The organism is Petroclostridium sp. X23, assembly GCF_030013905.1.
In the GTDB taxonomy this organism is placed as follows: domain Bacteria; phylum Bacillota; class Clostridia; order SK-Y3; family SK-Y3; genus X23.
In genome coordinates this window covers 4,671,031-4,726,613 of the sequence record NZ_CP124862.1, presented here as the reverse complement: position 1 = coordinate 4,726,613, position 55,583 = coordinate 4,671,031, and the positions used below count along the sequence as shown (strand labels likewise).

The window sequence follows — 55,583 nt, the reverse complement described above, 5'->3', positions numbered from 1 at the left end:
TTCTTTACAAGTAGCCTGCCCAGTTTCCAAAACAGGAAATAGCCAGCCCAAGGATCTATCATCCAATATTGAATCAATATGTATTTTCTTTTCCGTTGACAAATTCATATGTTTTTCTCCTTTCCGTTACCTCTATACTTTTATAATAAACTTTTTCAATTGTATTGTCAACTCCATTTTTTAAAAAACATACTGGTTCTATATATGCAAAACTATTTTTAGGTAAAAAATAACCCCAGACTGCTGCCAGAGTATGCACTAAACTATCCATTTACGCAAAAAAAATAAAGCCCCAGGTCTCCCCGGGGCAGTCTATTATTTTGCGTTATTATGAATCTTTACTATCAATGTCGGCAAGAACTCAAGCACTTTCATAGCGCCTATATTGTTAGCAGCCTTTGCCATATTGGATACATCAATAATTGCTTGGATCCAGCTTTCATCGTTATCTGCAGCATTTATTACAATTTCTTGCCAGGTTTCTTCTGCTTTTTCATACTTTATGTACGGGCATTTCAGCCAGTGGGTCCATGGAGTCGATCCGGATCCGGTTAACGGGGTTTGGATCACACCGTATTTTGTACCGTGAGCCTCAATAACCTGGCCACCTCTAATGTACACGCCTATATGCCCTTTCTTCCACACACATAACCCTTCTATTTCTGGTATTGTGGAAATCTCACCTTTTTCTTGGGCTAAGCTGTACATGCTGTCTGCAGATATATCAGTCTTCGGGTTGTATACCAAAGTACCACTTTCACTCCAATAAGCTCCTTTTATCAGACCGACACAGTCGGTAACCTTCCGGCCAAACCAATTTGATCTAATAAAATTTGCATACCCACCAACTTCACTCGGGTACTGCTTAACTTTTTGATCGTACAGAGCTTGTGTGAGAACTTGGCCAAAGGTCCCCCAAACGTAACCCCATTTTTCTGCTGCTGCTTTTTTCGCATATTCAACCAATATTTTATTGTTAATCATTGTTCCACACTCTCCTTTTCTGGCATCTTAACAATCTTACCTGATTGATCTTTCATGTACCCAAATGCTGTTCGTAAAAAAGGTGGGACCGGCAATCCCAGCACTACCCAATTTTCTGTTATACTTAGGCCTTCATTGCCGATAAGATATAATGTTACAGCAATTCCTAACAGCCCACCGGTACTAAAATCGAGCCCTGCCCGTGCAGCTGTATCCATAATAGTATAATCAGCCAAGAACCCCACCAGCACAATCAATATGTAGAATAACTTTGTGATTGCCCCCCATATCCCTTTTCCTGTATCAAACTCACTATTCTTCAGAGCTACGGTAACACCTGTGACATAATCCACCATCATTAGAATAGCTAAAACTACTAACAAAGCGTTGAAGCTCCCCACTAAATAACCAAACACCCCCGCTATAACTCCCATAGCTCCTTTTGTTGCTGCATTTTCTGTCATTGTTCATCATTCCTTTCTTTATTTTAAAATTAAAAGAAGCCCATTGTCTGAGCTTCTTAAATAACAGCTTGCTTCCATTGTCCGTTAACCTTTATAAATGGTATTGCTTCTTTCCAAGCTCCATTTACTTTGACATATGGTGTCGCTTGCTTCCATTCTCCATTGATTTTTATTAGTATTTTACTACTCGATGGTGGTAGCTCTATTTCTTGTGTTCCTGTCCAAACTTGATAAGCACTTGAATCTCTTTCAGTCCAGACATAATAGATCTTATCGTTTAATACTTGTAATTTAGGCTCATCTTTATAATACTCACTTGTTGTAATGTATGTTTCAGCAAACCCCGTACTATCAGTATTCATTTCACCTGTAGCTATTTGATAACGATAGTCATCATATTGACACCAAACATAATATATTTTATTTTCAGCCACTTGTAATTGAGGAAATATCTTGCTATAATTGCCTGTAGTTCTCTGTGTTGCAGTAAAACCTGTGCCATTGATATTCATTTCTGCTGTCCATATTTGATATTCGTCATTTATATCCAAGCCATGAAACACATAATATATCTTATCTCCTACTATTTGTAATTGTGGCCATGCTTTGTGCTTATCCCCTGCAGTTTTTGTTTCTATTACAAAACCTGTGCCGTCTATATACATTTCCCCTACCCATATTTGAGAAACATAAGAATCATCAGATTCAGAACCAACATAATATATCTTATTCCCCATAATTTGTAACTGAGTATATCCTCTATGTCTGCCTGTAGTTCTCTGTGTTGCAGTAAAACCTGTGCCATTGATATTCATTTCTGCTGTCCATATTTGTTGCCTAAAATTTTCATCTCCATTCCCAAAAACATAATATATTTTACCGTTATATACTTGAAAATCGATATAAGCAATGTCTGTTAAATTTGTAGTTCTTTGAGTAGCTGTAAATCCAGTGCCGTCTATATTCGCTTCTGCTGTCCACAATTGCGTGTAATAACTGGAATCATTTTGAGCCCAAACATAATATATTTTATCCCCATATACTTGAAATTTGAGGTAGAGAGTACCGGTATTGGGCCCTATCTCAGTAGCCACAAAACCTGTACCATTAATATTCATCTCTGCTTTCCAAATATATTGAGAGTTGACCCAAACATAATAAATTTTATCGTTATATACTTGCAAATCCACACGTCCGTTGCCTGCTGTAGTATTTGTTCTTTTTGTTGCAACAATAGCACTCATAATTACACCTCATATTTTAACCAGATATCACCGTTGTTACCATCTAGGGATGTTGGATCTGAAGTTGAATAGTGGATATTTCTTAAAGACCCATTTGAGGTTGCATTACTTGGCGCTGATATACTAGTAGAAATAGATAATGTCTCAGTAGTAACATTTGCTGCGGTAACATTAGTGCAATCAACATTTTCAGAGTTAACGTTACTTGTATTAACATTCTCGCCGCCAATATTATCCGCAGTGATGTTCCCTGCGCTAACACTTTGAAATTCAACAGAATTACCTAAGTTAAGCCCTGCTTCCCCAAGCGATATAGATACCCCCATACCATCTTCTTTAATATACTGCAGAGTTAATCCATTCGCATCTTTCCATATAAATCCTTTTCCGTTATTTCCACTTCCTGTTCCTGCTCCTAATATGATTTTTGGTGTGTTATTCGGATCGTTTGGGTCAAAAGATATTTCAAGCTTGATAGTTTCTGTATAAACATATGACATAACCGGATAGTCCGTTTCATCCGTGGTTGTTCCCATATGTGTATCATCAAGCCAATACAGAGGATTTCCATTTCTATCAGTAACCTGTTCTTCCTGCAAACCGTCAGTACTTGCAGTAATATATTGAGAATACTGAGCATAATCACGTTTGTAATGTATATCTGATGTGTCACTGTTAAGATAATTTTTAATTTTTGCTATTCCTGTATCAAGTCTATCAACTGTAAGTTCAGCTATCGTAGCATTACCGGCAGTCAAAATTTGAGTTACATTTGTATTTGAAACAACAACACTTAGGTTTGCTCTTAACGCATTAAACAGATCTGTAGAAAGCTCACCGTTAAATACAAAATTCCCTTTTTGAGCATCAAAATATAATTTTTGTTCCCCATTTGCATACATTGATAATTCATCGCTGTTAAAAACTGCTCTACTAGCGCCGTCAGATCTTTGTATGTTTAGTCCGTTTGTTCTTCCAATAGTTACCCCATAATATGGTGTATCTTTTTGTACTGCGTTCGCTATCGTTTTTGAAAGATTCCCTTCATAGTTAAATTCACTTTTTAATACGGATGGTGATGGTGCTGTGATAGTTGATAGAAGCCCACCCTTAAATGATGTTTTATTTGTCATTACAAATGATGGAATCCAACTACTTGCTGGTTTTAAAATTCTAATAGTAATTCTATCGCCGCAATCAATGTATGGCGCGCCTTTCCAAACCATCGAAAAAGGAATATATGAAAAATTGTTTATAATTGAATATAGATCTGACAACATCTCTTCAGTCATAAACGGATTGTATATTTTTAGTGTATTAGCACCTGAACCGGATCCGATCTCGAGAGTCTCGCCATCTTCGTTATATGTTAAAACAATTCTAGTTATAACCTTCATATCAGTTATATCTACTTTAACATATTGAGAAGGGTCTATAGCTGCAGTATTAGGGACACCGACCATACAAACAAACTTCACTTCTTCAGCCCTTGACAATTTAACGCTAGCCCCATGAGCAGAAGCTATATAGCCCATCATTTCACGATATGTGATATCTTCTAGCTTGTATGGTATTTCATAGTTCGGATTAATCACCACGCTACTATGACTTGTCATACCAAGCATTGACATCATTTCATTCCATACTGATTGCATTGATACCGGGTATGTTAAATTTGAATTGAATTTGTTTTGAGTCCTGGCTAATAGATCACAACAAACAAATGTCCAAACGCCATTTTTATACGATCTAGTATCAATATAAAATGTGCCCAACGGTACCCACTCTGTATACCCAGTATTGGTTTTCAACCTTATATTCGGAACAATTTTAGCACTTGATGGCGCATACTCTTCTGTCTTGACGGACAACGTTAACTTTGAATAAAGCACTGTGCCTATTTCAAAATCATCCCCTGAAATTATACTATCATCTATATAAAATTCTACAACTTTTGTTTGGTCATACTCTGTTGAATCAACCATAGCTTTGACTTCAAATTCTCTATCAGGCTTAACTATATACTCCTTAAATATATCTGATACATTATACATAGCTTACCCCCCTTTACTTTTCTGTTAAGGTTACTTTCAAGCCTGACCATAAAATTTGTCCATTCTTCGATAGCGCCGCAGGTGTCGGCCTATTCCCCACATAAAATGTTTTTGTTTCATACTGTCCTGTCATAGGATCAGGATAATAAAAGTCAAAGAACACATCTTGCATTGCTTGAAGTATTGAGGAAACATCCTCCCAGCTAAGTACACCCCATGACATTTCGATCTGCCTTTTTACTGCTACCCTATCTCTGTTCAATGTCCCATCCGCAGTTCTTACAGTAGACTCACCATTGTCTATGTCGAGAGGCGTTACCGTAAACTCCTTTGGATATACTGAAATTTCTGTATTATTTATCTTTAATAACATAGTACATCACCTTCTATACGTTTAATAACGTTACTCCAGCCTGTTGTTGCAATGCATTTATTGACTTAATTGCTATTCTTCCGAATTCAAATTCTCCTACTTTTAGTACTAAAGTTTCCGGCATATCTTTATTGTTATTAGTATTCAATGCTGATAGTGCTGCTGCAACCGCCTGAGCTATTGTTGTAGCAAAATCAGTGATGAAGCTTGAATTCTCTAATGGGATTACTGCTTCTTTTTTGCTATTTTCACCCATCATTGCAAGTGTAGGTTGAGTGATTATCCCGCCTGTTGCTAATTTGGGTATCTCTTTTATATCAAAGCCCCATCCTCCTACTTTCCCAATGCCCGGTATATCTACTTTTGGAACTTTAATTTTATTTAATCCCCTAACTAAATAGTTAACTGCGTCAATAATTAGATTGATATTCCCTTTAAATATCCCTGTTAAGGCATCACTAATACCTTTAAAAATATTTTGCACACCAACCCAAGCCCTTTCCCAGTCACCAGTAAATGCTCCTGCTAAGAAATCTATTATACCGCCTAATGATGTTATTATTCCTTTCGCTACATCTGCGGCAGCCCCCAGCACCGTGCCAAGTATATCAACTATTAAGTTTATATTACTCGCAAATGATGTATAAAAGTTTTTATAGAGCCATTTTACAATAGGATGTATGAAACTGTTATATATCTCTAATGCCCCTACTGAAAGCTTTCCGATAAAAACAGATAGCTCTTCAACCAATCCTTTCAAGTGTTTATCCCATAACCATGACATCTCCTCAAGAAAGTTAGTTAAAACAGGGATAGTGAATTGATTAAGATGAATATTAAATAGCTCTGTAAGATTTTTAAATGCTTTCCCGATCTCTTTTATAAGATCTTGATCAAAACCCTCCCATGCGCTTTTCATAATGTCTATTGATTCTTTTGTAATATCAATAGAAGTGCTAAAAATATCAGATATTTTATCTTTTATTTTTGCGAACGCAGGAAAAGAAGATTTAACTGCATCTAAAAGAGGCCCCCCAAAAGCATTTTTAAAAAAGTTGCCTACATCTAAAGCCAGTTGTTTTATTTTAGAAAGAGTATTCATAAGCGGCTCAAATATCTTTGTATCAATGCCTACATCACTTTCAGTATTTACAGTTCCGAGATCAATATCACCAATAGAAGATGTATTACCGCTTATACCTTCCATCGCATCAGCAGTATTTTGAGTAAGCACATTAAGCTGGTCAAATGACCCAACTGATCTTTTTAATTCTTTATTGGTTTTCTTAACAGCATCACCCACGCCCGCAGAAGCATCTGACATGCCGTCCATAGAAACTGCAGCCGTTGCAGCAGCAGCCGCACCCTGGGCAGTGGCTTTTTGGGCGCCAAACACCATTTCTGTAAAAGCCTTAAAGTATTGCGCTGCTATCTGCAACTTCTGTATAAGTGTATTTAAGCCCTTTATAACTGGCGTTAATACGTTTATGAATCCTTGGCCCATGGTTGATTGGAAGATCTTCCATTGTTCACCCATAAGCCTAACTTGATTTGCCCAGCTGTCGGAAGTCCTTGCAAAGTCTCCTTGTGCATCTTTTGTAGCATTAAGCAGATAGTTGTATCGCAGCAATGTCTGTTCGGCTTGCGTCATTTCTTGATAACTTTTCCTAATTCCTTTGGATAAGGCGTACGCTTCCAAATTGGCTACAGACATGTTAATGCCTAATTGCCTTAACGGTTCGGTTTCTCCTGCTAATCCTGAACGGATTTTCTGGAAAGCTTCATCCTGGGATAAATTATAGAATGAAGCCATGTCCCCGGTTAGACCGGTTATCTTTTTTGACATATCCACTATTGCTTGACCTGTAAGGCCGGAGCTTTTTAGCATAGCCCCCATTGTAGAAGAGAACCTCTTTGCTGAAAGCTCGGCCATACCAAAATTATTCAAAGCTTCTTTTGAAAATTGGTTTATATCTTCGGCCATAGCTCCAAATGTAACATCAACAACGTTCTGAACTTCTGTTAAATCAGAAGCAAGCTGAACGGACGCTTTTCCAAAATCAATCATCGACTTAACAGCAAATGTGGCGGCAATAGTCGCACCAAGCTTTTTAAATGCACTGCCTACCATAGATTGTGCATTACCGGATATTCCCCGCAGTTCCCTATTAAAGGCTCCGTAATTTATGCCAAGGTCAAGGTCAATTCTTCCAACATTATCTCCGCTCACCATTTCACCCCCTCATATTTTTTCATAAAAAAGAAAGCCCAAATAATTTTAGGCTTTCTTTTTACCGAACATGGCCGCAAACATTTTCCCCAATGCTTCCATATCCTTATTTAATTTATCCGGGTTTTCCAAACGTTTCATCGCCAGTCTCTTCTGCCAGTCCCTATGTATTCGCTTTTGGTCAGGCGTAAAGTTTTTGATTATTTTTGGGTCTTTCTCTGCCCTTATTGTAACGATTTGTCCGAGGGGTGTATCCGGCATCAACCCACCAACCAATGTACAAAATTCATCCCATGGCATGTCTGTGTGATGCCTTATCCGTAATCCGTATTGCTTTGCTATGCTTGCTTCTACTAATCCCCAATCTTCTCGCAAATCGTACCATACTTCTCCTGTTGACTTATCCTTGAAATCGTTTGGCAGCTTCATCATATTCGATGCCCTGCACAGCCGCCATAATTGCAATTGTAAGCACTTTAAAATTACTAATGGACATCTTCCTTACTTGTAACTCTTTCACTGCATCTGCGCCTAATGAAAGTTCTATCGCCTGCACCATGTTGTCAGCAGAACTATCAGAAGCAAGTTCTTCAAATTTCAATACGGTTTCCATACCATCATTTACAGTGTACTCTTTATCACCAATAACAATTTTTGGTTTTTCGGAGCTTAATTTATCAGTGATATTAATAATCTTTGCCACAAAGCCCACCTCCTCTCGTTATACGATAAAACCAGCTGATTAAACAGCTGGTGTATAGGCCGGAAGCCCATCTGAAAGAACTTCAAATTCTAAAGTATCAATATTCGTGCTATCGCCGCCAGCAGGAGTGGTTAGATTAATAATGCAATTCATCGTTAACTTATCTCCATTCGGTAGCTCCCACTCAAATATGCTCTCTACATCTTGCCCTGTGCCAAGCAGTAACCCTGCAACATAGTCATTTCCAGGATCACCATAGTTTCTCTTACCTGTAAAGCTGAAACTTAACCCTTTACCGGTGACAGCCCTTCTGATCCATCCTTCGGTATCCATCGGTGTCCACTCTTCCGTATTAGCATCAATACTAGGGCTGAACGTCTCTAAGTCCTTAACAACAACCATTGTTAGAGGATCCGTTGTTACTCTCCCAGCGGTGTTGATCTTAAATTTATTGTTGTGTACAGGAAATACACCAGTTTCTCCAGCCATTCTCATTCCCTACCTTTCATAATAAATGTTTACTTCAATTACATATTCATAAATATTTTGCTCATCAGTACCTACACCAATAGGACATGATTGATTCATTTCAAAATTTACAACTCTCTTTCCAGCTATAGTTGCGTTTTGCCCAAATAGGCAATTATAAACCTCTTGCGCCTTTTGTTCCGCGGTATCGGCGTTTTTACCCCAATGAACCAATATAGAAACAGACTTTACAGCATAAGATGTGTTATCTATCCCCCCTATTGATATGTTGGGGGGTGGTCCTTTAATGCTGTAGATTCCAATACATTGTTCTTTGCTGCCATCTATTTTTCCTATATACCATTGTGGACTGCTTATCTGCGTTTTGAGCCAATCTTTAATATCTTTAAGCGTCATTGTACCACGCCCCTTGTTAAGCGCCTGTATAGTCTTTTAAATGAATTCTTGGCAAAGTTCTTCTTATCACCGGAGATCCATGGTTCTAGCCATTTGCCTCCAGCCTTCCTGTTTTTATCTGTTCTGAAATTATATTCTGGATGCCAATAGAGCCGTCTAGCATATGGGGTATCATATACTAATTTGACACGCCCGCGCTTCAACTTGGTATCATCTACAAAAGCGCTTCTTTCAAGTTCCCCTGTCTGTTTTGGTACAACAGCGGAAGTCATTACATCGGTTTTTACGGCATCGGCTGTCATTTCAAGCGCCTGTCTCTGTGCTGCCGATAGTTCTTTCATCTTTGCCCGGTTCATTTTTACTTTTACTCTAATAGCCATTTATACCAGCTCCAATTCAGTTGAAAAAACAGTACCATCTGGGTTGCGCGGCCTTGCTGTCTTAAAGATATCTTTTTTAATTTCTCCAAACTGTACATACCCTTGAATAATCTTATCCGGATAAATATCACCTTCAAGGATTACTTTCCCTGACAAAGTCACTAACTTTCTTTCAGCATCAAGGACCTGCCTTGTCTTTTCTTCATAGAAGCATTTTCCGTCAAAAAGCAGTTCTTCTATTTCTCCTTCTTCTCCAAGCTCTGTGTGGTATATTTTCACCGGGGTTTTTAAAAGAAACTTGGGGAACGGAAATTTACCCGCCATATCACAGCCCCCTCCATGTCAATCCGGTAACTTTCAGATAATTAATAACTTCATCAGAGGTTTTTACACCTACTGCTTCTACTCCCTTAAAAGACATGCTTGTACTCCCGGCAGAAAAGCCTGACAATGGCATGTTCAGATAATCGCCATATTGATATGTATAATCAGCCTGGGCACATACGGCTTTTTTTATCTTTTCTTGTTGAAAAGGCGTAAGATTATCAAAACCTGCCACCGCAATGCGGTTATACGTCATACTATCAATTTGATCTGCAGCTTTTTCAAGTTTTTGTTCTATGAGTCCATCCGGGATCAAAGTGCCTTTATAGACATCTTTATAGTAGTTAACGTCAGCATACATCTTCTATCACTCTTTCAAAAAAGAAGCAAGCTATTCACTTGCTTCTTTTACTTTTGATCTTTTATTTTTTGTTGCCTTTTCTTCCTCTTGGTTCTCGACTTTATATCCTTTTTCTTTGAACCAAGTAGCCAGCCATTTATTGTCGGTTTCTCCGACACCATTTTTAAAAGTTACTCCTGCAGTCACACCTGAGTAACCCACTACAGGAGCAGTGACCTTAAACAACATCAATACACATCCTTTACTGTACTTTGATGTTTCTCAAAACACCGGCAGCACGTGTATTTTTTAGTGCTACAGCTCCGATCATTTCAACCTCACCTTTTTTAACGGCTCCTGGAATATTGAAATCAGGCAAGAATGTTCTAATAATGCTATTACCTGTTACTGTAACACCGTGGAATCCTGCAAGGTTAATAACAGGAGCATACAGGTCGGTTAATCCTGTTAAAGGATTTTCTCCAATGGTCCTACCTACAATTGGTACGACTGGGGTTTCAACCGGGGTACCTTCTGAAATATCGGTGAAGTATCCTAAATCCAATAGAGGAATGCCGTCATAGGAATCTACTTTACGGCCGAATGCATCTTCGGAAGCCGTCAGATATCCTGCTCTGCGTGCTACAGCCTTGATTCTTGTCATAAGCTTGCTGTTCCCCATCAGGAAATTAGGTTTTCCGTTAAGATCAGAAAGGAAATCATCCAATAGATCAAGGAAAATCTTATAGTTGGTATCAACAGCAGCGCTATCAGATAAATCAATATAGCTTTCTGTATTCTTTTCTGTGCTGCTATTTATCAAAGCTTTGTCTAATCCATCAAAAGCCAGTGAATCAACCGCACTATCTCCATTTATAACGGTATAGTGAAACAGGTTCCTAGCTGCTTTGATCTTTTCTTGTAGTTGAAAGTCTACTTCATCTACTGCCCCGGAAGTATCAGCAATTACACGGTCAATTTCGAAAGCGCCACCGAAGATTTTCAAATCTACTGTGAACTTTTCTCTGTCTGCCACTTGTGCTGTGTATTCAGTGTTAATGGCTCTGAATCCGGCTGTAGCAGGCGTTTTCATTCTAACATATCCATACGTCAATGTGCTCCCTCCAGTTCCTGGAGAAACAGCATCATCAAACACTAATTGATCCAGGAGAATAGACTCCCTACGGAATATGTCAATCACCTGTTGATCGACCTTATCGGACATACCTACTTTTGCTTGTGCTAATGTAATCATAATATCAATCCTTTCATATTAGTTTGTTTTGTATTTCTCTGCTAATGCAGACCTCAAGTTGTCGGTTGAATTTGGCGGTGGATCTTGCTTTCCATCGCCTCCAACTTTAAACCCTGGTTTCTGATTTGGTTCTTCCGATTTAAACAGGAATGACTTCTGCTCTTTCAGTACCTTCACCTGATCATCAAGACCAATAATTGTACCATCTTCATTGAGAACCAATTTTGACTTATCAAAAAGCCCTGTCACAAGCGTTTCATCATGCACCTTGCCATTTATAGCAAGTTTTATAGCAGTGTTAACTTTTTCTTCTTTAATCTGCTTTTGATATTCTTCATCCTTTTGCTTGTTTTGGGATTGAAGGTCCTCAATTTGCTTCTTTAGAGCTTCGTTATCTCCTGTTGATTTCTTCAAAGTATCCATCTGGTTATTTAACTCTGTAACCATTTCCTCAGACTTCTTTTTAGCCGCATTTACTTCATCGAATCTTTGTTTCGGTATAAACCCCTTTAACTCATCAGCTGAAGCTGTTGCTGCTTTTGTGGCTTGCTCTTCCGTCAATCCTAATGCTATAAATTGCTCCTTTGTCATTTTTATCGCTCCCTCATCTTCATTTTTTATCCTGGTCTTGACCAGTGATGTCTTTCAGTTTAACGTCATAAATGCCAAAAAGACGGAATAAAAAAACACCTACTCGGAAGGTGTTTGTTCCTCTAAATCAGTTGCCGGTTGCAATAGCCCTGCTAGCTCATCATAATGTTGTTGATTTATATTTCCTTTTTGCAAATGCCAATCTAGCATTACCGCCATTTGATTTACCGGAAAGTCTGAGTTTTCTATTGATAGTTTTAAAGCTTGGTACCTGCTTTCAGGATCTTTAATCACTACAATATCCATGCATTAACCCCCTCTCTTATATCTCTAGTAATGATAACCTATAGTCAAAGCTAACATTAACAGCATTTTGATCCGATATAAACTGGGAAAGTGTACTTGCTGTCATTTGTGCAAGTCTTAACCCTTCTTGATCAGCAGCTTCTTGATTAATCACATATTTTGATACAACAGTTCCGTTTGTACTCTCTTCCAGCCGATATGACCCATATGGGATATATACCTCCCCATCAGCGGCTCCCGTGATAGTACAACTTAGTCCATCTGAAGATAGTTGAACATCGCTTAATGGTATTTCTATTACCTCTGCCCCTTCAACTTTTTTTACTTTGTCGATAGCAGATAACGGCTTATCAAATGTGATCCCACCAGCGTAGAATTGTTTTCTCTTGTAATAAGCTTCCTGTATAACCGTTCCATCTTTATATGCTTTGAAATCGCCTTCAACTTCTATTTCAAACCCTGAACCGTCACCAGCTTTATGCGTGATATTCTGCGCCAACTGATAATTACACGTAAGTATCCCCTCAATTTCCGTTCTTGCGGTTGCTACTGTGCCTTTTTCAATTATGAAATATATTCTGTTTTCGCCTGAAGCATTTCCAGTAAAAAATTTTCCAACTTCTGCTGTTGGAATTTCACTTTGGTATATAGACTCAGTTTTATTTGGTATATAAACTTGACCTGTTATAGTACCTGTAAGACCAAGATTTGCACAGTCGCTTGGCAGTTTGTATACCGCATAATCAACATATGTTTGACTTGTTGTTGTAGTAATATAGTCGCTTCCTTGTAACGTATATGGTTTAACCTTCTTCGTCAACAACCCATCAACAACGTCAATTACATCTTTCACGGTGGGTAGGCTACGGAGATAATCTTGTAGGGAGATGTAGATGATGCTTTCTTTGTATGGTTCGTATGGTTCCTGAGTTACGCCATTATTTAGCATAATACTGTTGGCCTTAATATAAAGTGTATTACCGGCAGTCCCACGCATCAAAGACACATGAGATATTTTTTTATTAACCACAATTGGCATATTTACTAAGCCCTCTGTTGTTGTTAAAAAATTTGTGCTAAAAATATCTGAAGTAGTACCGTCTGCGTAAAATAGTCGTAGCCTAAGACGTTCAGATCCTGATGTAGTTTTCGCATAACAACTTAACGTGAAATCAGTGTTTACTTTTAAATTTATATTATATAATCTATTTTGACTATCATTGGTATCTAAAACGTAATATTTTTCATTATTAAGAGTAGAATTTATTAAACTTTTTTCAGCAAACAAATTCTTCCCTATGCTCTTAATTCTCAAGTCACCAATTGTAGATTGAGCGCCTGTAGACATCCAATGTAACATTACATCTAATTGCTCTTTTGTATATCCGTCTAACCCATTAGCGGCAAGGTCTATCAACATTAATCCATCAAAGTATATTACATCTCCAATTGCATAATTAACATTCGTTACATGATAAAACCTAAATGGGTCTGTGTTTGTAGAAGTAACCACTCCACTTACTTTATTCCATTGATTTGCAGTAGGTGTAATTGATGGCAAACTTACTCCTGCAAATGATATAAATGTTGTAGTAGCATACTTTGGATATATGTGTCCTAAAACATAATATTTATGTCCAACTACAACATCAAATGTTTTTTCAAGTCGTGAACTACCTGAAAGTGAAGCAACAACCCCTTTATATGACTTACTTCCAAATAATGCTTTCTCTGTAGAAGATTCTGAATAACCTATACCATTAAGTGTGGTTGGATTCCAACCTGTTCCTGTAGTTTCAAAATTTTGTCCTTCTTTGACACTTATGCTTCGTCCTTGCAAATCCAATGCACTAAATGGCCCATTAACGATGAATCTGCTATAATCTATGACGCTGCCGTCTGAACTTTTCCCTTTACCTATTGTAAATATCGGTTCACTATTAAATATTTCAGCGGAGTACCTTGGCAGCTTATCAACATAATTTAATCTACTCGACATCACGCTTCACCACCATAACAAATTTTATCCCCGGAAGTGCCGATTACCCATAACATGTTAGCGTTACTAACCGTAAATGTCATGCTGCTTCCTGGTCCTAAAGTCGCCATGTGAACAGACGATGAAACAGCATTTGACATACCTATATACACAAGATTTCCATTTGTCGGCTCTGCTTGGACCGTGATATTTTTACATGCAGCAGAAGCTAATTGCTGCGCTAAACCTGTAATCGTTACATTTCCTTGAATTAACGATGCTGATCCTTTTACAGCATTTGCTATATCCTCTATCTTGTCTGCGGTATTTACTATTGTTCCATCTTCTTTGATTTTTCTGCCTGTCAGAGGTCCTATCTTATCAATATTGTACTCTGCCATTCAAACCCCTCCTTTTTTGCGTATAATAAAAGCACCTACTGTTTTAATCAGTAAGTGCTCATTAAATAATAACTTCTTCGATATCATCCTCAGTAATAATTTCTCCACCGCCATCATCTCTTTCAATAGCCAACGCCGGTATATCGGCATCTTCATCTTCATTACTGCCAATAGTACAAAAAGTATCAGCGCTACACCTTATGTCTCGACCATCTTTAAGTTTAACTCTCACAAATTTATTCCTATCGGAATTTTTATATATCTCAAGTAACTTATCATCCATTTTTAATTCTCCTTCCTTGGTAGCACCGGATGAGCATGTACTCCCTTTGATGAATATCTAATGGCGAATCTGTTCGTTTTTACATACTTTCTTTTTACAAAGTCAAACGCAACTCCAACATTACCTTCTATACTAATAAATTCTACTGGATATGGCTGATTTTTTCTAAAATTAATTATCCCAGTCCCTGCATTCTCTTGTATTAGCTTTTGTATATCAGTGTTCTTAAAAAATGCATCTGCTGGGGATTTATTATTTTTCAAATCCATTTTGACTCTATTCAACCACTTTTTACTGCCGAGAATATGTTCCTGCTGCTTCTGTTCTTTAATCTTTGTGCTGATTTCACCATTTGATATTTTTTCTTTTATTGCCTCTATTCTAGCACTTTCAGCAGCTCTCTTCAAGTTCTCATTGCGCTGTTTTGGAGCTATTCCGCCTTTCACCTGTTCTCTCCATGGGTCACGCCGCAGTTGTGGGTTATCTTTTAAATGTTCTCTAAGCTTGTTTTGCCATTCATTCACCTTTTGTGACGCTTTTACCTGGTTATCAGGATAAAGGCTTCCGGCTTCATGCCTCTTATATCTTCTGATCTGCCTTCCTATGTAGCGTTGCTTTTGTTCTGCCTCATAATTTTCAAGTGCATCTTCATCATCCACCGGATCAGGCAGAGAACTTATGCCATCAAACCATGGGCTCATATTATGGCGGCAGTTTGGATGAAACAAACCGTTATCTATCGCAAAACTTAGTAAAGGATATTCGACTTCACCTTTTACCCCACTACTATAGACATCGTCGATGTACACCCGTCCCTGCCATGGCAAACACAGTTCCGAGCAATTGTTATGGGCCGATACCACTACTGTATGTATCCCCCATTCGTCACGCCTTGCTCCACCACCTACAAATACCGCCCGTTGTGACGATGCTCTTAATGCCATCTCTGCATATGATGCAATGTTCATGCGCCGTCCATCTTTAAACTCTATGCAGTTAAAACCTTTATCTAAAAAACTGTCCGTTGCCATATCAACAGCCTGATATAACGATGATGCTCCAGCATTGAGATACATTTGAGACTTAAATACCGTTTGCCTATACACATCGTCTGCCTGTCTTAACATAGCATATTTGCCTTTGCTGAAATCATTTTTTACGGCATTTATTAAAGAATTGATACGGTTTTCATTTATCTTGAAAAAGCTATCATCGCTACCATCAACCTCGGTTATTGGCCTTGTTACCTTCCCCGCAATAAACCATGTTTTTAGCCGGTCCCACATCCGATTTATAAAGCTATCTGTATTTTTTGCTCCTTGAGAAAATGAATCTTTGATCAGTTTTTCAACCTCTTGGCTGATCTCATTATCATATTTATTCAATATTTTTTGATTATTTTTTCGATATTGAGCTAATCCTTCAAGCTTTCTCTGCTGCCACTGCTCCCATTCAAAGCCTTCTTTTATCTCTTCAGCTCTATGCCGGGCAAAATTTCTTTTCATCGAATCTATGAGGTCATATTCCATCTGAAAGAAAATATGTGCTATATCATAAGGGTTCATTACGCCCCACCGCCTCCAAAGGATTCATCTGCCTGCAGCACACCCTGTTCTGCTTTCAACCTTGCTATTTCCTCAGCTTTTTGTTCATCAGTCCAGGTATCTCCATATAGTTCCTCAATACACTGTTCAATACTCATAATTCCTTTCAGCTTTGCATTGCCAACAGTTTCAACCACACTGTCAAAACTTGGGGATGCATACTCTCCGAATGCTATGCTGACTTCATATTCACTCGCTGTCCTGCTCCGCATAATATCATATACCTTCATAACGGTATCTACCACTTTGGGAATAGCCTCTGTTAATGCATCAATGATCTTTCCACGAGTATAAAGAGTAGCTTTTTCCTTTTCCCTTTGCGCCTCGGCGTTATCAGTCTTTTTCAAGTCTATCCCCAATGTAGCAGGAGACATGATTCCTTGCAAACACATATCCAAATTGCTTGAGTATGTATTTACAAAGGCTTCATAGTTTATAGCGGGCTGCACAGTTTCAATTTTATTTTTATTATCCTCGGCCAATGTACCGCCCAATCGTATAAACTGATTGTCGAATGGGTTAGGCTTCATTAATTCGCCGTTATCTGGGTTTCTAGGGATCATGTCTTCAGGAATGTATTTTTGTACTCTCCCGGATCTTATCGCATCCACCCATTGAGATATCGTTTCATCCAGCGCGTCAAAGCTATCTGATTTACTATCGAATATACTTTTACCCCGGCCTAACCATTTTTGAGATTTAAAGAACATTAATGGCACGGCCATAATAAAGTCACCGGTAAATGTAGTATCAGCAAGCTGGGATGTTTCCGGTACTGTTGCTAGAGGTACTTCCTCACCCTTCTCATTGAAAAGTTTATACCGGATATATCCCCTACCGAAAGTCTCTTCCAGCTTATACTCCTTTTCTTTTACATAATACGATGTATAGAAAAGAACCTCTTGGAGCCGCCCACGTTTTAAAACATAGTCAACCCTTTCCCCTGAATAAAACTCAATTATCGGATATTCCGTTATCGTAGTATCAACAGTTATTTTAAAAGCTCCATCACCGGTAACCAACGTATCTACTATTGCTTCACCTATAAGTTTATCAAAGTTATTATCTTTAGAGATTTCATCCCATAAGTTAATCAATTCTTCCGTTTCAAGCTCTATGCCTTCAATATCAGCAGTGACAATATCAGATAACCGATCTGCGATCATTGCCGGCAATCCGGAATGTATCTTCCTAATATTCAAGTTCTCCGAAGGTACCGCAGCCCAAAACCTTGATTTGCTTACCAGGTCAAGCGCTGACTGCTTAAAGAATTGGTCTAGCTCCGATGGATCCCCGCGATACCATATCCGGTTTTTTAATATGTTCCCTTGAAAACTTAACGGCTCTCTAATTGTGATCATTTTATCCTGCGCTGGCTGTATATTTAAAAGCTTCATAACCATATTTTTAAACCATCCCACTATTACACCCCCTTTATATCAGAATAGTGGCATCTACCGTCATACCATGCCCCGCACTCTTCTTTCAGGCATTCGATGTAGTGTTTTAGTTCAATCAATTTATGCTCATGAAACGTATTCCTTCCATCATCGTCAAACTCATACCGGTTCTGGTTAACCTGTTCGACATTGCAAGCATACGTACATTTCATAACTTATCCCTCCCCCTCATAATTGCCTATCTTAACCTTGAATGGTATCCAGGCATACTGACAGGCGTTTATCGTATGATCGTTTGCGTCCTCCGGTTCGTACTTATCTTCCTTCCACGAATAGACTTCTAGTTCCATAATGTGATTTATGCAAGTCTCAACCACTTCATAAAATGTATTACCGTTCATCACATTCAGCCATCCAAGTTGCAAGTGTATCCTGTCGATGACCGTTATCTTTTTATAGGCATTGAGGAAATTATACGCACAGCCGTGCTCTCGTTTATATTTTTTAAGCTCGGTTATCGTGGCCTGGTCAGCACTGTCAATGAAAACATCCCTTACAAATCCCCAATCTGCTCTATTGCGTTCCAAGAATCTAAAAAACTTGGGTGCTATATCACTGGGCGCCAACGGTATATCTAAATTCGCGTTATTGTAAACTTCCTCATCCAGTACCACCACTTTACCGGTATCCGTGATGCCAACATACACGAATGCGAATGTGTCTGGGCTGTTCTCAGAATATGATGTATCAAGGCCAGCAGAGAAGTATAAGAACTTGTATCTTTTCGCTTTTTCTTTCGTGATTACGTGATGCTTTCTGTTGAAATTACTGAATATCAACCCAGTTGCTCTGCCTCTCAAACCCTGAATTTTATTTTTATAAAGTTTTGTCCCCTTAGGTACATTTAAGATTATCTGATTTTTCTTTTCCTCAGATAATCCGGCATTATGGTTAAAAGAAAAGAACCAATGTACCCAACTGGGTTTTGGTTCTTCCGTTAGCATGTTATTAATTTCTTGCGGTGCGTCATTTTTGTATTCAGGTAGTGGTCTTGAGCAGTTAATATATTCCTTATACACCAGTAAGTTTGGGTCATCCGGGTTAAGCGTAGCCAGTAAATAATCACACCGCATAGATGCCTCTCGGACGTACTCCATATCTGCAATGTTAATTTCATCTATATATAAACAACCGTATTGACCTCCCAGGGCCTTTTTCCATCGAGTTTTATTGTCATACCCCAAAACATATATGACCTTATCACCTGAAGCCGTATGGTAGAGAATATGAGGTAACGAATGTTGTCCTTTACCATTACTGTTATACTCAACCAGCGAACCAAAAACATCTAGAATACCGAGATCTTTGTTAATTATGTTTTTCTCTATGGTCCCAAGATCTAGCCCCGAAAGAATATGGATTTTCTTGTGACTCTCAGCAACCTTAAACATAAATTTAACGACACCAACTGTGGTTTTACCAGCTGCCGTAGTTCCTTCCAAAAACTCAACTGGTGCAGTGTGCTTTAGGAATGCTTTGTATTTTTCAGATAACAAAAACTGTTCCATAACATCAGCCCTTTAGCTGTTCAAGAATAGAATCAAGTTTTGCCGTATTCGTTTCAAGTGATCCACTTACCTCAACCTTATCCTTAAACATTCCTAAATGCTTGCCAAGCAGCTCCAAGGCTTTCAATTTATCCGCAAATTTTATTTCGCGTTCTGTGCTATCGAATTCATCCCCGGATACAGTCTTAACCTTCACAGATGCAATGGCAGCAGTATCGTCCTCCGAAGCATCCGGCTTCACAGTAGCAGTGTTCACGTTAATTACTTCATCCACATTTAAAAATGCAATACGGGCCAATTCCCTTACAACCCTATCTGCATTAATTCCTGTTCGCTTCGATCTCTCTGCAAGTGCAGCGTCTATATGCGCGCGAATGTTGGGTTTTGCTAAGTTTTCACACCCTATATCTTTTGCGGTACTGGGGCTATATCCTGCTCTTATAGCTGCCTGTGTGGCATTAAGGTCAATCAGGTATTCTTCTACAAATCTCTGTTGTTTTGCTGTAAGCTTGGCCATGAATGCCACCTCCTATTTCTATGCAAAGCAAAAAGAGCCTTTAAGCTCTTATCGTTCAAATTTATAACACTCTCGCCCCGCCCCTGCATCATGAGTGTTTAACCCTTCTGCCAATAATGACAGACACCGTATATTAACATAATATGTAATGTGCTATAAAAATGTGAAAACAAAAAACCGCAACAGATCTCTCCGTGCGGTTTACTTATAACTTTATCAACTATACACATTATAACATATAGTTTGAACCTACTACTGCAAACTTTTCAGAATCTCAACCCTCTTTCTTCAGCAAACAGCCTTCTTGCTTTTTTAAGCCAGTAATATATCTGCCTCTGACTTGCCGGTATACCAAGCTCTGCTGAATGGACCCTATCACTCATGTCCCCCCTGCCTATGTCCTTCCAACAATCTTTGAAATACACACGTTCTATGGCTTCCCGAATAAATCTACCCTGTGATGACATTTCCAAGATGGATAATACTTTATCTACTGCTTCAATATCGGCAAATTCTGCGGCTCGTGATTCTATGACTTTTTCTTTACTGATTATCGCAGATTCTGTGGGGCTGCATACTCCTGTTCCCGGCTGCTTTTGTATATCTTGCATTAAAGTTTTAATATACGATTCTCGGCCTCCGGTTTTGGCGTAAAATCGGAAGGCTTCTGTTGCATAATCCCTTATATGATCTTTTTTCATCTGTCTGAACCCCCTACTAATTATGTCCTTCCGTAATTGTTTTTCTCTTTATCGCACTTATAAGCATTTTCATAATTCCTGCCAATTCCAAGTTCGCTTCACTGACATTTTTATTGGTCTCCCTAAGTTTCCTATTTTCTTCTCTAAGTCTTCTGTTTTCAGCTATCAATCTTTTGTCTAAACTTGAAACCGTTTTACGCTCCATTCTCTGACACCTTCTTGATTCTAGCTTTTAATGCATTCATTAAACTATCCTGCGTACTTCCCTTATCCTCTAAGGCAGTAATAACATCCTCATCAACGCCACCTTCTACTACCAAGTGATGTATAATTACTTTCTCGGTTTGTCCTTGCCGGTGTAACCTTTTGTTTGCCTGCTGATACAGCTCCAAAGACCAATTAAGTCCGAACCAAATTACATGGTTACCGCCCTTTTGAAGATTTAAGCCGTAGGCGCAGGATGCAGGATGCGCAAGCAGTATATCTATCTTTCTATCATTCCAATCTGTTTCATCCTGCGGGCCCTTAAGCTCTCTTATCTTAAGCTTTGATTTTTCTAATGCTTTTTTTATTCTTAATAGGTCATGCTGGAAATTATAGAACACCAATACCGGTTGTCCGTTAAGCCCTTCTATAAGCTCCAAAAATGCCTCTAACTTACAATGGTGTATTTCTACAATCTCTCGGTTTTCATCATATACGGCACCATTACAAAGCTGTAAAAGTTTATTGGTTAGTACTGCTGCCGATCCTGCGTCTATGGTTGTTTCGTCTATTTCCAAAAGCATTTCACGTTCTAACTTTTCATATGCCGTATTTGCTTTTGAATCCAAGACTACCGGAACCGTATTATAAATTATATCTGGAAGCTCCAAGTAATCTTCTGCTTTCATGCTTACACATATATCACCTATAAGCTGCCTGATTACGTCATCTGCTCCTGGTTTAGGTGCATAACTAAAAATATGATCCCGATCTCGTTGATCCGGTTCGAAGTACCTTTCCCTAAAGTGTGATATCTTCGTTCCTAATCGCTGTCCGCCATCCAGTAAGAATACCTGTGCCCACAGGTCCAATAACCCGTTAGGTGCTGGTGTACCGGTTAAACCTACAAACCTTGTGATGTGTTTTCGTACCCACGATAAACTTTTGAAACGCTTCGCTTGATGATTCTTAAAGCTGCTAAATTCATCTACTACAACCATATCAAACGGCCATGAATTACGGTAATAATCCACTAACCACTGAACATTTTCCCTGTTGATTACGTATATATCTGCAGGGGTATTAAGTGCCCTAATCCGTTTCGCCTGTGATCCTAATACTGCTGTAACTCTTAACATTTTAAGGTGGTCCCATTTTGCGGCTTCCTTTGCCCAAGTAGCTTCTGCCACTTTTTTAGGTGCTATGACTAGTACTTTCGATATCGCAAACCTGTTATACTTTAAGTCGTTTATCCCGGTAAGCGTGATAACTGTTTTCCCTAATCCCATGTCTAAGAAAAGCCCTAAAGCTTCGTCCACCAATAACCTGTTAATGCAGTAGCTTTGGTATGCATGAGGTATAAACTTCATTAGGCGTCCCCTCCCCGACACACCTCTATAAGTTTATCTACTCCATACTTACTATCTATGATGTGAACATCGAAACCTAGATTTAATATTCGTTTTATCTGATTTGTCTGATTTGGCGTTGGCTTCTTTCCCGGGGCTTTTAATTCTGCAAATACAACTTTGCCTCCCGGTAGGAGTATTAACCTGTCTGGCACTCCTACATTCCCCGGTGAAACAAATTTATATGCCCGACCTCCGATTGCTTTAATCCTGTCTCTTAAATACTCCTCGATTACTTTTTCCCTCACGGCTACTCATCCCTTTCAAAATTCTTGCGGTGTAACATTGTGGCGCTTTTTCCTATATATACACGTATATAGGCGTGTAGGCGTGTATATATATGCCTATTCTATTTATTTATTATTTATATATAGATAAATGTTACAATGTTACAAATACTATATAAACCCTTTATTAATGCGGTTTTCACTCTGTAACATTCTCTGTAACATTCCGATTTTTAAATGTTACAATGTTACAATAGAATGTTACAAAACCGGAGAATGTTACAGAGAATGTTACAACTTTATTAGACCTCTTTGCGGCCCATATGGGCCAAATCTACACGTGCTTTTATGCATTTTCCAACCATCTATATTTTTTAGTATTTCATTTATTTCTCGGGTATCTGTTTTCTTCATATACTTTATATCCCCTCCCAGGCATTCGTACCATATCTCTGCAGCACATATCCGGTCACGCTTCACTGTATCTCCAGTATCCCTGCCAAACTCGCCCGACCAATAAAGCCGCCTTTCTCCCAATGACCGTTTATCCCAATCTAAGGGTACACACCGCTCTACAAATTCACGAATAATCCCTTCTTTGGCATTGCTTTCTCTATGCGCTTCCTGCTCTACCTTGGATTCTATTTCAGCGTCACCAGTTAAATAGAGTCTTTCACCTAGCTGCCAGTAGCAAAAAGCTTCAGCCCATACCTGATCCACTTCATTTTCAAGGTCTTTGAATACGCTTTTAGTAGGTTGTTGGATGCCTACATCTACCGGCCAAAAACGCCTATTGCCAGTTCTATCTCTCAGAAATTCACTATCATTTGTTGTTCCGAAGAATACGCATCTTCGCGGAAAGTTTTTAGTTCTACGTCCGTAAGGCTCCCGGAATATATCCTCTCGGCGGCTTAAGAATTGCTTGACAGCATTAGTTTCCGACTTGCTTAATCCATTCAGCTCCCCTAATTCATTTACCCATACCCCTTGTATCATTTCTGATGCTTCTTTCCCGTCAAAAGTGGTGAGACTGTCAGAGTACCATTGTTTCCCTAACATTGCTAAAAAAGTGCTTTTACCCAACCCCTGAGGACCTGCAAATATAGGCATGTAATCATATTTGCAACCAGGGTTCATAGCACGTGCCACGGCAGCCGTTAAAGACTTGCGTATTACAGCCCTAGTATAAGACGTGTCTTTTGCCCCTAGATAATCAATCAGCAGTGTATCAAGCCGCCTTACGCTGTCCCAATTCAAGCTATTAAGATAATCCCTCACATCATTGATGGTATGCTTATGCGCACACAAAGCAGCTGCATCATAAATACGTTCTTTTCCAGTTATGCCATAAGTTCGTTCAAGATAATGCCTTAGTCCTGCATCATCCACGTCAGTCCATTGGCGCCGATCCGTGCAAGCGTTCCACGGTAATGAACCAAGCACAAGCCCCCGATTAGCAAATTCATCAAATGCTAACTTATCTTTTAACAGCGGATCATTTTCTAAAATGATTAACACATTATCTGTTGTCTTAGCTGGTGCACCAGTAGTAGTTGATAGGGCAAGCTTGCTAATCCAGTTAGCCGTATCGTCAGGTGCGGTATTAAAATCTTGGGTAGCTTTTTCATATCTTTCCTGGTTAATTAGCGCCGCCACCTGTTTATCGTTCACCGCCAGCTCACACATTGCAGAATAAGAAGGCAGTTTATTTGTAGGAGTATCCGGCTTTGCATCATCGTCTAACTCTGCAAATTTATGCAACCTAACGAGATCGAAAGCATTACACAGCTTTCCGCCTGCAGGGTCTGTAGCATGGTGTGAATAAAGAAAGTTTCCATTATCATATATTACGGCACCGCCGACTGTACTACCTCCTGTAAAGGTGAAACGTTCTGATCCATCGTCGCAAGCATCATATGCGCCTGGTAAAAATGTGGCCATAGCCTTATAAATATCATAGGTTTTGCAAAACGCACCGACTATACCTGTCTTTGATGTAGGATCTCCTTGCCTTGCCGCCAGTTTAACATGCTTCTGTTGTACACCCGGTACCTCCGGCCACTCGGCAACGTTTCTCCAATCTGTATATGTTGCCAATAGCCCGTCACAATCAAGAAAAGGTTTATCCCCATATCTATAAACGAATTGACTATCAGCACAACATGACGGCCAATACATGAGTCTTGAAGCTTCGAACGTACTTGGATCGCATAATTTTATTCCTATTATGCTAGCCAGTTTTCGTGATAATGGTTCATATTCATCTGTTGTAGCCGTTCGGTTAAGCGGTATTAGTACGCGTAAACGGGGTTTCGCTTCTTCATGCTTACGGGTAGAATAAACGCAATATCCGCATCCTAATCCGTCTATGCGGCGTAAAGTATCCTGTGTGCCGCCTGGTGGAATGTTGTCGAGATCAAGAGTTATAACATCTCGCCCAGTAACGTTATTCGCTTTTCTTTTATTGCCGTTTAATGTCCCTGCTACAAAGCCGCCTACGTCCTTTAACTCGTCTTGCTTACTTTTAGGTAGGCGTAAGTATTCTACCAGTGTTTCGGTTCCACGAACCGGTGTATGCAGCTTCTCAACAAATTCTGACCAATAAATTACTTGAGTAGGCCAATACGTAGCTTTACGACTGCCAGCAGATGAGATTATAATTTTTCTATCATTTTCAAAATTCAAAAGTGCTCACCCCCATTGCGATAAAAAGCCTTTACTGCGGTTCTTTATCTGTTATATCTTTAGATCTATCATCAAGATCGGGTCTGTATCTTTCAAAGTGCATAATAGCAAACACATTCCAGGCTACTGCTGCCAAATGATCCTCATCTGTCCACCCGGCCATATATTTTACTAAGTGCCTAAATGCCGAACTAATACAGCGCGATATCGGTATCCCTTTTTCCCAATTCCGATCTGAATATTTTAAAGTCCCTAGTTCGTACCATCGTGCTAACCTGAAAAGACCTTCAGGGCTAATCAAATCAAAACGTCCTTTACCTGTTTGGATATCTCTTATTGCTCCCGTACCAAATTCCTCACGTTTTCCACTGTCTTGTATTCCGTTCATTCTTATCCCCATCCTTCCCAAATCTAGCTTTAGCGCAATGTGAAATAAATAATCACTGGACTAGACATCCCTAAAAGCACTAAAATCCATAATAACCATTCCGAAAAAGAAGTTTTAATTTTTATATCTGTCCATTTTGTAATTTGTTTTATAAAAACCTCCATTAATCTGTCCTTTAATCTGATTCAATAATGTCACTTAAATTTGCTTTTATACCTTCACATGCAATCTTTGCACCTATTCTTACTGCATCTTCTATACATGCCTGTGCTTCATAATACCAGCACGTTCCTTTTGTGATAGCACCTGTACAATCATTCCATTTATCAAAATTATTCAATGCTTGCCTTATAGCGTAATCAACCTCACCTTTTGTCATTCTAATCACCTCATACTAAAATTTTTGCTGTTTTTCTAATGCATTATAGCGTTTTATTGCCATATCAAATAAACAATTTTCACATAAAATGGTTCCATCTTCTAGTTCAACATAGTGTTCGTACTTTTCTATTTTAGAAGTGCATTTTTCACATTCAATACTTTCCATGTAATTCATCCTTTCAAATTCAACATTGAAACTGTCTTTACTGTGTAAATTCCCACTCTACTAGTGCGTCATATACATATTCACTGTTTTCTTTTATGCCAATAAGATTGTATTCTAAAACCTTGAATTTCTCTTCTTTTTCAATATTTTTAATTTCTTCACTTGTCCATTTGACTTTGCTGTTAAGATGAAGCCTTTCTTGATATTTCATTATTCCTTATCCTCCTTTACTCTGTATTGGTATTAGGTAATATCATAAATGTTGCTTTACTTTCTTTCGCTGGTATGTATACTCCTTCAACATCTATGCTGCTTTCAGAAAAATGAACAGTTTCAATCCCTTTGTATCTTAGGCTTTTAACTAAATCTAATAAGAGTTTTTCTTCTATTTCAACTGCTTTAAACTCGCCATTTGATATTAAATAACATTTGATATTCAAGCAACAACCTTCTTTCATATCTTAATCATTTACTTATCCCACAACTCAGCTAAATAATTTACATACTCAGTAAAATCATCTTCCGACATAGTCTCCAGATCTTCTTCTTCAAAATCAAATTCTTTCTCGGAATTTCTGATAAACTCTAATAATGTTTCTTCTTCATTTACTTTTTTGTATAAATTACTTTTACAAATTTCAAGAAGAAAATCACTACATATTTTATCCTGCTCATTGTTACATTCTTTATGGAATAAGCAATCTTTGCATATCATAAATATCACTCCAATCCTAAAACCTTATTTACCGTAGAATTATACAGTTTTAAAATGCCAACCGCTTGTACTAACTACCATAACCTCTCTTTGCTTCCCAGCATAATATTTTTCTCTAATTTCTTCCTTAGTTAATGGCTTAATGTAATTATATTTTTTACACCCATTACACAAATCTTCTATAGTGGACGCCTGTCGATATCCACAATCATTAGAACCTGCAGAAGCATAGCACCTAAAATAATAATCCTTGCTTTCGCTTGGCTTCCCCCTGGTAGCTAAAGGCCTATCGCCATAGTATATTGACACAATATTAAAACACATATTCTTACGTCTATCCATACAAAAGACCTCCATTAAACTACTATTTAGTTCCAGGAGGGTGTTACCCCTCCGATTTATTATGCGAAGTACCCTATGCAAACCATTACCGGTCCTAAGTACACTGCCAAATATGCTTCTGCGGTACCTCCGATTCTGTTACAGTTAATGTTTGCCCCTAATAAAAATCCTCCTGTTGTATCTGCCATTACTCTCCATTTACTTTTGTTATTCATCTTAACCCCTCCAATCTTTAATTTAACGCATAATCTATGATACTTTTTGAATTAAACTCAGCCTATTTTTAAACGCTTCCCAGTCAATCTTTGTAACGTCACCTAACTGCATTGTGTGAGGATAATTCTTCATAGTGACTTGGATCGCATGTTTTTGAATTTCCGATGCATAGTATTGGTTATATACCTTTCCGGCTCTTTCAAGGGCAACTTGACCGCATGATATGCCATCGAATAAACTTACAACTGTTTGCAAATATTTATCCGGAATAAAACTCAAAATATGTACAATTACATCTATTGTCCAACCATTGCCTAAAGCAGTATAACGTTGAGTGTTACTTATCCCTTCTGTATATCCTATTGGCAATGTTTGAAGCCTCTCGCATTCCTCTGGCGTTAGCATTCTTTGATACTTTCTAACATCATCATAATTGCCAACTTTTTTGCTTGCAAAAGGTCTTCCAGCCCCCCTAATTCCTTTCCAATATGTAGCCGTTAAACAAGCAAATTTTTCAGTTTTACGTATGTCTCTGTTTATATCCATATATGCCGGAAATTCATCTTGCTCTAACTGTATTGTCACTTTTCTATCTTCCGGCTGCTTTATATTTGGAATATTAGACCAGTATAATCTTGCTCTGTTTTGTTCAGATACTAATGCAGAATTGATTTCAATAGGCTCAACCCCTAAATATTTACTAATAACGTCTTGATATTCTTTCTTCATTTTTACATTTTCAAGAAGAAAATATTTTGGTTTTAAAATTTCTAATGCTTTTACATAATCAAAGAATAATTTACTTCTAGGGTCAAAAAAATTCAACTGTTTCCCTGCAAAGCTAAACCCCTGGCATGGGCTACCACCTAATAATAAATCAATCAATTATTTCTCCTCACTTTCTATGATAAAATGCAATTTATTTACTATCGCCATCTTTTTTAAACCCATCAATATAATTCTCAACTTCAAAAATAGATTTAACTTTGCCGCATTTGCAATGAAACATTCCTAGAAAATAATCCATTGCTCTACCACATTCACATATAACCTTTGTCATAATAACCTCCGTTCAACGTACATTTCACGCGGTTTGCTCATTTTTAATTTTTTCGTTGTAGTCCTCAATTACCTTGTAGAACTCACTTGCCTTAATTACAGTAAAGCCTTTTGGAGTATCAATCGAATCAGAATTACAAGAATAAGAACAATACAGAGTATTATCTACATCAAACAATCTCCAACTGAATCGCTCATAACCTCTGAAGTACATAAAAATATGAGGTTTACTCAATACTTTAAGTCCTTTACCTTTTAATGACTTGACCCACTCTTTACAGATAGCGCTATTCTTTTTAAATGATCTTAAGCCATCATTTACTTGTTTAGCCAATACCTTTGCAAACTTTGCAGCATCTTTTTGTGTTGGGATTATATAAAGAGTATCATTAGCCGGATAATACTTAGTTGTTTCAATTCCTTGGTCTTTCATGAAATCTATTACGTGGTCATTTATTACCTTTACATTTTTCTGGTGTTCAAAATATTCTTGATGCAGCTCTGATTCCTCTGTCACTATATAAAATTTTTCCACTGTCTTATCCCCTCTCTTTTAACTTCGTATTTTGTTGCCGTTTTTAAGCTCTTCTTTTATTTGAAATAACCTCTGCTGCTATAACTACATTGCCAGGGCTAATTCCATCGTCACGAGGATTATCAATGATTTTTATAATAAAATCCGGCTTTACTCTTATCCTCTTTTTTCCCGGCCTCTCTAACTTAAGTTTTTCTTCGTTCTTACTCGCCATCAGTTGATCCTCTCCTTCTTGCAATGTGGATAACTCTGTGGATACTGTTGTTAATTTGTTGTGGACAAGCACAACACCACAATATATGGTATTTAATCTTTTTTATAATACTTTGTTATAAAACCATCTGCTCTAAGCAATAATCCAGATGCCCACTGTATTGGTTGCCCCATTATTTCACATACACGATCAAGATCCACTTTTTCCGCCGGAACGTCTAGTACGCACTCATCATGTATATGCATAACAGTTTGATACCCAGCAGAACTAAGCCTTTTAATGCTTTCTGCTAAACAATCCCTTGCAATGGCTTGAACTATATTCTCTACCAACTTGCCTCCATAAGTCGGAATAACTTCCCACTTCTTAGTATTTTGGTTGATCCCATGATAATGAACAGCTTCTTTTCCAAAATCATTCTGTGATAGAAACGGTTTTGTATAGAATAATTTACGGCCACTCGGCAGTGTTATAGTTAAAAAGTCCTGTTGATTATTGTAATCGCCTTCACGAGCTAGTATTAAGCCTTTCATCCCTACCGGCTGACCTGTTCTCATCACTTCTAGCGCTGCGTTCTCGATACTATACCATAGATCTACAATGCGCTTATTTGATGATCGCCATCTCCGTACGATTTCTGGTAGTTCTTCTTCTATTAGGCCCATATTCAGTGCGCCCATGGAGATTAAAGCACCGGATCCGCCCTGATAGCCTAATGCTAGTTCAGCAACTTTACCCTTTTGCCGAAGATCGTATTCCGGATTACCTTTTGATATTTTTTCAATTGGAACGCCGAACATTTGACTTGCTGAAGCCTCATATATTTTACCGTGTGTGGCAAATACGTCTAGCCTCCATTGCTCCCCTGCTAGCCAAGCAATGACGCGGGCTTCTATTGCTGAAAAATCAGCCACAACAAATTCATTACCGTTGGAAGGAATAAAAGCTGTTCTTATAAGCTGCGATAGTGTATCCGGTATATTTCCGTATATAAGTTTTAGAACATCTACTTTTTTGGCTTTAACACAGTCTCTAGCATGTGATAGTGTTTCTAAATAATTTCTAGGTAGGTTTTGCACTTGCACCAATCTGCCGGCCCATCTACCGGTCCTGTTTGCTCCATAAAATTGTAGAAGGCCTCTTATTCGGCCATCATCACAAACAGCCTCGTCCATAGCTGTATACTTCTTAACACTTGTTTTTGAAAGTTCCTGGCGGATCTCTAACATTCGTTTTGCCGTATCACTGTCAATGGTCTTGATAAGATCTTTTACTGTAGCTTTCTGTAAATCCGTAATCTCTTCTCCCGTTTCTTTTTCAAGCCATTTTGATAGCTGTTTTACGCTTTTTGGGTTATCTAATCCGGATATTTTTATAGCTTCATTCATTAGCTCATCGGTTACAATCTGATCGCAATATAATGCTCCTTCTATAAGTTCTTTGTCTACTTTTACACCATAAGCATTTATCTGTTGATCTAACTCCCATAACTTTTGTTCTTGCTCCGGCACAGGAAAAAATGATAATCTTCTTTCTATCTCCATTTCAGTAACTACGTCCTGTTTACAATAGTCTTTGAATAATTGCCATTTCTCCGGTTCGTGATGTGGTAATGTTCTCATTCTATGCCCATTTTTATTTGTGGGTTTACAAGGCACACAAAATGTTCGTATAAGTGACCTGCCTACCCCCATTTTCCGTTTATCCTCAGGTAACCCGAGCGCTACAGCCGTAGCTGCAAGTCCTGCAGTATATCCACAATATAAACCGTGAAGCATAGTACAGCGCCATTGTTCCAAGGGTGAATAATAGAATTTATTAAGCGAATACCATTCAAAAGGGGCGTTGTATGCGTGCTTGATAACATTAGTATCCTGAAGGGCGGTTAATATATTGTCTGGAATACTTTCGCCCTCTGCTAGATCAATAATTTGGACTGCTTTATTATCAAAGGAATATGCGAATAAAAGAATTTGAAAATCAGGGGATTGTACATATTTGTACAATCCCGCTTTTTTAATGTCAACGCTTGAAAAAGTTTCTATATCTATTGATAAATGTCTCATACCCCATAAACACCACCGGAAATAGGCATACCGGTTATGGGATCAATCCGTGGTTGTTGTTGCGGCTGTTGCTGTGGTTGGTATTGCTGCTGTCCGTATGAAGGTTGTTGCGTTTGTGGTGGCATCGGTAGTCCTGCACTATCTCCAAAGTCTGATGCAGCTGAAGTACGTCCTCCTAATGGTTCTCCATCCTCTAGTTTTTGTACATTGCCAAGGCCACAGCCGATACCTTTTTTACCGCTTGCATTGTATGGGAAAAATCTCACTGATACTCTAGCGTACATCCCGGAATATACTTCTGTTTGATTAATAACTGGATTAAGACTGAGATCAACAACCTGTGGTGCTTGCTTAGATGATGCGGTGAATACCCAATGTCCTTTACACTCATCACCAAACGGCATACCATCACTCGGTCTAGCACCGTCACCATCATGAACCGGAATAGCCAATACAGGTGGTCGTACACCGTTCCATCTAGAAGATACACCTTCCTGTATTGCAGCATTAATAGCCGCATCGATACGTTGCTTTGTTGCTATATCGTTCTTAGGTACCAATATAGTAGTGCTATACTTTGCTTCCCCTCCACCGTTTGGATTTGCATAGGGTGTAAATAGATGTGCATAACTAAGTCTTACCTTTCCTGTTACTACATGTTGTGGATTTTGATTACTCATTCCCATTACCTCCATTATCGTTTTTAAAATCGTCTTCAGCGCTTCTTCGTGTAATCGCTTCACGTTTGTCATTTGTCGGAGCAAGCGTAGGCTTACCCGGCGGTATGTTAACATATTCGGTTAATATTTCTTTGAACTTTGTCTTTCCTATTAGCTTTTCAGTTGCTGCAAGAGTTAACGGCTTACGTTCATACAGCATGGCTTCTTCTATGCCATTACTCTTAAGCAGTTCAAATGCTTTGTCTTGATCGGTAAACTGTCTTACGCTACGCCCTTCTACTGCTTTCCATCCCGGGATATCATTACCGGCTAGGCATTCACTTAGCGCATATTCTTCAAGATCTTTAACCCATTTCGCAAGATTCTGCGCCTTTAGCAGTATCTGTCCTACTTCTTCATTTGAAATAAGTGGTGGTTTCATTTGCTTATAATCCTCAAGTGCTGTATGGAATTCAGTTCGGGCTCTACACAATGCTTTTGCGCGGCAGAATCGACAATGCTCACCTGATACAAATTCACCTTCACCGTTAAATGCTTTTTGTGCTATAGGTTTTATGCTTCCTCCCCATTCATTAAGTTGTGCTATAGGCATCTCATATTCGGATATGCTGTCAAGTCTTGGTTGCACAATGGCCATTTTCACGGTATCAATCGCATATAAGAAAGAGTATTCTGTATATGCACCCAAAGCATATAACATCATTTGCGGATTATTTTCAGCGGATACCGGAACACCTTTGCCATATTTCAGATCGATAATGTGTAGTGTGTTACCAGCGATAATAATACAATCGCCTGTGCCAAACCCCTCCGGCGCATATGCGCCATAATCAATTTTCTTTTCTACAGCTATATATGGAGTGGAACTGAATCCATGGGCAATACCGGATATATAGTCCAAGTAGATATCGGTATACCTTAGCATTTCATCCTGGTATAACGGGTCATCCTTGAATTTCTTTAAACGGTTGTTAAATGCTCTTACTCCTATAGGCTCTATGAAAGCCTTTCTTAGTTTTAGCTCTGCTATTTCATGGGCCAGTCTGCCCTCATTTGCATAGCTACTTTGGCTTTCAGGTAATGTATCTTCCAACCTTGCAGAAGGTGTACAGTGTAACCACTTATGCGATCCACTTGCTGACAGTAGGGCGTGCGCCCTATCACCACTCATATTTTTGCCCCCAGTTCTCTAAGTTTTGTTGCAAATGCTCCATATTGATCTTTAGGCAATGCAGTCAAGGCTTGCACACCGAAAGAGTTTAGTAACCCAACAAGATCTGTTCTTCGTCCGGCATCCACAAGCTGTGTCGCCGTTACAGCCAGTTGCTCCATGGTGTAAGCCTGTGTTGACGTAGGAACCGCAGCTGGTGCTAGTGTTTGGGCAGGTGCTGATTGTACCGGGGCGCTTACCGGAACAGGCGGTGTTGGTGCTATCGGAGTTGGTGCTGTTGGTACAGGTGATTGCAAATTCGTATCATTAGGTGGTACCGCAGGGATTGGATTTACCCCAACTTCTTTTTGGTTTATAACATTAGGCGCACTTTTCAAAATGTTTTCTTCTTCACTTGATGTGTTAACTAAAGAACGCAGTGTACCATTGTCAATACTTTTAATTAGCTCAATACTGTTTAGTTCTAATGTAACTTTCATAAATCTGCCTCACTTTCTTAAATTGATTTTTGATAGCCCTCATGCTATAATGAAGGCAAGTGAAAATTTTTTGACGCCTGACCTTATTGGTCGGCTTTTCTTTTTATAGAGCCTATAGATTCCCATACTTCTTTGACTGTCCAGCCTAATACAAAACATACACCGCCGAACATAAGAATTGAAAATACTTCTCCTAACAAGATACTCATCCCCTCTCCTTTCTTTATGTTTATACTGCTTGCTTTTGCTTTAATCTATCTGCCAGCTCCACATAGCTATTTGTTTTATCATTTGTTTTATCATTTGTTATCTCAATTAGTATTCGCCCTCTCTTTTTCGGCTGGTAATAATTGATATAACCTTGTTTGATGTGATTACGCACGGTATTTTTATGGAGCCCCGTAAACTCCGCATATCTTTCTATGGTTAGGTAAGCCCGGTCTGCTTTTATCCGTGGTACTTTCATTAAGGATTCACCTTTCTTTCTCTATATGTTAAATTACTATTTTTACACCCATAGAGAAATTTTAATTTAAAAAAATTTTATCCAGTGATAAACACAACTCTTTTGCAATTTCCACCAAAGTTTCTAAAGATGGAAATTTTCTCCCTGCTTCTATATCGCATATAAGTTGTGGAGATTTTTTTATATGTCTTGCCAATTCCGTTTGTGATAATCCTACTTGTATACGTTTTTCTTTAATCACGTTTCCTAAATTCATAATGCCCCTCCTTTTTTTTCTCTATAGGTGTAATTAAATTATAATTTCTCTATAGGTGTAATTTAATATCTAAATTCTACCATATTTCACGCTATACGTTGATTTAAAGCATATAAATAAGATAATCTCTCCAAATCATAAAATACAGCGCTTTTTCGCTATAAGTTAATCTTTACACTTTTAGCGTAAAAATATAAAATAAAATTACAAATTTTGAAAAGGTGATATTATGAAACTGGGAGAAAAAATAAAAAAAATAAGGAAAGAAAAAAACTTAACTCTTAAAGATATCTCAAATTTAGTCGGTATATCTATTTCCTATCTATCTGATGTAGAGAACAATAGAAAAAATCCTAGCGTAGAAAGTTTAACCAAGATATCAACCGCATTAAATATCCCTACAAGTGTGCTTCTAGATGAAAGTGATATTGTTTATAAAGAAGACTTTCTTAATCAAGCCAAAGAAAAATATGGTAATAGGGGTAAAAAGCAAGCAGAACAACTGCTTGAAGATACTAGAGCCTTATTTCATGGTGGTGATCTCCCAGCAGAAGATCGCGACGAGTTTTTTAAAGCTATTATGGAAATATACTTCCAAACAAAAGAAGAAAATAAGAAATACGGCAGGAAGAAAAACAACGCAGAGTAGGTGACAATACACATGGGGGCCCTCAATATATACATTAAAGACAAAGCACAAAAACTAATTAAAAAGTTTAAAACCTATGATCCGATAGAATTAGCTACTGCTATGAATATAGAAATTAAATACTATAAATTCCAAGAAATGAAGGGCTTTTATCTATACTATCAAAGAAAAAGATGTATAGGCATTAATTCCAATTTATCAGATATAGAACAACGTCTGTGCTGTGCCCATGAAATTGGACACGATCAATTACATAGACGGTTTGTGCAATACATGAAAGATTATCACATGTTTTCTGATGTAAGGCATGAATATGAAGCAAATATATTAGCCGCTCATTTATTAATCCCAGATTCCATCCTTGTAAAGTATCAAATAACAAACTACTCAATTGCTGAAATCGCAGCACAAGAAAACTTGTACCCCGAACTTTTAAAATTAAAGTTACAATTGGAGTATACCAGATAAATAGTAGATGTTCAGTAAATAACAACAAAATGGTATAGAATGTTAAAGTTTTAGGTTATAGCAATAAACTATGTTCATGTGTACTTTGAAAATTTAAAGAATGGATGATAGGAATAATTTGGTATCTAAAAATGGTCGGAGATTCCCTATGCAAGAGAATAGTAAGAATATTTTTCCTGTAGTTTATGCAGCAGTCTTATGGTATTCTTTATTCTCAAGGGTTATGGCTATGGCTTTTGCATGTTGGAGCATGCAAACTAAGGCAGTTCTCACGAAGAAGTTCTTGGTACCCCTAAATAATGGAGATTTAAGACCGTTGTTGAGTACAATATCTCCAATAACGGATTCTATACGTGCTCTTCTTGAATAGATGTCTTTCCAGAGTTGTGAGCCTCTGGGAACTTGGGTAAACCAACGAATATCATCTTCAATGTGAGTATAGACTGTCTTGCCATAGCCAGAATCACAACATGGATGATCACACTTTAGTTTTTCAGCCAATTTTTTAGAAGCTTTTCTTGGACACCGCCATTTTAGTCGTCTTTTTTTCTTATCAATACCCCAATAGTAAAATGTATGACCAGCAGCACAAACAGGCAAACCAAACTCATTAGTAGGTGTTGGAGTTTGAGAATTTCTTGGATTAATTGCAATAATAGGCTTACCGCCTAGTAAACTAATCCACCAGTAAACATAATAAGCGTCGTATCCCGAATCAGCAATGACATAATGAAAGTCAACTTTCAAGTTGTGATAAAGATGCATTATTAGATGTGGTGTCATTCTAACATCGTGGACATCAGCACCTTCGACGAAGAATGTTAGTGGTAGGCATTTAGATGGATTATCTATCATAGGAGTTGTTGCAAAATGCAGACCGTATCCCATTAGATATTCATCAAGATTATGATCATAACCTTTTGTGGCTTCGGAGTCAGTACACATAGAGCATTTAAAGGGTTTTATATTACTGGCATAGCATCTACAATATTTTTCAGGAACATACTTTTGTTTGCAAAAAGATTTTACCTTGCAGCCGTCAAAGATTACTTTATCATGGGGATCAATGATTCCTAATTCGATAGATTCTTTGACAAATAACAATTCAAATATTTTACGGATTAGAGAACCTTGAAGCATGACATCTTCAACGTTTTCATCGCCGAAAAGATTAGAGATAAACCAAGAGAAATAAGCCTTAGAGGGCGTCTTGTCAGGAGAGAAACCTGATAGATAAGCATATCTTGGTGTATCCCTAAGTTCTTTGACCCATTTATTAATGGATGTAAAGCCAGCAAGGTACATCACAAGTAAAGACCTTAAAGCATCTTGAGGGCGATAAAGTGCAATACGTCCTGCAGGATTTTGTGAATAAAAATGTAAACAGAAGTCATAAACACGAGATAGATCAATCTTTGATATTATCTTAGCAATGCTGTCAGTCTCACTGACAGATAGAAATAAATTAAGTTTATAAGCCAGGTGACTCTGGTTTGGTGGAAGCAATGACATCAGCCCCTTTCTAAAATATTCTCTATTTTAGCAGGTTTGAGGGCTGTGAGGTGAAGAAAATTGTTTCCAGTTGATAAAATCAAGTTGAATCAAGGGGTTCAGCTTTGCTGAACACCAACGATAAATATTTTGTGAGGTGCATAATGAACGACAGCCAAAGTATATTTAAGTACACTAATGAAATCATCGAAAGATATAAAACACGTAATCCTTTTACTCTAGCCGCTTTACTCGATATTAAAATTGACTATAAACCTTACAGCATACTTAAGGGTCATTATTTAAAAGTTGCTGATAGAAAGTATATTATTATTAATCCAAATTTAAATTATCAAGAACAACTAATTGTTTGCGCTCATGAACTTGGACATGCCTTATTACATGATGATTCAGAAGCACATAGTTTAATGGCTCTCAGTTTAAGTAACATGGACGCAGATCAAAAAGAGCGTGAGGCAAACAGATTTGCTGTATCCCTATTAGTAAAACCTGAAAAGATTAATAAAGAAATATGCGACCTAACGGATAATGAGATCGAAAAAATTGTATTGTTAAATATACAAAAGGTGGGATAGAATCATGGGAAAACGCGGAAATGGCGAAGGATCTATTTATCAGCGAAAAAGTGATGGTAAATGGTGTGGTCAAATCACCATTGGCTTTGATGAGAACGGAAAGCAGAAAATAAGAACCTTATATGCTAACGACAGGGAAGAACTTATAAAAAAGTTTGATATGGAGCGCAGTAGACTTCATATGGGGTATAATATTGAGCCTTCAATGCTAACTGTTGGCAAATGGGTAGATATTTGGCTAACCCAATATAAAAAAAATAGTATTAAACCCGCCACATATGATGGATACTACAATACAATAAAGAATTATATTAAACCATATTTCGGAAGCACAAGACTGAGCATGTTAAAAACAGACTCAATCCAACAAGTATATAATAAAATGAAAGATAAAGAATTAGATACAGCTAGCATAAAAAAAGTTCATACCGTGCTTAACCAAGCATTCAATCAAGCTATAAGAAATGGTATTGTATACATTAATCCTGTAACAGCTGCAGCGGTCCCAAAGCAAAAGAAAAACAAAGTTAGAATACTTAGTAAACAGGAGCAAAAAAAATTTACAGAAGCTTGCGATAAAATAAATAATGTGTATACGGAATTATTATCTTTTTTACTTGAAACAGGGCTAAGAATAGGCGAGGCGCTTGCACTCATAAAAGATAATGTATCACTAGAAGATGAAGAAATAACCATTGCTAATACCGCACATAGGATTAGAAATTATGAAGGTACCGGATTAAAAACAAAGATAAATATTGGAGATGTAAAAACAGATTCAGGTTATAGAAAAGTTCCATTAACCTCTAAAGCTTATAACATATTAGAACACAGGCTTGAAGTAACAAAATCAGAATTTGTATTCTGCGCTAATAATGGTAGTATTCTTCAAGAAAGAAATGTTAGAAGAACAATAGATCGAATTAAAAAAGACACGAAATTAAAAGATATGACTGCTCACACTTTACGGCATACATTCGCTACAAGGATGCTTGAAGCTGGATTACCTTTAAAGGTAGCAAGCGAGATATTGGGGCATAAATCAATTCAGATTACAGCTGATATTTATATGCATGTCTTACCAAATACCAAAAAAGACGCTATTAAAAAACTTGAAAATTTTATTCAATAACTACAAAATAACTACATTTTGGACCTATTCACTTTTGTAGTTATTGATAATTAAACCCATGTAGCAATTGTACTACAAGGGTTACAGTTTGGAGCTGGTAGCCGGAATCGAACCGGCGACCTGATCATTACGAGTGATCCGCTCTGCCGACTGAGCCATACCAGCATAAAATACGATTAAATAATACTACATCTTGAAACAGTTGTCAATATTGCATCTAAGGTCTTTTGTTTGAATATACACTATCAGAAACAGTCTCATCTATCTCTGACCCTTCTTTTAGCTTTTGATATACATTTAGTTGTTCTATTCTTGCCTGTTCTGCCATAACGGCTTGATTATGTTTTTCATATAATATTCTATTTTTGCTTAATAACTCCCGATCTTTTTTATGTCCAACTATTAATATCGTAATAAGAGCTACAGATAATACGATAATAGTAATATTAATATAAATGCTGTTATTGCTTTTCATAACTCTACTCCATCCTCCCTAATAGTTGTATTAACGCTAAATACATTAAACGCTTTAATAACCAATATTACAGGAAACATTAGTAAAACATTTCATACCCTATAATACAGCTATAGTACAGACTAAATTATACCAATAATAACGTCTTCATTTCAAGTCTATTTTGGTACTATTTCAAAATATATCCTCCATAAGGAAATACGTTTCCTTTAATTTACATTTTATATTGATATTTAATGAACATTCTCTAACAAGCATGCACATCTACATAAACCGAAGAATATACTATTTATGTAAATATTATATTTGAAAGGAGCTTATCTATGAACGGATGTATGCCTATGCAACCCCAACCGTATGACTATGGTTATGCTTATCCTAATCCAATGCATCACAAAAATCTGGTAGATGTTATTCATAATTGCCAGGCTGTGTGTGAACACATGACCAGCATACTGAAAAAAAGATCCGATGTACAAATGCGAGTGATGCAGCTTGAACTGCTGCGTGATTGTGCCGACATCTGCGGCCTAACCGCAAATTATGTTGCTCGAGACAGTATGTATGCAAAATCTGCTGCAGAACTATGCGCATGCATATGCGAAAGCTGCGCAAGAGAATGTTCAAGATTTCCTGATGCCGAATCCCAACACTGTGCTCAGGTATGTATGCACTGTGCAAGAGAATGCAGAGCTTTTGCGATGATGAGATAAAAATATCTAAAAATGCAAAGGAATCTGGATTCCTTTGCATTTTTACAGTTTAGCTCGATACTACTTATTCAAATAATATGGCCTTCCCTTGTGCAAGACTCTTTGGGATATCAATGATCCTCTGGTTCTCAGACCCACGAAATTTCAACAGAAGATTTTTCATTTTTTCAATGAATGGCCCATCAATCATCACATCAACATATTGCAACAGTTCTCTCCACTCGGGACGTATTGCAGACGCATCACATAAAATATTTTCGAAAACATACCCCGTATAAAGCCAGATGTCCAACCCCTTCTGTTTGGCGCGTTTGGCAATTTCAGTGCAGGGTGCGGCCTGATCCATCGGCTCGCCACCGGAGAAAGTGATCCCTTTATGAAGCTTCAGCTTCGACAACTGTTCAACAACTTCCTCTACTTCCAATTCAAAACCCCCGTCAACACTGTGAGTATGAGGATTATGGCAGCCCACACATTTATGGGGACATCCCTGTGTCCATATCACCGCACGTATTCCCGGCCCATCTACAATACTATCTTTGGTAATTGGTGCTGCTAATCTTATCTTCATCTTGCTTTACCTCACTTATCATAGCACTCAAAAAAGCTATTCACTATTCACTACTCATATCAGCGGACTATAATAAATATCCGGTTCATCTGTTTTATTCAGCATTTTATTAATACAATTATACAATATATCTATTCCCGGTTCAATTTGTTCAGGATAAACCGCAGCATAACTAATCCGTATATGACTATCGTTACTATTGGATTCTGACGTATAAAAGATTCTTCCGGGTATGAGCAGCAAATCATGCTTTGCACACTCATAATACAGCTTTGTAGCAGAAACATTCTTAGGGAGCGTCAACCAAAAGTTCAGACCTCCATTGGGTTTATGAATGCGTACACCAATGTTCTCTAAACAAATGATTTTATCCAACATCTTTTGATACCGGTCTTTATATATTTGTTTCATATATTCAAGATGGCTTCCCCATATTCCTTTTCTTAAATACAAATCAAAAGCTCTTTGAATTAAGCCTGAAGATGATATATCCGTCGTATGCTTGGCCTGCAGTATTTTTTGGAAAATTTCCGGAGGAGTTATCAAAAAACCTATACGAAGCCCCGGCATTAATACCTTTGAAAAGCTTTTAATGTACAAGACCCTGTCAAACCGGTCAAGAGATTTTAGTGTCCTAGGTCCATGTCTTTGTGTAAAGTCCAGATCAGTTAAAAAATCATCTTCAATAATATAGAAATGATGCTTGTATGCCAATTCCAATAGTTGTCTTTTTCTCTTCTCAGAATAACAATATGTTGTAGGATTCTGATAGTTAGGCATTGTATAAATAATTTTAGGTTGATAACGTCTTATATACTTTTCCGCAAGTTCCATATCTATTCCATCTTCTTGAATAGGTATTCCAATGATCCTTGCACCCCGGGACTTAAAAACAGCAATGGCACCGGTATAGGTAGGGTTTTCCACAAACACATAATCCCCCGGCTGGATGAGCGCCTTTGCAATGACATCAATCCCTTGCTGCGCCCCGGAAATAATCTGTATATGATCTTCAGATACATCGATTGAATAATAGTCATCCAGAAAACAAGATATTGAATGCCTTAATGGTCTGTATCCGTTGCTTTCATGATATCCGAAAGCCTGCCCCTTATCTCTCTCTAAAACCTCTACCAATGCTATTTTAAAATCATCCACAGGAAAAAGATCAGGAGTGGGCGTCGCACTGGCAAAATTAATACTGTTTTTATTTAAAGTAATGTGCCCCCTGCTCATTAATTGGATATCTTCATCATCATAAAATTCATCTTTAATAATATGGTCTTCAATAGCTGGTTCTTCCGGTTCTTCGATCTCTTGAACACTCGATACATACACACCACTGCCGACTTTTGAAAAAACATATTGATGCTGTTCAAGAAGTTTATATGCATTAACTACGGTAACGTTATTCACATTTAATTGACCCGCCAGCTTTCTAATGGCCGGCAAACGGGTTCCAGGCTGAAGCTGATCTTCACAAATCATCTTTTTTAATTCTTCAAACAATTGTATATATAATGGTACACTACTCTGTTTATCTAATTGTATCGGTACAATATTACTCATTCGTATATTTTCCTCCGAATTGTATTGACATTTTAAGAATCGTATGTAATAATATTAAAAAATATTCACTATCGCAATCATTGTATCGGTACAATAATTATACTATATTCTTCTTTCCTTGTAAATAGTAAGACTAGTGTTTCTTATATACCGATAAATTATTTTTTGAGGAGGCTAACGTAAATGAATGAAAGATTTGAACTGAATAAAAATCTGGCACAGATGCTCAAAGGCGGCGTCATTATGGATGTTGTAAACGCTGAACAAGCAGAGATCGCCGAGAAGGCAGGGGCTGTTGCTGTTATGGCGCTTGAGAGGGTACCTTCCGATATCAGAAAACAGGGCGGCGTTGCAAGAATGTCCGATCCTAAGCTGATTAAAGAAATAAAAGAAGCTGTTTCTATCCCGGTAATGGCAAAAGTAAGAATAGGTCATTTCGTCGAAGCGCAAATCCTTGAAGCGCTGGGTATCGATTACATAGACGAAAGCGAAGTACTTACTCCTGCGGATGACATGTTTCACATCAATAAGCATGACTTCAAGATTCCCTATGTATGTGGGGCTAAAAACCTTGGTGAAGCGTTGAGGCGAATTGGCGAAGGCGCATCTATGATACGTACAAAGGGTGAAGCCGGTACCGGTAATGTTGTTGAAGCGGTACGCCATATGAGAACCGTAACAAGTGAAATACGCAAACTTAACAATATACCCAAAGAAGAACTAATGACTGCCGCAAAAGAGATGGGTGCACCTTATGATTTGGTAGTATGGGTTGCAGAAAACGGAAAACTTCCGGTAGTGAATTTTGCAGCAGGCGGTATCGCAACTCCTGCCGATGCGGCTCTCATGATGCAATTGGGCTGCGATGGGGTTTTTGTAGGCTCAGGTATTTTTAAATCCGGCGATCCCGAAAAAAGGGCTCGTGCCATCGTAAAAGCCACTACTTACTATGATGATCCTAATATCCTCGCTGAAGTTTCAGAAGATTTGGGAGAAGCGATGTATAGCTTGGAAATAAACCAGATTGCGAAAGAAAGCTTATACGCTGACCGGGGATGGTAGGGCCAATTAACAATTAATAATTAATAGTGAATAGTTGTTGGTTAACAGTAAATTCGTTGTTTTTAATGAGATATTCTGATATTAAGTGAGATGATGCTATGATTAAAGTGGGTGTTTTGGGGCTGCAAGGGGCGGTTTCTGAACATATAAGCATGCTGGGGTCGTTTGATCACGTGACTCCTATGGTGGTTAAAACCGCTCAACACATTCAAGATGTGGATGGACTGATTATTCCCGGTGGGGAAAGTACTACCATCGGTAAGCTTTTGGATAATTTTAAGTTGATAGATGTCCTCTCCAGCAGAATTACTAATGGCATGCCCGTATGGGGGACATGTGCCGGCATGATTCTTCTAGCTAAAAAAATCAGTAATCAAGATAAGACCTTTTTGAATACCATGGATATACAGGTGCGCCGTAATGCATATGGAAGTCAGTTGGATAGTTTCAGCACGATGCTTGATATCCCGGCAATATCAACACAGCCCATTCCTGTTGTATTCATCCGTGCGCCATATGTAGAAGAAGTTTGGAATGAGGTTGAAGTATTAGGAACAATAGACAATAAGATTGTAGCCTGTAGACAAAAAAACATGCTCGCTACATCTTTTCATCCTGAATTGACAAATGACTTGAGTTTCCATAGATATTTTATAAACACCATAGTACAACCTTAAAACATAAAATGTATTTATGATACTCAATAAGAAATAAGGGACGGTTTTTCTATCATACCGGTTTTGGGTGATTGGAAAACCGTCCATAATTACTGATAGTGTCCCAATGAACACTTTGTAATTCCTTTTGAAGAACCTTCTTCTAGTTTATAGTCTTCATTGTCCATTGTCCATTGTCCATTAAAAAGATTATTCACTAATATAGCACTTTCTTATTACGTTAGTGCTAACCTAAAATTCCACTCTCTTTAATGAGTTCTATTGCTCTTAGGATTTTTTCTTCCGACTGCACCAACGCAATACGTACGTAGCCTTCTCCCATTTCACCAAAGCTGCTGCCGGGAACAACCATAACACCGGTTTTATCAAGCAGGTCAAATGTAAACTCTACAGAAGAGGAATAAGCTTTAGGAATAGGCGCCCAAACGAACATGGTGCCGGAAGGCTTGTCTACCTTCCATCCTATTTTTTGCAGTCCGTCAATAAGTATATCTCTTCTTCTCTCGTAAGTTTGTACTGTTTGCCTCAAACAGTCTTGAGGACCACTCAATGCTGCGATAGCAGCGTATTGAATCGGCAGGAAAACACCATAATCCATATGGGATTTTAATATTCTTAACTGTTCAATCACCTTTTTATTCCCCATAGCAAAGGATATTCTGCACCCGGGAATATTATAAGACTTTGATAGAGAGTTAAACTCAATTCCTACATCCTTTGCCCCCGGAATACTTAAAAAACTTCCTCCTTTTATGCCGTCAAAGGTAAGTTCGCAATATGCATTATCATGGACTACCACAATATCATATTTTTTTGCGAACCAAACCAATTTCTCGTAAAACTCAGGAGGAGCAACAACGGCAACAGGATTGTTAGGGTAAGAAACAACCATCATTTTTGCCTTATGGGCGATATTACTGTCTATCGCATCCAAGTCCATTAAAAAATTATTTTCTTTAAATAGCGGTATCCTATGTAAGGTTGCGCAAGCCAATGAAGGACCGATACTAAAGATGGGATACCCGGGGTCCGGGACCATTACAATATCACCAGGGTCTGCAAGCGTTAAAGCGATATGCGCAAGACCATCCTGTGAACCCATCATTGATGTAATTTCTTCCGGTTCCAACTGCACCTGAAACCTTCTGTCATACCATTGTATCACTGCCTGTATAAGTTCGGGTCTGTCGTTGATAGCATATACATAATTACCGGGGAATTCTGCTGATTCCCGGATCGCCTGGATTACATGCGGCGCCGGTGGCATATCGGGTGTACCGATGCTAAAATTTATTACTTCCCTTCCTTGGGCAAATAGTTCATTTTTCTTGCTTTCTAATTCAGAAAAAATAGCGGAGGTGAGCCCTCCCATTCTTTTGGAAAATATCATATCCATATCCCCATCTTCTATAAATATTATTACAATACAGCAAGAGGGAGCCTCCTCCCCTCGTATCGTCCATGCAGTCCCTGGTACAAAGGCTGTTAACTGTGAACCGTGAACCGTGAACCGTGAACAACTTAATTATACCAGACATTTCATAACAGATGAATATTATTTCAAAAGAAAATTTTGTTTTTTCTACCTAAATACTTCCATTTTTTAGGTTCTTATGTTATAATGATTAAGTAAACCAATCAAGAGAAGAGGGGATTTCTATGAAAGCGACATCAGATCAATTACCTATGTGCTGTAACTGCAAATATGCGACAAAAATTCCACTTACCGATGATGTGGTTTGTCCAATCCAAGGCGTTGTTTCGAGCAGTTATTTATGCAGAAAATACAGCTACGACTTTTTTTTTAAAAAGCCTAAACGCAGAAGAAACATCAACACCGAAGAGTTTTCATTCAGTGATTTTTCAATTGTTGATGTCGATTCATGATGTGCTTATACAAGAGTTCTACATTATGGTTTGTTTTACCTCTTCAAACACAAAAGATGATTAAGAATTAAGGTGATTCAGTGAACATACGAATAAGTGATATTTTTCGTGAAAAATTAAATAATATACAATCGAGGACACCTATTAAGATTAACGAGAATAGTAATGAGATATCTTTTCAAGAAATATTGAATAGTAAAGTAAACGGCAATACCTCCCTTTCCGGTAACAATACAAAAGGTAATGTCGAACTCATGCCAGCCATTGAAAAAGCTGTTAATGATGCCAGCAAAAAATACGGTATTCCTTCTAATATTGTTAGCGCTGTCATTGCGGCCGAATCGAATTTTAATCCTACTGCGTTATCATCCAAAGGCGCTCAAGGGTTAATGCAGTTAATGCCCGGTACAGCCAAGTCTCTTGGGGTAAACAATCCTTGGGATATTACACAAAATATTGAGGGTGGCGTAAAGTACCTTAAAGAACAACTGGATCAATTCGGCGGAGACCTCAAGCTTGCTTTGGCTGCCTATAACGCAGGACCCAACAGTGTGACAAAGCATAATGGCGTTCCCCCTTATGCTGAAACCCAGGATTATGTGAAAAAAATCTTAGGATCTATAGATGAGTATAAATAGAAATTGTTGAAAGAAGTATTTAAAGGGACATCTCTTAATAGAATTAAATTCTAAAGAGGCATCCCTTTTTCATCTGGACAATAATAATCCCTATTTTATATCTCATACGTTTTTAGTAATTCGGATAATTCAGCTGCTTTAAAATTTTGCCTCGCTTCCTGCAAACTTGAATCTAATTTATTTCGTGGCTTTTTGTATTGCCTGCTCCAAATCATCTATCAGATCGTTTGCGTCTTCTATCCCAATAGATAATCTTACCATATCCGGATTAACACCGGCGGCTTTAAGCCCTTCTTCAGAAAGCTGAGAATGGGTGGTACTGGCAGGATGAATAACCAATGACCTTACATCTCCGACATTTGCAACATGGGAGAAAATCTTCAGACTGTCTATGAATTTTCTGCCTGCTTCAACGCCGCCTTTAAGTCCGAAGGTAAAAATTGATCCTGCCCCTTTAGACATATACTTCTGTCCCAATTCATAGTATTTATTGCTTTTGAGTCCCGGATAGTTTACCCAGCTCACCATTGGGTGCTGTTCCAAATATTTTGCAATGTTCATTGCATTGTCGCAATGCTTTTGCATCCTGAGCGATAAGGTTTCCAAACCTTGGATAAACATAAATGCATTAAAAGGTGATAGCGCAGGTCCAAAATCTCTTAATAATTGAACCCTTGCCTTAGTAATAAATGCTGCCGTCCCAATATCTTTCACGTAATTCACACCATGATAGCTTGGATCGGGCTGAGACAATCCGGGAAACTTTCCGTTATCCCAATTGAATTTACCGCCGTCAACGATCACACCACCCATGGATGTCCCGTGTCCGCCTAAAAACTTTGTTGCCGAATGAATAATAATATCAGCACCAAAATCGAAAGGCTTGCACAAATACGGGGTGGTAAAAGTGCTGTCTACAATAAGCGGCACACCATTTTTATGGGCTAAATCCGCAATAGCTTGCAAGTCCGGAATATTGATATTGGGATTTCCGATAGTCTCAATAAAATACGCTTTGGTTTTTTCAGTAGTCGCTATTTGAAAATTCTCCGGTTCTTCAGGATTAACCATTTTAACATTGATGCCCAATTTGGGAAGCGTATTGGTAAAGAGATTAAAAGTGCCGCCATACAATGTGCTGGCTGAAACGATCTCATCTCCTGCCCCCGCGATATTAAGAATAGCCAGTACTACTGCCGCATGGCCCGAAGCAACTGCCAGAGCGCCTACTCCATCTTCAAGCGCCGCCACTCTGTTTTCAAAAATCTCTTGCGTTGGATTGGACATTCTGGTATATATATGCCCTGAATCTTTTAACGCAAAAAGATTTGCCGCATGCTCCGAATCCTTAAACATATATGCGGTAGTCTGATAAATAGGTACCGTTCTGGAGCCGGTATCACTATCGGGCTGATGCCCTGCATGTACTTGTAATGTGTCAAAACCTAGCTTTTTTTCACTCATCGTTTTTACCTCCCGAATATTCTAACGCGCTATTATTTGTCAATTAAATTTATTACTTGATCAATGTTTTATCCCGTTCAAATGGCTCATTAAAAATCAAATGTCCTTTAAATGATTCCAGTTTTTGGCCTTCAATCAAAAATTGCACTTTTGAAATATGTTTCAACTCGGTTAATGAATTCACGATAGAATAAACGGTCATAATCTCTCCGGTGGAGCCTCCTTCGTGTTCGTCCTTAAATTCACTGGATAAATTCACAAAGCATATCCCTTCTTTTGTTTCTATTGAGAGAATCTTCGTGTGCGCAGGAACTGTTGCGAAAAGCTTATCGTTTTTAGGCCCTTTGATAAGTTCCTCCACCACATATCTCTCTACCGGCTGATTATCCTTTACCGATACCACTCTTTTTTCAGGAATAAGATATTCCCATTGGTCTCCCGCAAAATATAATATAATGCTTGTTTCATCAGGAGCCGGATTGTAAACCGCGTCATCCTTACCGATCGGTCCTACCTGCTTACCGCTTGAACCGATAAGCGGCTTTCCTTCAATCAAAATATTTACTTTTTGAATATCTGGCAAATCACACAAGGTATTTACAATTGAAAAGCGAGCCACAATTTCACCGACATCTCCGGTTTGGTAGTATTCTGAAGAAAAATTCACCGTCATAACCGTTCCTTCCTGTTTGACATCCAGAAGTTTCGTTCCGTCCGGAATGGCTTTCTTCATATCTATATTTACAGGACCCTTCAACAATTCCTGTAAAGCAACCTCTGCCAGTTTTCCGCTATCCTCCACAGTTATTTCTCTGGTCTCTGCTAGCATTTTACTGTTTTCTTTATCGGTAAAATATAAATTAATTTTTTGCTTGTTCTGCGGCTTCAATTGAAGCATATCAGATGATTTCTTAATTCCGTTTATTCCGATATTACACCCCCACAGAAAAGTAATAATCAGTATAATCATTGAGACCAGAACTACTTTTTTCATAAAATAACCTCCAGAAAGTCATAGAAATATTGCTTAAGTATACAGCATAAAGTTTACAAAACCATTACTAATTATTACGAAATTATTACGTTTCCCGGTGTGGAATGATAATTCTGAACCTGCTTCCTTTCCCTTCCTCACTTTCTACCTGTATATCTCCTCCATGAAGTCTTACGGCATCCAGTGCTATAGATAGCCCCAGCCCAGTGCCGCCTGTCTCTCTCGCTCTGGCTTTATCAACTCTGTAAAACCTGTCAAATATCTTTTGGATTTCAGTTTCCGCAATACCTATCCCATTGTCTTGTACAATAATCTCTACATTAAACCCTGATTTATGCATACTTACGACTACAGTTCCTTCATGGGATGTATATTTAATGCTATTATCTACTATATTGAAGATAGCTTCCCAGATTTTATCTTCATCTATCAAAACAAAAATATCTTCACTGCCTTTTAGTTTCAATTTGATTCTTTGGTGATCTGCCAATGGCCTCAAACTTTTTACAACACGTTGCAAGAGCTCTCTCATATTTACATCTTTTAAATCCAGCCCATTTATTGCTACATCTGTCTTTGTCAGCATAAGGAGCTTGTCTATAATTCGAGACAAACGGTTTACTTCATTATAAATATCACTGAGAAATTCTTGTACTACCTCCATATCCGGATGCTGCATCTGTAGGATGGATTCAGTCAATACTTTAATAGAACTAAGGGGGGTCCTAAGCTCGTGCGATGCATCAGATACAAATTGACGCCTTTTTTCTTCCACCTGATTCAAACGCTCACTCATTTTATTGAATGCGATGCCTAGCTGTGCGATTTCATCATTCCCTTTTACTTCTACTTTTTGATTCAAATTTCCATCCGCCATATGTTTAATCACTGCGATCAATTCTTCTACAGGTGCTGTAATAACTCCTGCGAGAAAGGAACTTAACAATCCTATGAGGACACTTACGATGAGCGCAATCCCGTATAATTTCTTCTTTATATCATTTAAGAAATTTTCAATATCCTGGGCAGAAGCAGATAGGTATATTACGCCGGTAGTTTCTTTTTCCTTAATAATAGGAACCGCAGCATTCACCACCCACCCGGCTTCTTCAAAATGATTTTGCACATCATTTCCTTGAAGGGCTTTCATCACTTCTTCTTTTAGAAACACCTTATCCTTTAAATTATTATTCTCAGCCGTATCAAACAATACTTTTGCTTCTTTATCCGTAATGATCACACGGATACTCTTATCAATTTCCAATTGCTTAACGGCTTCCTGTATCCCTTCATCACTATATTGTATATACCTCGGCATGATATTGGCAATAATATTGGCCCTTGTAAGTAATTCTACACCTTTCTGATTGAAAAAATATTCCCTCAAAGAATCCTGTATATAGATACTGATAAGAAACAATGTCAGCATAATAATGAGAAAATACGTGATTACCAGTCTCCATCTTATACTGAAAAATCTAGCGTCAGATTTCTTTAAAATAATAACCCACTCCCCATTTTGTCAAGATATATTCCGGGTGAGCCGGATTAGGTTCAATTTTTTCTCTCAATCTTCTGACATGAACATCTACGGTTCTAATATCTCCGGGATAATCATATCCCCATATAATATCTAACAGATTCTCCCTGCTATATACTCTTCCGGGATTTGACGCAAATAAATCGATTAAATCAAACTCCTTGGCAGTGAGTTCTATCTCTTTCCCTTTTATATTTACCTTCCGTGTATTATAATCCAGTTGGATATCTCCAATTTTTAAGTTTGTTTTACGGTTTTCATGCCCTACGGCGGTTACTCTTCTCAGTATTGCTTTTACCCTAGCCTTGAGCTCCAAAATATTAAAAGGCTTGGTAAGATAATCATCCGCGCCGTATTCCAATCCCAAAATCTTGTCAATATCTTCATTTTTGGCAGTAAGCATGATAATAGGAACATTAGAAAATTCCCTAACCTTTTGACATACCGTTAGACCATCAATTTGAGGCAACATCAAATCCAAAATAATGAGATCAACGGTTTTATGTCGTGCGATTTTAATTGCCTCTTCCCCGTCATAGGCTGTTTCAACCTGATAACCGTCCTGTTCGAAATTAAACTTGATTCCTTTGACCAACAACTTTTCATCATCTACAATTAATATCTTCAAAGCAATCCCTCCTTAGTGTATGCTAATCAAATCCTTGATCTGCTGAAATTTTTTCTCACCTATCCCTGATACATTCATGATATCTTCAATACTAGCAAATCCATTATTTGTACTTCTAAAATCAATAATTTTTTTTGCGGTTGCCGGACCAATACCGGGAAGTTCCATCAGTTCTTGTTCATTAGCCGTATTAATATTTATCATCCTTCCAGTTTGTTCCGAAATCTGTTGTGAAATCATTATTTCTTTATTATCTAAGTTTTCGCCTTTTTCAGGAACATATATACATTGCCCATCCTTTAAATATGCCGCAAGATTAATCGCGTCCAGGTTTCCGTTCTCTGTAATCCCACCGGCATATTCAATGGCATCATAAACCCTCTTTCCTTCTTCTAATGTAACAATACCTGGATTCCTCACCTGTCCTTTTACATCAACAATAATTGTTTTAGTCTCCTCCTGCTGCACTTGGTCCTCAGATGCTTGTTGTATATCTTGCTGGGCGTATACCGGTTGTGCGTTATTATCATAAATCTGAATAGGTTCGGCCTTGTTTCTACTCAGTAATATGGTACCAATGCAAGCAGCCACAACAATAATCGCTGTGAGGATGATAACCTTTTCTCTTTTGGTCAAATTAAACATGATGTCAATCACACCCTTCAGTCGTACATAATTTTCAATCAACCAAATAGAATTTAAATTTTACAGCGTATTATATAATATTATTCTCTTTTCTCTTTCAATTCCCTTTTTTTTCTTAAAGTTTTTCTATATTTTTTCTGTAAATATCGTCTCTTTTTTGCTATACTAAATAAGTAGTTACATAATCACGCAAAGGAGGAAATTATGCAAAAGAAGCTCGCAATCATCTTTTTGTTTTTATTTTTGGTTAATATTTTTCCAACATCTGTTTTTGCACAAGATCTTGATATTCATTCTCCTTCAGCTATTCTCATTGATAGCGCAACAGGTAGAATACTATATGAAAAGAATGCAAATGAAAAGATGTATCCGGCAAGTATTACAAAAATCATGACAGGTATTTTAGCCCTGGAAGAAGGGAAATTGAATGATGTTGTAACAGCAAGCTCCAATGCTGTACTGAGCCTTGAGCCGGGCAGCAGTAATATCGGTATTTTACCCGGCGAAGAGATGACACTTGAGCAGTTATTGCAAGGACTTTTAATTGCTTCGGCCAATGAAGCCGGAAATATTATTGCTGAACATATCTCAGGCAGTCTTGAAGAGTTTGTGAAGCTTATGAACCAACGTGCGATTGAATTAGGGGCAAAAAACACCCATTTTGTAAATGCTTGCGGCCTTCATGATGATAACCATATGACTACTGCCTATGATATGGCAATGATCGCCCGTTATGCGATGACAATACCGAAATTTAGGGAACTAGTGAGTATTGATTATATGGAAATGCCTCCAACCAATAAATATAAAGAAATCAGATATCTATCAAATACCAACCGTTTAATCAATCGTTATCGCAATACGCCGCAATCTAACTACCTATACGAACCGGCGATCGGAATCAAAACCGGCTATACCTCTAAAGCCAATCATACCCTTGTCGCGGCAGCTAAAAAAGGAAACCAGGAGTACATTACAGTTGTAATGGATGCCAAAGTGGAGAATTATACGTATTACTCTTATGAGGATACTCTCAAATTGTTCAAATACGGATTTGAGAATTTTAGTTATCAAACCATCGTAAAGCCCGGTGATATCCTTGAAGAATCTCCGGTAATAGAGGCCAAGAATAATGAGCATGTCATTCTCCAAGCAGATACATCACTGGAAGCGCTTCTTCCAAGAGATGTAAAAGAAGAAGAAATTATTAAAGAGTCTTATCCTTTACAAAATATTAAGGCCCCGGTTAAAAAAGGTGATGCGCTGGGGTTTGTGTCATATAAATATAAAGGTGAAACACTGGGTAAAGTCAACCTGGTAGCAGATAAAAATATTGAGCAAGATCCGATTGAAGTGGTTAAGAATAAGACATTATCCATTATGGATACACTCTGGTTTAAGATTTCTGCCGGAGTAGTGGCATCGGTTGTCCTTCTTAGCATCGTATTGATTATCATTGCACGAATGAAAAGAAGGCGGAATACTTTTGCCGGAAGCAAGCATAAAATAAGCTATTTAAATAGACATAGAAAATGGTAAGTGCACATGCACTTACCATTTTCACTATGCGTTATAATAATTCTTTTGTTTAAATAATTGGACCGTTTCTGCAATATTGTCGGAACCGAATACTGCTGACCCTGCTACTACGACATTCGCTCCGGTTTTCGTAATTTCGTACACATTATCTAATGTTGCCCCGCCATCAATCTGGATATCAATGCTTAATTCCCTGTTATTGATGATTTCCCGAAGTTTTTTAATTTTCCCTAGCGTCTGCGGAATAAACTTTTGCCCTCCGAATCCCGGATTTACTGTCATCAGAAGCACCATGTCCAGGTCTTCCAATACATAATCCAATACCGCTAAAGAGGTTGCGGGATTTAACGCAACTGCTGCTTTAATCCCTTTACTTTTAATATATTGCAGCGTCCTATGCAAGTGCACCGTACTTTCCGCATGCACACTAATAAGATCGGCGCCTGCATCCACAAAATCGTCAATATATCTCTCCGGTTTATCAATCATAAGATGAACATCAAAAAACATCTTTGTAACTTTACGGATCGCTTTAACTACCGGAGGACCAAAAGTTATATTCGGCACAAACTGTCCATCCATAATATCTATATGAAGATATTCGGCCCCTGCTTCATCCACTTTTTTTATATCTTCCGCTAATTTAGAAAAATCGGCTGAAAGAATTGATGGTGCTAACTTGAACATTATGTATCACTCCCTCACAGAAATTGTTTACTGTTCTGAATTACACTATCGCTATCGCTTCAATCTCGATCCCTACATCCTTGGGCAGTTTTGCTACCTGAACGGTAGAACGAGCCGGATAATTTCCCGTAAAATATTGTGCATATATTTCATTAACCACAGCAAAGTCATTCATGTCTTTTAAAAATATAGTGGTCTTCACCACATGATTTAAATCCGTACCGGCTGCTTTTAACACTTCCTGCACATTATCCAATACCTGCTTGGCCTGAGATTTGATATCCCCATCAACCACTTCTCCCGTTACCGGTGATATAGGAATCTGACCGGAAGTGAATACCATATTTCCTACCTTAGTAGCCTGCGAGTATGGACCTATGGCTGCCGGTGCCTTATCGGTATTTATCGTTTGCTTCATAATAATATCTCCCTTATTTAACAACAATGTTTACCAGTTTTCCAGGAACTACAATGACTTTTACAATCTGTTTTCCATTAATCAGGTTTTGGATTCTTTCACTATCCATCGCTGCTTTCTCAGTCGCCTGCTTATCCAATCCTGTTGGAATAATCATTTTCTCTTTTACTTTTCCATTAAGCTGCACTACGATCTCAACTTCATCTTTGACCAACGCTTCCGGGTCATAAGACGGCCATTTTTGCTTGTGTACACTACCTTCTTTTCCGGCATGATGCCACAATTCTTCAGTGATATGAGGTACAAAAGGTGCCAGCATAATCACCAAGTTCTCTATTGCCTCGTTCAATAACGCCGTATTATATCTCTCAGCCTTCTCTTTATACTGGTAAAGTGCGTTTACATACTCCATAACCCCGCTGATCGCTGTGTTAAAGTTAAATCTCTCTCCAACATCTTCAGTAACTTTTTTAATCGCCGCATGCACTGCATATCTTAGGTCTTTATCCTGCGGTGATAAATCATCCTGTACGCCATCGGCATTTTTTATCACACCCGCAAACTCTTCTACAATTCTCCAAACTCTGTTCAGGAAACGGAAGCATCCTTCCACCCCTTGATCGCTCCACTCAAGATCCTTTTCCGGCGGAGAAGCGAAAAGGATAAATAATCTCGCGGTATCCGCCCCGTATTTGCTGATAATCTCTTCAGGACTCACAACATTTCCGAGGGACTTGGACATCTTTGCGCCATCCTTCAGCACCATTCCTTGTGTCAATAGATTGGTAAATGGCTCATCCACTGACACGTATCCAAGATCATGCAGTACCTTTGTAAAGAAGCGCGCATACAGCAAATGCAAAATAGCATGCTCTACACCGCCTATATATTGATCTACCGCCATCCAATAATCAACAGCTTCCTTAGAAAACGCTTCCTTGTCATTGCAAGGGTCACAGTATCTAAGGTAATACCAGGATGAGCATACAAAGGTATCCATGGTATCGGTCTCTCTTGTACCCATCTTTCCGCACTTCGGACATTTTGCCTTTCTGAAGCTTTCAGAGCTTTTTAATGGCGATTCCCCTGCACCTGTAAACTTAACATCTGTTGGAAGCATAACCGGTAGATCCTCATCAGGAACTGCAACAATGCCACAATCATCACAGTAGATCACCGGAATAGGCGCACCCCAATATCTCTGTCTGGAAATCAGCCAGTCTCTGAGCCGGAAATTAATCTTTCTGGTTCCTAATTTCTCATTTTCAATATAATCGATAATTTTCTTTAATCCTTCTTCATTACTGAGTCCGTCAAACTGTCCTGAATTTACCATGACCCCTTCCGCCGGAAATGCTTCCGCCATGGTATCTCCATCCAACTGTTGACCCTCGGGTTGAATGACTACTACTACAGGAAGATCATATTTACGTGCGAATTCAAAATCCCTCTGGTCATGCGCCGGTACCCCCATTACAATCCCTGTACCATAGTCC

The 55,583-nt window shown here is 38.2% G+C and carries 73 protein-coding genes and 1 tRNA gene (2 of these 74 only partly in view); 10 read left to right on the top strand and 64 right to left on the bottom strand.

Features of this window, described 5'->3' with window-relative positions:
* From QKW49_RS22275 to QKW49_RS22030, 50 genes are all read right to left on the bottom strand, one after another.
* Positions 1-108: the 5' portion of a hypothetical protein gene (locus QKW49_RS22275; protein ID WP_282864837.1), read on the bottom strand. It extends 558 nt beyond the left edge of the window; only the first 108 of its 666 coding nucleotides appear in the window; its start codon is at positions 106-108; the stop codon falls past the left edge of the window.
* Positions 109-315: 207 nt separating this feature from the next.
* The gene (locus QKW49_RS22270) at positions 316-984 is read right to left on the bottom strand and encodes a hypothetical protein (RefSeq protein ID WP_282864836.1); all 669 of its coding nucleotides are present in this window, start codon (positions 982-984) and stop codon (positions 316-318) included.
* Positions 981-1,448 (bottom strand): phage holin family protein, encoded by a 468-nt coding sequence (locus QKW49_RS22265; protein ID WP_282864835.1) that lies wholly within the window; start codon positions 1,446-1,448, stop codon positions 981-983. The genes QKW49_RS22270 and QKW49_RS22265 overlap by 4 nt, the downstream gene beginning before the upstream one ends.
* Before the next feature lie 56 nt (positions 1,449-1,504).
* A complete protein-coding gene (locus QKW49_RS22260; protein WP_282864834.1) occupies positions 1,505-2,692 on the bottom strand; it encodes a hypothetical protein in 1,188 nt (395 codons plus the stop codon).
* A gap of 2 nt (positions 2,693-2,694) precedes the next feature.
* Entirely contained in the window at positions 2,695-4,746 is a 2,052-nt protein-coding gene (locus QKW49_RS22255; protein ID WP_282864833.1) for a hypothetical protein, read from the bottom strand.
* A 13-nt stretch (positions 4,747-4,759) separates the two neighbouring features.
* The gene (locus tag QKW49_RS22250; RefSeq protein ID WP_282864832.1) at positions 4,760-5,119 is read right to left on the bottom strand and encodes a DUF6711 family protein; all 360 of its coding nucleotides are present in this window, start codon (positions 5,117-5,119) and stop codon (positions 4,760-4,762) included.
* 13 nt (positions 5,120-5,132) lie between these two features.
* Positions 5,133-7,352 carry a hypothetical protein gene (locus QKW49_RS22245; RefSeq protein WP_282864831.1) on the bottom strand — a complete coding sequence of 740 codons (2,220 nt, stop codon included), beginning with the start codon at positions 7,350-7,352 and terminating at the stop codon, positions 5,133-5,135.
* A gap of 45 nt (positions 7,353-7,397) precedes the next feature.
* Complete coding sequence (locus QKW49_RS22240) at positions 7,398-7,781, bottom strand: Gp15 family bacteriophage protein (RefSeq protein ID WP_282864830.1); 384 nt, start codon at positions 7,779-7,781, stop codon at positions 7,398-7,400.
* Complete coding sequence (locus QKW49_RS22235) at positions 7,750-8,052, bottom strand: hypothetical protein (RefSeq protein ID WP_282864829.1); 303 nt, start codon at positions 8,050-8,052, stop codon at positions 7,750-7,752. Before QKW49_RS22235 ends, QKW49_RS22240 begins: the two co-directional genes overlap by 32 nt.
* Before the next feature lie 39 nt (positions 8,053-8,091).
* Positions 8,092-8,541 (bottom strand): hypothetical protein, encoded by a 450-nt coding sequence (locus QKW49_RS22230; RefSeq protein ID WP_282864828.1) that lies wholly within the window; start codon positions 8,539-8,541, stop codon positions 8,092-8,094.
* Positions 8,542-8,550: 9 nt separating this feature from the next.
* Complete coding sequence (locus QKW49_RS22225) at positions 8,551-8,937, bottom strand: minor capsid protein (RefSeq protein WP_282864827.1); 387 nt, start codon at positions 8,935-8,937, stop codon at positions 8,551-8,553.
* The gene (locus QKW49_RS22220) at positions 8,934-9,317 is read right to left on the bottom strand and encodes a minor capsid protein (protein ID WP_282864826.1); all 384 of its coding nucleotides are present in this window, start codon (positions 9,315-9,317) and stop codon (positions 8,934-8,936) included. The genes QKW49_RS22225 and QKW49_RS22220 overlap by 4 nt, the downstream gene beginning before the upstream one ends.
* Positions 9,318-9,641 (bottom strand): hypothetical protein, encoded by a 324-nt coding sequence (locus QKW49_RS22215; RefSeq protein ID WP_282864825.1) that lies wholly within the window; start codon positions 9,639-9,641, stop codon positions 9,318-9,320.
* Position 9,642: 1 nt separating this feature from the next.
* Positions 9,643-10,002 carry a hypothetical protein gene (locus tag QKW49_RS22210; RefSeq protein WP_282864824.1) on the bottom strand — a complete coding sequence of 120 codons (360 nt, stop codon included), beginning with the start codon at positions 10,000-10,002 and terminating at the stop codon, positions 9,643-9,645.
* A gap of 30 nt (positions 10,003-10,032) precedes the next feature.
* Positions 10,033-10,230, bottom strand: coding sequence for a hypothetical protein (locus QKW49_RS22205; protein ID WP_282864823.1), 198 nt, complete (start codon positions 10,228-10,230; stop codon positions 10,033-10,035).
* Positions 10,231-10,243: 13 nt separating this feature from the next.
* Positions 10,244-11,236: a major capsid protein gene (locus QKW49_RS22200; protein ID WP_282864822.1), complete on the bottom strand. Its 993-nt coding sequence runs from the start codon at positions 11,234-11,236 to the stop codon at positions 10,244-10,246.
* An 18-nt stretch (positions 11,237-11,254) separates the two neighbouring features.
* On the bottom strand, positions 11,255-11,827 hold the full coding sequence (locus tag QKW49_RS22195; protein ID WP_282864821.1) for a phage scaffolding protein: 573 nt from the start codon (positions 11,825-11,827) through the stop codon (positions 11,255-11,257).
* Positions 11,828-11,926: 99 nt separating this feature from the next.
* Positions 11,927-12,133, bottom strand: coding sequence for a hypothetical protein (locus tag QKW49_RS22190; RefSeq protein WP_282864820.1), 207 nt, complete (start codon positions 12,131-12,133; stop codon positions 11,927-11,929).
* A gap of 16 nt (positions 12,134-12,149) precedes the next feature.
* Positions 12,150-14,132: a hypothetical protein gene (locus tag QKW49_RS22185; RefSeq protein WP_282864819.1), complete on the bottom strand. Its 1,983-nt coding sequence runs from the start codon at positions 14,130-14,132 to the stop codon at positions 12,150-12,152.
* Positions 14,132-14,512: a hypothetical protein gene (locus QKW49_RS22180; protein WP_282864818.1), complete on the bottom strand. Its 381-nt coding sequence runs from the start codon at positions 14,510-14,512 to the stop codon at positions 14,132-14,134. The genes QKW49_RS22185 and QKW49_RS22180 overlap by 1 nt, the downstream gene beginning before the upstream one ends.
* Before the next feature lie 61 nt (positions 14,513-14,573).
* Positions 14,574-14,795, bottom strand: coding sequence for a hypothetical protein (locus QKW49_RS22175; protein WP_282864817.1), 222 nt, complete (start codon positions 14,793-14,795; stop codon positions 14,574-14,576).
* 2 nt (positions 14,796-14,797) lie between these two features.
* Positions 14,798-16,360 carry a phage minor capsid protein gene (locus QKW49_RS22170; RefSeq protein ID WP_282864816.1) on the bottom strand — a complete coding sequence of 521 codons (1,563 nt, stop codon included), beginning with the start codon at positions 16,358-16,360 and terminating at the stop codon, positions 14,798-14,800.
* The gene (locus QKW49_RS22165) at positions 16,360-17,820 is read right to left on the bottom strand and encodes a capsid protein (protein WP_282864815.1); all 1,461 of its coding nucleotides are present in this window, start codon (positions 17,818-17,820) and stop codon (positions 16,360-16,362) included. Before QKW49_RS22165 ends, QKW49_RS22170 begins: the two co-directional genes overlap by 1 nt.
* A gap of 2 nt (positions 17,821-17,822) precedes the next feature.
* The gene (locus QKW49_RS22160; protein ID WP_282864814.1) at positions 17,823-18,011 is read right to left on the bottom strand and encodes a hypothetical protein; all 189 of its coding nucleotides are present in this window, start codon (positions 18,009-18,011) and stop codon (positions 17,823-17,825) included.
* A 3-nt stretch (positions 18,012-18,014) separates the two neighbouring features.
* The gene (locus QKW49_RS22155) at positions 18,015-19,367 is read right to left on the bottom strand and encodes a terminase (protein ID WP_282864813.1); all 1,353 of its coding nucleotides are present in this window, start codon (positions 19,365-19,367) and stop codon (positions 18,015-18,017) included.
* 4 nt (positions 19,368-19,371) lie between these two features.
* Positions 19,372-19,884: a terminase small subunit gene (locus QKW49_RS22150; protein ID WP_282864812.1), complete on the bottom strand. Its 513-nt coding sequence runs from the start codon at positions 19,882-19,884 to the stop codon at positions 19,372-19,374.
* A gap of 266 nt (positions 19,885-20,150) precedes the next feature.
* Positions 20,151-20,585, bottom strand: a complete 435-nt coding sequence (locus QKW49_RS22145; RefSeq protein ID WP_282864811.1) for a hypothetical protein — start codon at positions 20,583-20,585, stop codon at positions 20,151-20,153.
* 16 nt (positions 20,586-20,601) lie between these two features.
* Entirely contained in the window at positions 20,602-20,790 is a 189-nt protein-coding gene (locus QKW49_RS22140) for a hypothetical protein (protein ID WP_282864810.1), read from the bottom strand.
* Positions 20,780-22,159, bottom strand: a complete 1,380-nt coding sequence (locus QKW49_RS22135) for a DEAD/DEAH box helicase (RefSeq protein ID WP_282864809.1) — start codon at positions 22,157-22,159, stop codon at positions 20,780-20,782. The genes QKW49_RS22140 and QKW49_RS22135 overlap by 11 nt, the downstream gene beginning before the upstream one ends.
* Complete coding sequence (locus tag QKW49_RS22130) at positions 22,159-22,446, bottom strand: VRR-NUC domain-containing protein (protein WP_282864808.1); 288 nt, start codon at positions 22,444-22,446, stop codon at positions 22,159-22,161. The genes QKW49_RS22135 and QKW49_RS22130 overlap by 1 nt, the downstream gene beginning before the upstream one ends.
* Before the next feature lie 270 nt (positions 22,447-22,716).
* Positions 22,717-25,110, bottom strand: a complete 2,394-nt coding sequence (locus tag QKW49_RS22125) for a virulence-associated E family protein (protein ID WP_282864807.1) — start codon at positions 25,108-25,110, stop codon at positions 22,717-22,719.
* A gap of 31 nt (positions 25,111-25,141) precedes the next feature.
* Entirely contained in the window at positions 25,142-25,498 is a 357-nt protein-coding gene (locus tag QKW49_RS22120; protein ID WP_282864806.1) for a dATP/dGTP diphosphohydrolase domain-containing protein, read from the bottom strand.
* 175 nt (positions 25,499-25,673) lie between these two features.
* On the bottom strand, positions 25,674-25,877 hold the full coding sequence (locus QKW49_RS22115; RefSeq protein WP_282864805.1) for a hypothetical protein: 204 nt from the start codon (positions 25,875-25,877) through the stop codon (positions 25,674-25,676).
* 15 nt (positions 25,878-25,892) lie between these two features.
* Positions 25,893-26,045, bottom strand: coding sequence for a hypothetical protein (locus tag QKW49_RS22110; protein WP_282864804.1), 153 nt, complete (start codon positions 26,043-26,045; stop codon positions 25,893-25,895).
* A gap of 37 nt (positions 26,046-26,082) precedes the next feature.
* Entirely contained in the window at positions 26,083-26,256 is a 174-nt protein-coding gene (locus tag QKW49_RS22105; protein ID WP_282864803.1) for a hypothetical protein, read from the bottom strand.
* A gap of 16 nt (positions 26,257-26,272) precedes the next feature.
* A complete protein-coding gene (locus tag QKW49_RS22100) occupies positions 26,273-26,485 on the bottom strand; it encodes a hypothetical protein (protein WP_282864802.1) in 213 nt (70 codons plus the stop codon).
* A gap of 29 nt (positions 26,486-26,514) precedes the next feature.
* A complete protein-coding gene (locus QKW49_RS22095) occupies positions 26,515-26,760 on the bottom strand; it encodes a hypothetical protein (RefSeq protein ID WP_282864801.1) in 246 nt (81 codons plus the stop codon).
* Between the two features lie 39 nt (positions 26,761-26,799).
* Complete coding sequence (locus tag QKW49_RS22090; protein WP_282864800.1) at positions 26,800-27,102, bottom strand: hypothetical protein; 303 nt, start codon at positions 27,100-27,102, stop codon at positions 26,800-26,802.
* A gap of 59 nt (positions 27,103-27,161) precedes the next feature.
* Entirely contained in the window at positions 27,162-27,317 is a 156-nt protein-coding gene (locus QKW49_RS22085) for a hypothetical protein (protein WP_282864799.1), read from the bottom strand.
* A 34-nt stretch (positions 27,318-27,351) separates the two neighbouring features.
* The gene (locus QKW49_RS22080) at positions 27,352-28,203 is read right to left on the bottom strand and encodes a DNA cytosine methyltransferase (protein ID WP_282864798.1); all 852 of its coding nucleotides are present in this window, start codon (positions 28,201-28,203) and stop codon (positions 27,352-27,354) included.
* Positions 28,204-28,237: 34 nt separating this feature from the next.
* The gene (locus QKW49_RS22075) at positions 28,238-28,378 is read right to left on the bottom strand and encodes a hypothetical protein (protein ID WP_282864797.1); all 141 of its coding nucleotides are present in this window, start codon (positions 28,376-28,378) and stop codon (positions 28,238-28,240) included.
* A 24-nt stretch (positions 28,379-28,402) separates the two neighbouring features.
* The gene (locus tag QKW49_RS22070) at positions 28,403-28,912 is read right to left on the bottom strand and encodes a hypothetical protein (protein ID WP_282864796.1); all 510 of its coding nucleotides are present in this window, start codon (positions 28,910-28,912) and stop codon (positions 28,403-28,405) included.
* 43 nt (positions 28,913-28,955) lie between these two features.
* Positions 28,956-29,126, bottom strand: a complete 171-nt coding sequence (locus tag QKW49_RS22065) for a hypothetical protein (protein WP_282864795.1) — start codon at positions 29,124-29,126, stop codon at positions 28,956-28,958.
* 92 nt (positions 29,127-29,218) lie between these two features.
* Entirely contained in the window at positions 29,219-31,192 is a 1,974-nt protein-coding gene (locus tag QKW49_RS22060; protein WP_282864794.1) for a DNA polymerase, read from the bottom strand.
* The gene (locus tag QKW49_RS22055) at positions 31,189-31,872 is read right to left on the bottom strand and encodes a DUF2815 family protein (RefSeq protein ID WP_282864793.1); all 684 of its coding nucleotides are present in this window, start codon (positions 31,870-31,872) and stop codon (positions 31,189-31,191) included. The genes QKW49_RS22060 and QKW49_RS22055 overlap by 4 nt, the downstream gene beginning before the upstream one ends.
* A complete protein-coding gene (locus QKW49_RS22050; RefSeq protein ID WP_282864792.1) occupies positions 31,865-33,043 on the bottom strand; it encodes a DUF2800 domain-containing protein in 1,179 nt (392 codons plus the stop codon). Before QKW49_RS22050 ends, QKW49_RS22055 begins: the two co-directional genes overlap by 8 nt.
* A complete protein-coding gene (locus QKW49_RS22045; protein WP_282864791.1) occupies positions 33,040-33,522 on the bottom strand; it encodes a hypothetical protein in 483 nt (160 codons plus the stop codon). Before QKW49_RS22045 ends, QKW49_RS22050 begins: the two co-directional genes overlap by 4 nt.
* Before the next feature lie 83 nt (positions 33,523-33,605).
* A complete protein-coding gene (locus QKW49_RS22040) occupies positions 33,606-33,731 on the bottom strand; it encodes a hypothetical protein (protein ID WP_282864790.1) in 126 nt (41 codons plus the stop codon).
* A 20-nt stretch (positions 33,732-33,751) separates the two neighbouring features.
* Positions 33,752-33,988, bottom strand: coding sequence for a helix-turn-helix domain-containing protein (locus QKW49_RS22035; RefSeq protein ID WP_282864789.1), 237 nt, complete (start codon positions 33,986-33,988; stop codon positions 33,752-33,754).
* 61 nt (positions 33,989-34,049) lie between these two features.
* On the bottom strand, positions 34,050-34,244 hold the full coding sequence (locus QKW49_RS22030; protein ID WP_282864788.1) for a helix-turn-helix transcriptional regulator: 195 nt from the start codon (positions 34,242-34,244) through the stop codon (positions 34,050-34,052).
* A gap of 229 nt (positions 34,245-34,473) precedes the next feature.
* Between QKW49_RS22030 and QKW49_RS22025 the strand changes: the two genes are divergently transcribed.
* Both QKW49_RS22025 and QKW49_RS22020 read left to right on the top strand, forming a co-directional pair.
* A complete protein-coding gene (locus QKW49_RS22025) occupies positions 34,474-34,893 on the top strand; it encodes a helix-turn-helix domain-containing protein (protein ID WP_282864787.1) in 420 nt (139 codons plus the stop codon).
* Between the two features lie 12 nt (positions 34,894-34,905).
* Complete coding sequence (locus QKW49_RS22020) at positions 34,906-35,361, top strand: ImmA/IrrE family metallo-endopeptidase (RefSeq protein ID WP_282864786.1); 456 nt, start codon at positions 34,906-34,908, stop codon at positions 35,359-35,361.
* Positions 35,362-35,544: 183 nt separating this feature from the next.
* Here QKW49_RS22020 and QKW49_RS22015 read toward each other — a convergent pair whose 3' ends face one another.
* On the bottom strand, positions 35,545-36,873 hold the full coding sequence (locus tag QKW49_RS22015) for a transposase (RefSeq protein WP_282863714.1): 1,329 nt from the start codon (positions 36,871-36,873) through the stop codon (positions 35,545-35,547).
* 143 nt (positions 36,874-37,016) lie between these two features.
* On the opposite strand from QKW49_RS22015, the gene QKW49_RS22010 reads away from it, so the two are divergent.
* Both QKW49_RS22010 and QKW49_RS22005 read left to right on the top strand, forming a co-directional pair.
* Complete coding sequence (locus QKW49_RS22010) at positions 37,017-37,448, top strand: ImmA/IrrE family metallo-endopeptidase (protein WP_282864785.1); 432 nt, start codon at positions 37,017-37,019, stop codon at positions 37,446-37,448.
* 4 nt (positions 37,449-37,452) lie between these two features.
* Positions 37,453-38,580, top strand: a complete 1,128-nt coding sequence (locus tag QKW49_RS22005; protein WP_282864784.1) for a site-specific integrase — start codon at positions 37,453-37,455, stop codon at positions 38,578-38,580.
* Positions 38,581-38,669: 89 nt separating this feature from the next.
* Here QKW49_RS22005 and QKW49_RS22000 read toward each other — a convergent pair.
* A tRNA-Thr gene (locus QKW49_RS22000) sits at positions 38,670-38,745 on the bottom strand.
* Positions 38,746-38,797: 52 nt separating this feature from the next.
* On the bottom strand, positions 38,798-39,055 hold the full coding sequence (locus QKW49_RS21995; RefSeq protein WP_282864783.1) for a hypothetical protein: 258 nt from the start codon (positions 39,053-39,055) through the stop codon (positions 38,798-38,800).
* A gap of 323 nt (positions 39,056-39,378) precedes the next feature.
* Between QKW49_RS21995 and QKW49_RS21990 the strand changes: the two genes are divergently transcribed.
* Complete coding sequence (locus tag QKW49_RS21990; RefSeq protein WP_282864782.1) at positions 39,379-39,768, top strand: four-helix bundle copper-binding protein; 390 nt, start codon at positions 39,379-39,381, stop codon at positions 39,766-39,768.
* 64 nt (positions 39,769-39,832) lie between these two features.
* Here QKW49_RS21990 and nrdG read toward each other — a convergent pair whose 3' ends face one another.
* Together nrdG and QKW49_RS21980 are read right to left on the bottom strand one after the other, a co-directional pair.
* The gene (nrdG, locus tag QKW49_RS21985; RefSeq protein WP_282864781.1) at positions 39,833-40,339 is read right to left on the bottom strand and encodes an anaerobic ribonucleoside-triphosphate reductase activating protein; all 507 of its coding nucleotides are present in this window, start codon (positions 40,337-40,339) and stop codon (positions 39,833-39,835) included.
* Between the two features lie 54 nt (positions 40,340-40,393).
* Positions 40,394-41,908: a PLP-dependent aminotransferase family protein gene (locus QKW49_RS21980; protein ID WP_282864780.1), complete on the bottom strand. Its 1,515-nt coding sequence runs from the start codon at positions 41,906-41,908 to the stop codon at positions 40,394-40,396.
* 183 nt (positions 41,909-42,091) lie between these two features.
* Between QKW49_RS21980 and pdxS the strand changes: the two genes are divergently transcribed.
* Both pdxS and pdxT read left to right on the top strand, forming a co-directional pair.
* Positions 42,092-42,970, top strand: coding sequence for a pyridoxal 5'-phosphate synthase lyase subunit PdxS (pdxS, locus tag QKW49_RS21975; protein WP_282864779.1), 879 nt, complete (start codon positions 42,092-42,094; stop codon positions 42,968-42,970).
* A gap of 98 nt (positions 42,971-43,068) precedes the next feature.
* Positions 43,069-43,647 (top strand): pyridoxal 5'-phosphate synthase glutaminase subunit PdxT, encoded by a 579-nt coding sequence (pdxT, locus tag QKW49_RS21970; protein WP_282864778.1) that lies wholly within the window; start codon positions 43,069-43,071, stop codon positions 43,645-43,647.
* Between the two features lie 226 nt (positions 43,648-43,873).
* Here pdxT and QKW49_RS21965 read toward each other — a convergent pair whose 3' ends face one another.
* Positions 43,874-45,037 (bottom strand): aminotransferase class I/II-fold pyridoxal phosphate-dependent enzyme, encoded by a 1,164-nt coding sequence (locus QKW49_RS21965; RefSeq protein ID WP_282864777.1) that lies wholly within the window; start codon positions 45,035-45,037, stop codon positions 43,874-43,876.
* Positions 45,038-45,306: 269 nt separating this feature from the next.
* Between QKW49_RS21965 and QKW49_RS21960 the strand changes: the two genes are divergently transcribed.
* Together QKW49_RS21960 and QKW49_RS21955 are read left to right on the top strand one after the other, a co-directional pair.
* Complete coding sequence (locus QKW49_RS21960) at positions 45,307-45,534, top strand: hypothetical protein (RefSeq protein ID WP_282864776.1); 228 nt, start codon at positions 45,307-45,309, stop codon at positions 45,532-45,534.
* A gap of 80 nt (positions 45,535-45,614) precedes the next feature.
* Positions 45,615-46,172 (top strand): lytic transglycosylase domain-containing protein, encoded by a 558-nt coding sequence (locus QKW49_RS21955; RefSeq protein ID WP_282864775.1) that lies wholly within the window; start codon positions 45,615-45,617, stop codon positions 46,170-46,172.
* Positions 46,173-46,349: 177 nt separating this feature from the next.
* Here the strand turns inward: QKW49_RS21955 and QKW49_RS21950 are convergent, their stop codons facing one another.
* The 5 genes from QKW49_RS21950 to QKW49_RS21930 all read right to left on the bottom strand — a co-directional run bounded on the left by QKW49_RS21950 (position 46,350) and on the right by QKW49_RS21930 (position 51,443).
* Entirely contained in the window at positions 46,350-47,636 is a 1,287-nt protein-coding gene (locus tag QKW49_RS21950; protein ID WP_282864774.1) for an O-acetylhomoserine aminocarboxypropyltransferase/cysteine synthase family protein, read from the bottom strand.
* 52 nt (positions 47,637-47,688) lie between these two features.
* Positions 47,689-48,630 carry a GerMN domain-containing protein gene (locus QKW49_RS21945; protein ID WP_282864773.1) on the bottom strand — a complete coding sequence of 314 codons (942 nt, stop codon included), beginning with the start codon at positions 48,628-48,630 and terminating at the stop codon, positions 47,689-47,691.
* Between the two features lie 85 nt (positions 48,631-48,715).
* The gene (locus QKW49_RS21940) at positions 48,716-50,017 is read right to left on the bottom strand and encodes an ATP-binding protein (RefSeq protein WP_282864772.1); all 1,302 of its coding nucleotides are present in this window, start codon (positions 50,015-50,017) and stop codon (positions 48,716-48,718) included.
* 97 nt (positions 50,018-50,114) lie between these two features.
* Entirely contained in the window at positions 50,115-50,804 is a 690-nt protein-coding gene (locus tag QKW49_RS21935; RefSeq protein WP_282868213.1) for a response regulator transcription factor, read from the bottom strand.
* A gap of 6 nt (positions 50,805-50,810) precedes the next feature.
* Positions 50,811-51,443 (bottom strand): helix-hairpin-helix domain-containing protein, encoded by a 633-nt coding sequence (locus QKW49_RS21930; RefSeq protein ID WP_282864771.1) that lies wholly within the window; start codon positions 51,441-51,443, stop codon positions 50,811-50,813.
* A gap of 204 nt (positions 51,444-51,647) precedes the next feature.
* Between QKW49_RS21930 and QKW49_RS21925 the strand changes: the two genes are divergently transcribed.
* Positions 51,648-52,982, top strand: coding sequence for a D-alanyl-D-alanine carboxypeptidase family protein (locus QKW49_RS21925; RefSeq protein ID WP_282864770.1), 1,335 nt, complete (start codon positions 51,648-51,650; stop codon positions 52,980-52,982).
* A gap of 24 nt (positions 52,983-53,006) precedes the next feature.
* On the opposite strand, the gene rpe is transcribed toward QKW49_RS21925, so the two are convergent.
* The 3 genes in view from rpe to leuS are tightly spaced (at most 40 nt apart) and all read right to left on the bottom strand, a layout consistent with a single transcriptional unit that may run on beyond the window.
* Positions 53,007-53,669 (bottom strand): ribulose-phosphate 3-epimerase, encoded by a 663-nt coding sequence (gene rpe, locus QKW49_RS21920; protein WP_282864769.1) that lies wholly within the window; start codon positions 53,667-53,669, stop codon positions 53,007-53,009.
* 40 nt (positions 53,670-53,709) lie between these two features.
* Complete coding sequence (locus tag QKW49_RS21915) at positions 53,710-54,090, bottom strand: RidA family protein (protein WP_282868212.1); 381 nt, start codon at positions 54,088-54,090, stop codon at positions 53,710-53,712.
* A gap of 10 nt (positions 54,091-54,100) precedes the next feature.
* A protein-coding gene (gene leuS, locus QKW49_RS21910; protein ID WP_282864768.1) for a leucine--tRNA ligase crosses the window boundary here: on the bottom strand, positions 54,101-55,583 show its 3' portion. Its footprint extends 983 nt past the window's final position; the window shows 1,483 of its 2,466 coding nt (coding positions 984-2,466); its start codon lies beyond the right edge, outside the window; its stop codon occupies positions 54,101-54,103.

Bases quoted from the DNA above. Each gene is read 5' to 3' on its own strand.
- QKW49_RS22040 (WP_282864790.1), bottom strand. From the start codon at position 33,731: ATGAGTATCTTGTTAGGAGAAGTATTTTCAATTCTTATGTTCGGCGGT.
- QKW49_RS22020 (WP_282864786.1), top strand. From the start codon at position 34,906: ATGGGGGCCCTCAATATATACATTAAAGACAAAGCACAAAAACTAATT.
- QKW49_RS22025 (WP_282864787.1), top strand. From the start codon at position 34,474: ATGAAACTGGGAGAAAAAATAAAAAAAATAAGGAAAGAAAAAAACTTA.
- QKW49_RS22065 (WP_282864795.1), bottom strand. From the start codon at position 29,126: ATGGCGAGTAAGAACGAAGAAAAACTTAAGTTAGAGAGGCCGGGAAAA.
- QKW49_RS22185 (WP_282864819.1), bottom strand. From the start codon at position 14,132: ATGTCGAGTAGATTAAATTATGTTGATAAGCTGCCAAGGTACTCCGCT.
- QKW49_RS22190 (WP_282864820.1), bottom strand. From the start codon at position 12,133: ATGGATATTGTAGTGATTAAAGATCCTGAAAGCAGGTACCAAGCTTTA.
- QKW49_RS22055 (WP_282864793.1), bottom strand. From the start codon at position 31,872: ATGAGTAATCAAAATCCACAACATGTAGTAACAGGAAAGGTAAGACTT.
- QKW49_RS22215 (WP_282864825.1), bottom strand. From the start codon at position 9,641: ATGGCGGGTAAATTTCCGTTCCCCAAGTTTCTTTTAAAAACCCCGGTG.
- QKW49_RS22155 (WP_282864813.1), bottom strand. From the start codon at position 19,367: ATGGAACAGTTTTTGTTATCTGAAAAATACAAAGCATTCCTAAAGCAC.
- QKW49_RS22180 (WP_282864818.1), bottom strand. From the start codon at position 14,512: ATGGCAGAGTACAATATTGATAAGATAGGACCTCTGACAGGCAGAAAA.
- QKW49_RS22270 (WP_282864836.1), bottom strand. From the start codon at position 984: ATGATTAACAATAAAATATTGGTTGAATATGCGAAAAAAGCAGCAGCA.
- QKW49_RS22240 (WP_282864830.1), bottom strand. From the start codon at position 7,781: ATGATGAAGCTGCCAAACGATTTCAAGGATAAGTCAACAGGAGAAGTA.
- QKW49_RS22150 (WP_282864812.1), bottom strand. From the start codon at position 19,884: ATGGCCAAGCTTACAGCAAAACAACAGAGATTTGTAGAAGAATACCTG.
- QKW49_RS22265 (WP_282864835.1), bottom strand. From the start codon at position 1,448: ATGACAGAAAATGCAGCAACAAAAGGAGCTATGGGAGTTATAGCGGGG.
- QKW49_RS21990 (WP_282864782.1), top strand. From the start codon at position 39,379: ATGAACGGATGTATGCCTATGCAACCCCAACCGTATGACTATGGTTAT.
- QKW49_RS22160 (WP_282864814.1), bottom strand. From the start codon at position 18,011: ATGAAATGTACGTATGCTTGCAATGTCGAACAGGTTAACCAGAACCGG.
- QKW49_RS22170 (WP_282864816.1), bottom strand. From the start codon at position 16,360: ATGAACCCTTATGATATAGCACATATTTTCTTTCAGATGGAATATGAC.
- pdxS (WP_282864779.1), top strand. From the start codon at position 42,092: ATGAATGAAAGATTTGAACTGAATAAAAATCTGGCACAGATGCTCAAA.
- QKW49_RS22200 (WP_282864822.1), bottom strand. From the start codon at position 11,236: ATGATTACATTAGCACAAGCAAAAGTAGGTATGTCCGATAAGGTCGAT.
- QKW49_RS22035 (WP_282864789.1), bottom strand. From the start codon at position 33,988: ATGAAAGTACCACGGATAAAAGCAGACCGGGCTTACCTAACCATAGAA.
- QKW49_RS22120 (WP_282864806.1), bottom strand. From the start codon at position 25,498: ATGAACGGAATACAAGACAGTGGAAAACGTGAGGAATTTGGTACGGGA.
- QKW49_RS22085 (WP_282864799.1), bottom strand. From the start codon at position 27,317: ATGAATAACAAAAGTAAATGGAGAGTAATGGCAGATACAACAGGAGGA.
- QKW49_RS21950 (WP_282864774.1), bottom strand. From the start codon at position 47,636: ATGAGTGAAAAAAAGCTAGGTTTTGACACATTACAAGTACATGCAGGG.
- QKW49_RS22105 (WP_282864803.1), bottom strand. From the start codon at position 26,256: ATGAAATATCAAGAAAGGCTTCATCTTAACAGCAAAGTCAAATGGACA.
- QKW49_RS21960 (WP_282864776.1), top strand. From the start codon at position 45,307: ATGAAAGCGACATCAGATCAATTACCTATGTGCTGTAACTGCAAATAT.
- rpe (WP_282864769.1), bottom strand. From the start codon at position 53,669: ATGTTCAAGTTAGCACCATCAATTCTTTCAGCCGATTTTTCTAAATTA.
- QKW49_RS22175 (WP_282864817.1), bottom strand. From the start codon at position 14,795: ATGGATGATAAGTTACTTGAGATATATAAAAATTCCGATAGGAATAAA.
- QKW49_RS22230 (WP_282864828.1), bottom strand. From the start codon at position 8,541: ATGGCTGGAGAAACTGGTGTATTTCCTGTACACAACAATAAATTTAAG.
- QKW49_RS22220 (WP_282864826.1), bottom strand. From the start codon at position 9,317: ATGGCTATTAGAGTAAAAGTAAAAATGAACCGGGCAAAGATGAAAGAA.
- QKW49_RS22060 (WP_282864794.1), bottom strand. From the start codon at position 31,192: ATGAGACATTTATCAATAGATATAGAAACTTTTTCAAGCGTTGACATT.
- QKW49_RS22250 (WP_282864832.1), bottom strand. From the start codon at position 5,119: ATGTTATTAAAGATAAATAATACAGAAATTTCAGTATATCCAAAGGAG.
- QKW49_RS21980 (WP_282864780.1), bottom strand. From the start codon at position 41,908: ATGAGTAATATTGTACCGATACAATTAGATAAACAGAGTAGTGTACCA.
- QKW49_RS22090 (WP_282864800.1), bottom strand. From the start codon at position 27,102: ATGGATAGACGTAAGAATATGTGTTTTAATATTGTGTCAATATACTAT.
- QKW49_RS22045 (WP_282864791.1), bottom strand. From the start codon at position 33,522: ATGAAAGTTACATTAGAACTAAACAGTATTGAGCTAATTAAAAGTATT.
- QKW49_RS22050 (WP_282864792.1), bottom strand. From the start codon at position 33,043: ATGAGTGGTGATAGGGCGCACGCCCTACTGTCAGCAAGTGGATCGCAT.
- QKW49_RS22030 (WP_282864788.1), bottom strand. From the start codon at position 34,244: ATGAATTTAGGAAACGTGATTAAAGAAAAACGTATACAAGTAGGATTA.
- QKW49_RS22205 (WP_282864823.1), bottom strand. From the start codon at position 10,230: ATGTTGTTTAAGGTCACTGCTCCTGTAGTGGGTTACTCAGGTGTGACT.
- QKW49_RS22210 (WP_282864824.1), bottom strand. From the start codon at position 10,002: ATGTATGCTGACGTTAACTACTATAAAGATGTCTATAAAGGCACTTTG.
- QKW49_RS22260 (WP_282864834.1), bottom strand. From the start codon at position 2,692: ATGAGTGCTATTGTTGCAACAAAAAGAACAAATACTACAGCAGGCAAC.
- nrdG (WP_282864781.1), bottom strand. From the start codon at position 40,339: ATGAAGATAAGATTAGCAGCACCAATTACCAAAGATAGTATTGTAGAT.
- QKW49_RS22015 (WP_282863714.1), bottom strand. From the start codon at position 36,873: ATGTCATTGCTTCCACCAAACCAGAGTCACCTGGCTTATAAACTTAAT.
- QKW49_RS21925 (WP_282864770.1), top strand. From the start codon at position 51,648: ATGCAAAAGAAGCTCGCAATCATCTTTTTGTTTTTATTTTTGGTTAAT.
- QKW49_RS21995 (WP_282864783.1), bottom strand. From the start codon at position 39,055: ATGAAAAGCAATAACAGCATTTATATTAATATTACTATTATCGTATTA.
- QKW49_RS22145 (WP_282864811.1), bottom strand. From the start codon at position 20,585: ATGAAAAAAGATCATATAAGGGATTATGCAACAGAAGCCTTCCGATTT.
- QKW49_RS21965 (WP_282864777.1), bottom strand. From the start codon at position 45,037: ATGATATTTTCCAAAAGAATGGGAGGGCTCACCTCCGCTATTTTTTCT.
- QKW49_RS21945 (WP_282864773.1), bottom strand. From the start codon at position 48,630: ATGAAAAAAGTAGTTCTGGTCTCAATGATTATACTGATTATTACTTTT.
- QKW49_RS22075 (WP_282864797.1), bottom strand. From the start codon at position 28,378: ATGACAAAGGTTATATGTGAATGTGGTAGAGCAATGGATTATTTTCTA.
- QKW49_RS22010 (WP_282864785.1), top strand. From the start codon at position 37,017: ATGAACGACAGCCAAAGTATATTTAAGTACACTAATGAAATCATCGAA.
- QKW49_RS22225 (WP_282864827.1), bottom strand. From the start codon at position 8,937: ATGACGCTTAAAGATATTAAAGATTGGCTCAAAACGCAGATAAGCAGT.
- QKW49_RS22095 (WP_282864801.1), bottom strand. From the start codon at position 26,760: ATGATATGCAAAGATTGCTTATTCCATAAAGAATGTAACAATGAGCAG.
- QKW49_RS22195 (WP_282864821.1), bottom strand. From the start codon at position 11,827: ATGACAAAGGAGCAATTTATAGCATTAGGATTGACGGAAGAGCAAGCC.
- pdxT (WP_282864778.1), top strand. From the start codon at position 43,069: ATGATTAAAGTGGGTGTTTTGGGGCTGCAAGGGGCGGTTTCTGAACAT.
- QKW49_RS22005 (WP_282864784.1), top strand. From the start codon at position 37,453: ATGGGAAAACGCGGAAATGGCGAAGGATCTATTTATCAGCGAAAAAGT.
- QKW49_RS22110 (WP_282864804.1), bottom strand. From the start codon at position 26,045: ATGGAAAGTATTGAATGTGAAAAATGCACTTCTAAAATAGAAAAGTAC.
- QKW49_RS22135 (WP_282864809.1), bottom strand. From the start codon at position 22,159: ATGAAGTTTATACCTCATGCATACCAAAGCTACTGCATTAACAGGTTA.
- QKW49_RS22255 (WP_282864833.1), bottom strand. From the start codon at position 4,746: ATGTATAATGTATCAGATATATTTAAGGAGTATATAGTTAAGCCTGAT.
- QKW49_RS22245 (WP_282864831.1), bottom strand. From the start codon at position 7,352: ATGGTGAGCGGAGATAATGTTGGAAGAATTGACCTTGACCTTGGCATA.
- QKW49_RS21930 (WP_282864771.1), bottom strand. From the start codon at position 51,443: ATGTTTAATTTGACCAAAAGAGAAAAGGTTATCATCCTCACAGCGATT.
- QKW49_RS22140 (WP_282864810.1), bottom strand. From the start codon at position 20,790: ATGGAGCGTAAAACGGTTTCAAGTTTAGACAAAAGATTGATAGCTGAA.
- QKW49_RS22115 (WP_282864805.1), bottom strand. From the start codon at position 25,877: ATGACAAAAGGTGAGGTTGATTACGCTATAAGGCAAGCATTGAATAAT.